This is a genomic window from Pseudomonas sp. F-14 TE3623 (assembly GCF_053629015.1).
The window spans coordinates 3,271,804-3,326,331 of record NZ_JBRJHM010000001.1 but is presented as its reverse complement, the minus strand read 5'-3'; the positions used below and the strand labels follow the sequence as shown (position 1 = coordinate 3,326,331).

At 58.5% G+C, this 54,528-nt stretch carries 59 protein-coding genes and 3 pseudogenes (2 of these 62 cut by a window edge); 30 read left to right on the top strand and 32 right to left on the bottom strand.

The annotated features are described in order from the left end of the window. From phnE to AB7M29_RS15530, 3 genes are all read left to right on the top strand, one after another. On the top strand, positions 1-192 hold the 3' portion of the coding sequence (gene phnE / locus AB7M29_RS15540) for a phosphonate ABC transporter, permease protein PhnE (RefSeq protein WP_217854506.1). Its footprint begins 576 nt before the window's first position; the window shows 192 of its 768 coding nt (coding positions 577-768); the start codon falls outside the window, past its left edge; it ends in the stop codon at positions 190-192. A 785-nt stretch (positions 193-977) separates the two neighbouring features. Next, complete coding sequence (locus tag AB7M29_RS15535) at positions 978-1,310, top strand: carboxymuconolactone decarboxylase family protein (RefSeq protein ID WP_123721201.1); 333 nt, start codon at positions 978-980, stop codon at positions 1,308-1,310. Positions 1,311-1,354: 44 nt separating this feature from the next. Then, complete coding sequence (locus tag AB7M29_RS15530; protein WP_454247226.1) at positions 1,355-2,467, top strand: alkene reductase; 1,113 nt, start codon at positions 1,355-1,357, stop codon at positions 2,465-2,467. Positions 2,468-2,508: 41 nt separating this feature from the next. Here the strand turns inward: AB7M29_RS15530 and AB7M29_RS15525 are convergent, their stop codons facing one another. From AB7M29_RS15525 to AB7M29_RS15500, 6 genes are all read right to left on the bottom strand, one after another. Further along, a complete protein-coding gene (locus AB7M29_RS15525; RefSeq protein ID WP_217854504.1) occupies positions 2,509-2,838 on the bottom strand; it encodes a thioredoxin family protein in 330 nt (109 codons plus the stop codon). A 63-nt stretch (positions 2,839-2,901) separates the two neighbouring features. After that, positions 2,902-3,600, bottom strand: a complete 699-nt coding sequence (locus AB7M29_RS15520) for a DsbA family oxidoreductase (RefSeq protein WP_217854503.1) — start codon at positions 3,598-3,600, stop codon at positions 2,902-2,904. 121 nt (positions 3,601-3,721) lie between these two features. Beyond that, positions 3,722-4,495 (bottom strand): SDR family NAD(P)-dependent oxidoreductase, encoded by a 774-nt coding sequence (locus tag AB7M29_RS15515; protein WP_050682929.1) that lies wholly within the window; start codon positions 4,493-4,495, stop codon positions 3,722-3,724. A gap of 78 nt (positions 4,496-4,573) precedes the next feature. Continuing rightward, positions 4,574-5,128, bottom strand: a complete 555-nt coding sequence (locus AB7M29_RS15510; RefSeq protein ID WP_454247225.1) for an OsmC family protein — start codon at positions 5,126-5,128, stop codon at positions 4,574-4,576. Positions 5,129-5,526: 398 nt separating this feature from the next. Then, positions 5,527-6,102 carry a TetR/AcrR family transcriptional regulator gene (locus tag AB7M29_RS15505; protein ID WP_454247224.1) on the bottom strand — a complete coding sequence of 192 codons (576 nt, stop codon included), beginning with the start codon at positions 6,100-6,102 and terminating at the stop codon, positions 5,527-5,529. A gap of 238 nt (positions 6,103-6,340) precedes the next feature. Then, a complete protein-coding gene (locus AB7M29_RS15500) occupies positions 6,341-7,546 on the bottom strand; it encodes an outer membrane protein transport protein (protein WP_454247223.1) in 1,206 nt (401 codons plus the stop codon). Between the two features lie 149 nt (positions 7,547-7,695). On the opposite strand from AB7M29_RS15500, the gene AB7M29_RS15495 reads away from it, so the two are divergent. Then, positions 7,696-8,079 (top strand): tautomerase family protein, encoded by a 384-nt coding sequence (locus tag AB7M29_RS15495; RefSeq protein WP_138867792.1) that lies wholly within the window; start codon positions 7,696-7,698, stop codon positions 8,077-8,079. Between the two features lie 346 nt (positions 8,080-8,425). Then, positions 8,426-9,439 (top strand): annotated as a pseudogene (locus AB7M29_RS15490) (IS1182 family transposase); the annotation flags it as partial. A gap of 227 nt (positions 9,440-9,666) precedes the next feature. On the opposite strand, the gene AB7M29_RS15485 reads toward AB7M29_RS15490, so the two are convergent. Both AB7M29_RS15485 and AB7M29_RS15480 read right to left on the bottom strand, forming a co-directional pair. Continuing rightward, positions 9,667-10,566 (bottom strand): DMT family transporter, encoded by a 900-nt coding sequence (locus AB7M29_RS15485; protein ID WP_454247222.1) that lies wholly within the window; start codon positions 10,564-10,566, stop codon positions 9,667-9,669. Positions 10,567-10,742: 176 nt separating this feature from the next. Then, positions 10,743-11,813, bottom strand: coding sequence for an SDR family oxidoreductase (locus AB7M29_RS15480; RefSeq protein ID WP_454247221.1), 1,071 nt, complete (start codon positions 11,811-11,813; stop codon positions 10,743-10,745). Positions 11,814-11,887: 74 nt separating this feature from the next. On the opposite strand from AB7M29_RS15480, the gene AB7M29_RS15475 reads away from it, so the two are divergent. From AB7M29_RS15475 to AB7M29_RS15465, 3 genes are all read left to right on the top strand, one after another. Next, positions 11,888-12,277 carry a MerR family transcriptional regulator gene (locus AB7M29_RS15475; protein ID WP_056725146.1) on the top strand — a complete coding sequence of 130 codons (390 nt, stop codon included), beginning with the start codon at positions 11,888-11,890 and terminating at the stop codon, positions 12,275-12,277. A gap of 346 nt (positions 12,278-12,623) precedes the next feature. Further along, positions 12,624-13,106, top strand: coding sequence for a GNAT family N-acetyltransferase (locus AB7M29_RS15470; protein WP_032830703.1), 483 nt, complete (start codon positions 12,624-12,626; stop codon positions 13,104-13,106). A 206-nt stretch (positions 13,107-13,312) separates the two neighbouring features. Then, positions 13,313-13,441, top strand: coding sequence for a hypothetical protein (locus AB7M29_RS15465; protein WP_256214295.1), 129 nt, complete (start codon positions 13,313-13,315; stop codon positions 13,439-13,441). Positions 13,442-13,490: 49 nt separating this feature from the next. Here the strand turns inward: AB7M29_RS15465 and AB7M29_RS15460 are convergent. Next, a pseudogene (locus tag AB7M29_RS15460) lies at positions 13,491-13,810 on the bottom strand (EamA family transporter); the annotation flags it as partial. A gap of 142 nt (positions 13,811-13,952) precedes the next feature. Here AB7M29_RS15460 and AB7M29_RS15455 point away from each other — a divergent pair. Next, positions 13,953-14,693, top strand: a complete 741-nt coding sequence (locus AB7M29_RS15455) for a Mut7-C RNAse domain-containing protein (protein WP_052965141.1) — start codon at positions 13,953-13,955, stop codon at positions 14,691-14,693. Positions 14,694-14,721: 28 nt separating this feature from the next. Here AB7M29_RS15455 and AB7M29_RS15450 read toward each other — a convergent pair whose 3' ends face one another. Then, positions 14,722-14,883: a DUF2986 domain-containing protein gene (locus AB7M29_RS15450; protein ID WP_454247220.1), complete on the bottom strand. Its 162-nt coding sequence runs from the start codon at positions 14,881-14,883 to the stop codon at positions 14,722-14,724. A gap of 111 nt (positions 14,884-14,994) precedes the next feature. Further along, positions 14,995-15,867, bottom strand: coding sequence for a DNA/RNA non-specific endonuclease (locus AB7M29_RS15445; RefSeq protein ID WP_217854497.1), 873 nt, complete (start codon positions 15,865-15,867; stop codon positions 14,995-14,997). Between the two features lie 339 nt (positions 15,868-16,206). On the opposite strand from AB7M29_RS15445, the gene AB7M29_RS15440 reads away from it, so the two are divergent. Then, complete coding sequence (locus tag AB7M29_RS15440; RefSeq protein WP_217854496.1) at positions 16,207-16,608, top strand: hypothetical protein; 402 nt, start codon at positions 16,207-16,209, stop codon at positions 16,606-16,608. 211 nt (positions 16,609-16,819) lie between these two features. After that, the gene (locus AB7M29_RS15435) at positions 16,820-17,101 is read left to right on the top strand and encodes a DUF3303 domain-containing protein (protein ID WP_217854495.1); all 282 of its coding nucleotides are present in this window, start codon (positions 16,820-16,822) and stop codon (positions 17,099-17,101) included. A gap of 174 nt (positions 17,102-17,275) precedes the next feature. Here AB7M29_RS15435 and ligD read toward each other — a convergent pair whose 3' ends face one another. From ligD to AB7M29_RS15420, 3 genes are all read right to left on the bottom strand, one after another. Continuing rightward, positions 17,276-19,921 carry a DNA ligase D gene (gene ligD, locus AB7M29_RS15430; protein WP_454247219.1) on the bottom strand — a complete coding sequence of 882 codons (2,646 nt, stop codon included), beginning with the start codon at positions 19,919-19,921 and terminating at the stop codon, positions 17,276-17,278. Positions 19,922-20,166: 245 nt separating this feature from the next. Continuing rightward, positions 20,167-21,552, bottom strand: a complete 1,386-nt coding sequence (locus tag AB7M29_RS15425) for an NfeD family protein (protein ID WP_217854493.1) — start codon at positions 21,550-21,552, stop codon at positions 20,167-20,169. A gap of 202 nt (positions 21,553-21,754) precedes the next feature. Continuing rightward, positions 21,755-21,940: a universal stress protein gene (locus tag AB7M29_RS15420; RefSeq protein ID WP_225922894.1), complete on the bottom strand. Its 186-nt coding sequence runs from the start codon at positions 21,938-21,940 to the stop codon at positions 21,755-21,757. Between AB7M29_RS15420 and AB7M29_RS15415 the strand changes: the two are divergent. After that, positions 21,864-22,098 (top strand): annotated as a pseudogene (locus tag AB7M29_RS15415) (Na+/H+ antiporter NhaA); the annotation flags it as partial. The gene AB7M29_RS15420 and the pseudogene AB7M29_RS15415 sit on opposite strands and share 77 nt — an antisense overlap. Before the next feature lie 4 nt (positions 22,099-22,102). Here the strand turns inward: AB7M29_RS15415 and AB7M29_RS15410 are convergent. The 4 genes from AB7M29_RS15410 to AB7M29_RS15395 form a co-directional block, all read right to left on the bottom strand. Beyond that, positions 22,103-23,275, bottom strand: a complete 1,173-nt coding sequence (locus tag AB7M29_RS15410; protein ID WP_454247218.1) for a carboxylate-amine ligase — start codon at positions 23,273-23,275, stop codon at positions 22,103-22,105. Then, on the bottom strand, positions 23,247-24,248 hold the full coding sequence (locus AB7M29_RS15405; RefSeq protein ID WP_217854490.1) for a methyltransferase: 1,002 nt from the start codon (positions 24,246-24,248) through the stop codon (positions 23,247-23,249). Before AB7M29_RS15405 ends, AB7M29_RS15410 begins: the two co-directional genes overlap by 29 nt. A gap of 28 nt (positions 24,249-24,276) precedes the next feature. Next, positions 24,277-25,662: an iron-containing redox enzyme family protein gene (locus tag AB7M29_RS15400; RefSeq protein WP_454247217.1), complete on the bottom strand. Its 1,386-nt coding sequence runs from the start codon at positions 25,660-25,662 to the stop codon at positions 24,277-24,279. 263 nt (positions 25,663-25,925) lie between these two features. Then, positions 25,926-26,699 carry a tellurite resistance TerB family protein gene (locus tag AB7M29_RS15395; protein ID WP_454247216.1) on the bottom strand — a complete coding sequence of 258 codons (774 nt, stop codon included), beginning with the start codon at positions 26,697-26,699 and terminating at the stop codon, positions 25,926-25,928. Positions 26,700-26,812: 113 nt separating this feature from the next. Here AB7M29_RS15395 and AB7M29_RS15390 point away from each other — a divergent pair, with 113 nt between their 5' ends. The 5 genes from AB7M29_RS15390 (at position 26,813) to AB7M29_RS15370 (ending at position 30,376) form a co-directional block, all read left to right on the top strand. Further along, on the top strand, positions 26,813-27,184 hold the full coding sequence (locus AB7M29_RS15390; RefSeq protein ID WP_217854487.1) for a VOC family protein: 372 nt from the start codon (positions 26,813-26,815) through the stop codon (positions 27,182-27,184). Between the two features lie 212 nt (positions 27,185-27,396). Next, complete coding sequence (gene pcsA, locus AB7M29_RS15385) at positions 27,397-28,119, top strand: phosphatidylcholine synthase (RefSeq protein ID WP_454247215.1); 723 nt, start codon at positions 27,397-27,399, stop codon at positions 28,117-28,119. A gap of 11 nt (positions 28,120-28,130) precedes the next feature. Continuing rightward, positions 28,131-28,517, top strand: a complete 387-nt coding sequence (locus AB7M29_RS15380) for a DUF488 domain-containing protein (protein WP_217854485.1) — start codon at positions 28,131-28,133, stop codon at positions 28,515-28,517. Between the two features lie 209 nt (positions 28,518-28,726). Further along, positions 28,727-29,185: a GNAT family N-acetyltransferase gene (locus AB7M29_RS15375; protein ID WP_454247214.1), complete on the top strand. Its 459-nt coding sequence runs from the start codon at positions 28,727-28,729 to the stop codon at positions 29,183-29,185. Positions 29,186-29,449: 264 nt separating this feature from the next. After that, entirely contained in the window at positions 29,450-30,376 is a 927-nt protein-coding gene (locus tag AB7M29_RS15370) for a universal stress protein (RefSeq protein ID WP_454247213.1), read from the top strand. An 88-nt stretch (positions 30,377-30,464) separates the two neighbouring features. On the opposite strand, the gene AB7M29_RS15365 is transcribed toward AB7M29_RS15370, so the two are convergent. The 5 genes from AB7M29_RS15365 to AB7M29_RS15345 form a co-directional block, all read right to left on the bottom strand. Beyond that, entirely contained in the window at positions 30,465-31,277 is an 813-nt protein-coding gene (locus AB7M29_RS15365) for a class I SAM-dependent methyltransferase (protein WP_454247212.1), read from the bottom strand. A gap of 37 nt (positions 31,278-31,314) precedes the next feature. Then, the gene (locus AB7M29_RS15360; RefSeq protein WP_030128999.1) at positions 31,315-31,587 is read right to left on the bottom strand and encodes a DUF4242 domain-containing protein; all 273 of its coding nucleotides are present in this window, start codon (positions 31,585-31,587) and stop codon (positions 31,315-31,317) included. 188 nt (positions 31,588-31,775) lie between these two features. Further along, complete coding sequence (locus AB7M29_RS15355; RefSeq protein WP_454247211.1) at positions 31,776-32,987, bottom strand: cytochrome c biogenesis protein DipZ; 1,212 nt, start codon at positions 32,985-32,987, stop codon at positions 31,776-31,778. Positions 32,988-33,158: 171 nt separating this feature from the next. After that, positions 33,159-33,380, bottom strand: a complete 222-nt coding sequence (locus tag AB7M29_RS15350; protein WP_454247210.1) for a hypothetical protein — start codon at positions 33,378-33,380, stop codon at positions 33,159-33,161. A 48-nt stretch (positions 33,381-33,428) separates the two neighbouring features. Next, a complete protein-coding gene (locus tag AB7M29_RS15345) occupies positions 33,429-33,692 on the bottom strand; it encodes a DUF2790 domain-containing protein (protein ID WP_448723708.1) in 264 nt (87 codons plus the stop codon). A 302-nt stretch (positions 33,693-33,994) separates the two neighbouring features. Here AB7M29_RS15345 and AB7M29_RS15340 point away from each other — a divergent pair, with 302 nt between their 5' ends. Then, positions 33,995-34,735 carry a response regulator gene (locus AB7M29_RS15340; RefSeq protein ID WP_007896007.1) on the top strand — a complete coding sequence of 247 codons (741 nt, stop codon included), beginning with the start codon at positions 33,995-33,997 and terminating at the stop codon, positions 34,733-34,735. Next, positions 34,732-36,042, top strand: coding sequence for an ATP-binding protein (locus AB7M29_RS15335; RefSeq protein ID WP_454247209.1), 1,311 nt, complete (start codon positions 34,732-34,734; stop codon positions 36,040-36,042). Before AB7M29_RS15340 ends, AB7M29_RS15335 begins: the two co-directional genes overlap by 4 nt. A gap of 138 nt (positions 36,043-36,180) precedes the next feature. On the opposite strand, the gene AB7M29_RS15330 is transcribed toward AB7M29_RS15335, so the two are convergent. Together AB7M29_RS15330 and AB7M29_RS15325 are read right to left on the bottom strand one after the other, a co-directional pair. After that, entirely contained in the window at positions 36,181-36,939 is a 759-nt protein-coding gene (locus AB7M29_RS15330) for an HvfC family RiPP maturation protein (RefSeq protein WP_454247208.1), read from the bottom strand. A gap of 3 nt (positions 36,940-36,942) precedes the next feature. Continuing rightward, positions 36,943-37,770: an HvfB family MNIO-type RiPP peptide maturase gene (locus AB7M29_RS15325; protein ID WP_454247207.1), complete on the bottom strand. Its 828-nt coding sequence runs from the start codon at positions 37,768-37,770 to the stop codon at positions 36,943-36,945. A gap of 298 nt (positions 37,771-38,068) precedes the next feature. On the opposite strand from AB7M29_RS15325, the gene AB7M29_RS15320 reads away from it, so the two are divergent. Then, entirely contained in the window at positions 38,069-39,115 is a 1,047-nt protein-coding gene (locus AB7M29_RS15320; RefSeq protein WP_454247206.1) for a class I SAM-dependent methyltransferase, read from the top strand. 148 nt (positions 39,116-39,263) lie between these two features. Here the strand turns inward: AB7M29_RS15320 and AB7M29_RS15315 are convergent, their stop codons facing one another. After that, entirely contained in the window at positions 39,264-40,163 is a 900-nt protein-coding gene (locus AB7M29_RS15315; RefSeq protein ID WP_217858549.1) for a LysR family transcriptional regulator, read from the bottom strand. 149 nt (positions 40,164-40,312) lie between these two features. Here AB7M29_RS15315 and AB7M29_RS15310 point away from each other — a divergent pair, with 149 nt between their 5' ends. From AB7M29_RS15310 to AB7M29_RS15300, 3 genes are read left to right on the top strand one after another with little or no spacing between them, the layout of a single operon-like run. After that, positions 40,313-41,011, top strand: a complete 699-nt coding sequence (locus AB7M29_RS15310) for a CoA transferase subunit A (RefSeq protein WP_217858550.1) — start codon at positions 40,313-40,315, stop codon at positions 41,009-41,011. 36 nt (positions 41,012-41,047) lie between these two features. Beyond that, entirely contained in the window at positions 41,048-41,713 is a 666-nt protein-coding gene (locus AB7M29_RS15305; protein WP_007896015.1) for a CoA transferase subunit B, read from the top strand. Positions 41,714-41,724: 11 nt separating this feature from the next. Beyond that, positions 41,725-42,903, top strand: a complete 1,179-nt coding sequence (locus AB7M29_RS15300; RefSeq protein ID WP_454247205.1) for an acetyl-CoA C-acetyltransferase — start codon at positions 41,725-41,727, stop codon at positions 42,901-42,903. A 145-nt stretch (positions 42,904-43,048) separates the two neighbouring features. Here AB7M29_RS15300 and AB7M29_RS15295 read toward each other — a convergent pair whose 3' ends face one another. Beyond that, positions 43,049-44,368 (bottom strand): Nramp family divalent metal transporter, encoded by a 1,320-nt coding sequence (locus tag AB7M29_RS15295; RefSeq protein ID WP_454247204.1) that lies wholly within the window; start codon positions 44,366-44,368, stop codon positions 43,049-43,051. Positions 44,369-44,516: 148 nt separating this feature from the next. On the opposite strand from AB7M29_RS15295, the gene AB7M29_RS15290 reads away from it, so the two are divergent. Next, entirely contained in the window at positions 44,517-45,272 is a 756-nt protein-coding gene (locus AB7M29_RS15290) for a hypothetical protein (RefSeq protein ID WP_315867407.1), read from the top strand. Positions 45,273-45,359: 87 nt separating this feature from the next. Then, positions 45,360-45,947 (top strand): hypothetical protein, encoded by a 588-nt coding sequence (locus tag AB7M29_RS15285; protein ID WP_454247203.1) that lies wholly within the window; start codon positions 45,360-45,362, stop codon positions 45,945-45,947. An 11-nt stretch (positions 45,948-45,958) separates the two neighbouring features. On the opposite strand, the gene AB7M29_RS15280 is transcribed toward AB7M29_RS15285, so the two are convergent. Both AB7M29_RS15280 and AB7M29_RS15275 read right to left on the bottom strand, forming a co-directional pair. Further along, positions 45,959-46,675, bottom strand: a complete 717-nt coding sequence (locus AB7M29_RS15280; RefSeq protein ID WP_454247202.1) for an alpha/beta hydrolase — start codon at positions 46,673-46,675, stop codon at positions 45,959-45,961. A gap of 200 nt (positions 46,676-46,875) precedes the next feature. Further along, complete coding sequence (locus AB7M29_RS15275; RefSeq protein ID WP_217858555.1) at positions 46,876-47,655, bottom strand: ABC transporter substrate-binding protein; 780 nt, start codon at positions 47,653-47,655, stop codon at positions 46,876-46,878. Positions 47,656-47,977: 322 nt separating this feature from the next. Here AB7M29_RS15275 and AB7M29_RS15270 point away from each other — a divergent pair, with 322 nt between their 5' ends. Then, the gene (locus tag AB7M29_RS15270) at positions 47,978-48,619 is read left to right on the top strand and encodes a type 1 glutamine amidotransferase (RefSeq protein ID WP_217858556.1); all 642 of its coding nucleotides are present in this window, start codon (positions 47,978-47,980) and stop codon (positions 48,617-48,619) included. Between the two features lie 117 nt (positions 48,620-48,736). Here the strand turns inward: AB7M29_RS15270 and AB7M29_RS15265 are convergent, their stop codons facing one another. Continuing rightward, positions 48,737-49,171, bottom strand: coding sequence for a rhodanese-like domain-containing protein (locus AB7M29_RS15265; protein WP_454247201.1), 435 nt, complete (start codon positions 49,169-49,171; stop codon positions 48,737-48,739). A gap of 101 nt (positions 49,172-49,272) precedes the next feature. Here AB7M29_RS15265 and ftrA point away from each other — a divergent pair, with 101 nt between their 5' ends. Continuing rightward, positions 49,273-50,247 (top strand): transcriptional regulator FtrA, encoded by a 975-nt coding sequence (gene ftrA, locus AB7M29_RS15260; protein ID WP_454247200.1) that lies wholly within the window; start codon positions 49,273-49,275, stop codon positions 50,245-50,247. Between the two features lie 136 nt (positions 50,248-50,383). Here ftrA and cobF read toward each other — a convergent pair whose 3' ends face one another. Beyond that, positions 50,384-51,139, bottom strand: a complete 756-nt coding sequence (gene cobF / locus AB7M29_RS15255; protein WP_454247199.1) for a precorrin-6A synthase (deacetylating) — start codon at positions 51,137-51,139, stop codon at positions 50,384-50,386. After that, entirely contained in the window at positions 51,139-51,711 is a 573-nt protein-coding gene (locus AB7M29_RS15250; RefSeq protein WP_454247198.1) for a histidine phosphatase family protein, read from the bottom strand. Before AB7M29_RS15250 ends, cobF begins: the two co-directional genes overlap by 1 nt. 341 nt (positions 51,712-52,052) lie before the next feature. On the opposite strand from AB7M29_RS15250, the gene AB7M29_RS15245 reads away from it, so the two are divergent. The 3 genes in view from AB7M29_RS15245 to AB7M29_RS15235 are tightly spaced (at most 2 nt apart) and all read left to right on the top strand, a layout consistent with a single transcriptional unit that may run on beyond the window. Continuing rightward, positions 52,053-52,907, top strand: a complete 855-nt coding sequence (locus tag AB7M29_RS15245) for a MurR/RpiR family transcriptional regulator (protein ID WP_217858561.1) — start codon at positions 52,053-52,055, stop codon at positions 52,905-52,907. A gap of 2 nt (positions 52,908-52,909) precedes the next feature. Continuing rightward, positions 52,910-53,554: an isochorismatase family cysteine hydrolase gene (locus AB7M29_RS15240; RefSeq protein WP_217858562.1), complete on the top strand. Its 645-nt coding sequence runs from the start codon at positions 52,910-52,912 to the stop codon at positions 53,552-53,554. After that, positions 53,551-54,528, top strand: partial view of a glutamine synthetase gene (locus tag AB7M29_RS15235; RefSeq protein WP_454247197.1) — the 5' portion only. It continues 354 nt past the right edge of the window; the window shows 978 of its 1,332 coding nt (coding positions 1-978); the start codon lies at positions 53,551-53,553; its stop codon lies off the right edge, out of view. Before AB7M29_RS15240 ends, AB7M29_RS15235 begins: the two co-directional genes overlap by 4 nt.

Here is a 54,528-nt window from a genome sequence, read left to right as displayed (position 1 = left end):
TGGGAAAACAATATCCGCATGGCCAGTGTGCTCGGCTTCGTCGGCGCCGGTGGTTTGGGGCAAATGCTCTATGTCAGCCTCAGCCTGTTCCAGGAAGCGCAAGCCAGCACGGTTATTCTGGCCATGCTGTTACTGGTACTCGCCGTCGATACATTGAGTAGCTGGAGCCGTCAACGCTGGGTCAAAGCTTGACTGCTTTCGGTGCCGGGCAATCGCTCAGTGGGTCTTCGAAGCTATGCAAACCCGAGGAACGACAGAATAACCACGACGATCACAACTACTCCAACGATGTAGATGATGTTGTTCATGAAGGCCACCTCTCAACCTGGACAGGACTGGGACACGAGGATGCTACAAATACAAGGTACTGCACCTTTGTGCGCAATTCCATTCGGAACACACATAGGCTCCGCTCTCGCGGAAATCTTGGTTTGATGCCGTGGTAAAGGGGACGAAGTCATTTCCCTGAACGGGTTACTCCGAAACCACCGAGGTGCCTAACGACTTTCGTAAATAGGTTGCCGACGCAGGACACAAATGCTTGAACTGGGCGGTTTGACGAATAGCGAGCGGCGCTTCATCCCTATCGAAAATTTCATACCCAGTGGTTGTAAAAAATCCAGTAGCGCTTTGAGTTAACAAGTGCAACCGAAGCGCACCCTGGGAGGCAGCATATCGTTCCAGCTCAGACAGCACAGCTTTGCTCAGCCCTTTCCCACCTTGCAACTTTATCAGCCCTTCTATAGCCCCCAAAGCCCTCAAGGCTAGCAGACCTAGCCGCTGCAGCCTTGTCGCCTGTCGACGGCGCGGTATTGGCCGCGTTCTGCTGCCAAAGACAAGGCCGCCCCCTTTCTTCGATTGTGTTGATAGTAACAATCAACACGAACTCATTGTTAGCCTACCAACTGGATGGTAGCTTGTTATCGAGTTTCAAACATCACTGTAACCACCACCATCCATATCCCTGTGAGAATCCCATGCAAGACTGGAAGCAAACTCGTAAAGACATCAACACTCGTCTGGTAGAGCTTAACGGCCTTTCTCCGGAAACAATGAAAGGCATGGCGTCACTCGGCGCCGCAGGCGCCAAGACCAATCATCTAGACGCAAAGACCCGCGAATTGATTTCCCTGGCCGTGGCCGTGACCACTCGCTGCGACGGTTGCATCGCCTTCCACGCCGCCGAAGCGAAGAAAGTCGGTGTTACCAGCGAGGAAATCGGTGAAGCGCTTGGCGTAGCCATCAACATGAACGCCGGCGCCGCGCTGGTCTACAGCACACACGTGCTGGACGCATTCGATAAGTCATAAATCAAACGCTGGCTTTCAACCTGTCAACGACGTCGAGTTTAATCATGAATAAGTTGTTCACCCCTTACGATCTGTCCGGTACCGCATTGGCCAACCGTGTTGTCATGGCTCCGATGACCCGCACTCGAACCCTGGAAAACATCCCTGATGAATTCACCGCGCTGTATTACGCTCAGCGCGCAACCGCCGGCCTGATCATCACCGAAGGTCTGCCGATTTCCGAAGAAGCCCGCGGCTATCTGTACACCCCGGGTATTTACGCCAATGAACATTTGCCAGGCTGGCGTCAGGTCACCGATGCCGTGCATGCCAAGGGTGGGAAGATTTTCGCGCAGTTGTGGCACGTCGGCCGTATGTCCCATGTATCGGTACACCCGGATAACGCGGTCCCGGTTTCTTCAGGTACGCAGTCGGCGGTCGACACCACGGTTTACGCATGGATCGAACCGGGCAAGTCCGGCCACGTGCCACCCAGCGTGCCACGTGCGTTGGAGACGAACGAAGTAAAACGCGTCACCGCCGACTTTGTGAAGTCTGCGCGGCTGGCGATGGAAGCAGGTTTTGACGGCATCGAAATCATGGCGGCCAACGGCTTTCTGTTCGACCAGTTCCTCAGCAGCACCCTGAACACCCGCACTGACCAGTACGGTGGCTCAATCGCCAATCGCCAGCGTTTCCTGCTCGAAACCATTGACGCGATTGCTGATGAAATCGGCAGTTCGAACGTTGCCGTGCGCTTTTCGCCATTTGGCCGCCTTTATGACTTTGGTGTGTACGAAGGCGAAGAAGAAACCTGGATGAGCATGGCGGCAGCGCTCAACGAACGTGAGCTGGCGTACGTTCACCTGAACTATCAACCGACCATCCTCGCTGCCCAGACGCCGCCTGGTTTCGGTGCAGCGTTCCGTGAAGCCTACAAAGGTACGTTGATGGCGGCCGGCGGGTTTACCCAAGCGCTCGCTGAATCGGAACTTGCTAAGGGCGAGCTCGATTTGATCGCCTTCGGCACCGCCTATATCGCCAACCCCGATCTGGCGGAACGCATGCAGTACGGCTGGCCATTGGCTGAGGGTGATCGCGCGACCTACTACGGGGTGAGCGAAACGATTGCCAAGGGCTATACCGACTATCCGGGATATGCCGCGGGCGAAGCCTGATATCCAGAAAGTGGCGTTCAATGCTGAACAGAGGAGCCTGGTTACACGGCCTCTTCCAACTCCGCAAGAACCGCTTTTTTCAGCGCTGCAACTGAACGGGATCCGGGCATGACCCGGAGCAACCGACCCTCGTGAAACACCGCCAAGGATGGCACTGCACGGATGCCGTACATCTGCGAGATCGTCGGAGACACCGCCACATCGATCTTTCCAAAAACCGCCAAGGCGTGGAGCTTTTCTTCCAAGGCATGAAAGACCGGCTTCATCTCCTGACAAGGCTTGCACCACGACGCGGAAAACAGCACGACGCTGCTGCCTTTGGCAACAAAACGGGCGAACTGTGGGGCACTCAACTCAACGATACGGCTCATTTTTGCCTCGTTTTCTATGCTACTGGAAAGCGGCACTACTCAGTGCCGCACACCTTCTGCCGATCAAGTCTTGCAGCCATCTATACCGCAGATCTGGCCGATGAACGCGTCATCCTCAGTCTTTGACTTCGTTTGCAGCTTGTTCAGCGCTTCAAGAAACGCGGCCTCAGGCTGAGCGCCGGATAATGAGAAGGCATTGTCGAATACAAACAAAGGAACACCCGAACCCAGTTGCGTGGCGATATGTTCGTCCTCCTCCATCTCTGCGCGCAATTCAACGGATGACCACGCCAGTTGAATTGACTCATCCGATACACCTACTGCCTTGGCAATGGTCTTCAGGCTGCTGCGATCAAACAGCGACTTACCATGGGTCGTACTCTGCTCATACAGCGCCTCTACCAGCCGCTTCTTCGCTGTCGGATCTTCAACCGCCTTGACCAATACGTGGGCATCAGCGGTGTCGCCAAACAGCATGGTGTCAAAACGGTAATTCAGCTCATCGGCTTTGCCATATTTACTGACGGTGCTCATCATCGCGTCGGCGGAGTCCGGGTTTCCAAGCTTGCGCTTAAGAGCCGCAACCATAGGCTCTGGCGCGTGATTCGCCGCCAGACGATAGGCCCTGACATTGACCTGCACACTGTCTTTTTCAGGAAAACGCTCCAGCGCTTTTTCGAAGCGGCGCTTGGCAATCCAGCACCAGGGGCAGACAAAATCAGACCAGATATCCACTGCATATTTTTTTGAAGGGGTTTGCATAATTCATCCTGCACCAAAATTAATAGAGACCGAGTTGCCGGCGTTTCAAGCAAATAGTTGGAGTGACGACAGAAAGCCCCCCCAACGGGGGACTTTCATAAGGTCGCGCTTGCTGATGTGGTCAGGCACGTACCGCCATGACACCGGCGTCCACATCCCAGATAGCACCGGTCACCCAGGACGCCTTGTCGGAAAGCAGGAACAGGATGGTATTAGCCACATCTTCGGGAACACCGACTCGCCCGAGTGGGTGGAAAGCGTTAAGCGACTTCATTGCCTCCGGGATCGCCTCTTTGTCCATGAAACCCTCGTAGATCGAGGTATGGACGATCCCTGGCGAGACTGCATTGACCCGGATTCCGGAGTGGGCCAATTCAATGGCCAGGTTGCGGGTCAATGCATGCAGCCCCGCTTTGGCCATGGAATAGGCCGATGCCGGTGAACCGGCCAATGCTGCCTGTGCACCAATGGAGCCGACGTTGACTATCGCCCCTTCGCGCTTGGCGGCAAGCATGTTCTTGACCACCGCTTGCGTAATGAAAAAGGTCGCCCGGTTGAGCGACAGGTACATGTCGTACTCAGCTTCGTCGTGCTCAGTGAACGGCTTGGGAACAAAAATCCCGGCAGAGTTCACCATCAGGCTGATATCGCTGTGGTGGGTATTGATTTCCTGCCGAACGGAATTCATGCCCTCTTCAGTCATCAGGTTGGCGACGATCACGGACACAGAACCCAGCGGGCTCAATTCACGGCGTGCAGCCTCGGCCTTATCCTGCTTGCTTCCGGTAAGCACCACGCTACCGCCCGCCTTGAGAACCATGCGGGCCGTTTCCAAGCCCATTCCGCTGGTACCACCGACGACTAACAGTTTCTGACCTTTAAAGAAATCGCTCATTTCATCAGTCCTTCTGATCAAGATTTAAAACTTGGCACCAAGACGACTCATCGCCTGCTGGTGCGTGGAGAGTCGAAATCAGCCTTCACGAACTTCGAGGGTGGGCACCATACGGATGGCTTTCGAGAAGTTTGCGTAGTTGACCGACGTCTTGAGCACCACTTTGTGCAGCTCTTCAACGCGCTCACGGGAAGCATCGGTGTGCAGGCGAATAACCACACTTACCTCGTCGTAGCCCGGGTTGACACTCTCTTCAATCCCCAGAAAACCGCGCAAGTCGAGGGTGCCATCCGTCTCGATTTCCAAGCTATGAATCTTGATACCCATCATTGCGGCGTTGGCGGCATAACCGACCGACATGCAGGCATTGAGTGCTGCCATCAACAGTTCCTGGGGGTTAGGCGCGGTGTTCTGGCCCAGCAATTCATTTGGCTCATCGGCCACGATTTCAAAATCGCGTGAGTAGGTTTCACCTGCCAAGCTGTAACGGCTGACTTTCGCGACTGAGCGAGTCTGGTACTCCCATTGGGTCTTGACGTTGAAACTTGCCTTGCGCCTGGTCACATCCTCAGCAACGCCTTGGGCAAACTGCTGGAGTGCGGCTACGTCGATACCATTCAGGTTGTTGCTCATTTATTCAATCCTCTTTGTGGACAGGGCGTTTGGCCGCCCGAAAGAGATACAACCCTACCAACTAGTAGGCAGCCATTCAAGAGATCTTTAAACCCATCCCCCAGCTGCCGAACAAATGCACCCGCGACCCGGCCTGTCTGGAATACGCAGACATCATTATTAAAATGTAGGGCTTGCCATCTTATTGGTTATAGCCTTTCCACCTCAGGCCATAGGCATGGCCAGATATCCGCAGCACAACCGGGAGACGAGATAGGCTCTCGTCAGTCCAGTACGCGGGAATAAAATTCAGGAGGTGAGCGATAAGCGGATGGAGCTACTTACTTGGCAGGAACAGCAGACCGAGCTGGCGATGGCAGAATCGGTCGTCTCATAAAGCAAAAAAAGCGGATCGGGCATTAGTGGCGCGGTTCGGCCACCCGAAGTCCATCTAAAATGAAATCGAATCCAGAAGAACGGTCGTACTTGTCGTTCAATGCCCAGGCTACAAAGCTGCCACCTTCCAGCGTATTCAGGATGACTCTGGCGATCTTCACGCCGTCCAGCTCAGCTTTGAGCTCCCCTGCCGCTTGGCCTAGAGCGATATTGGCCTGAAGCCAGTCGAGATGGATTTCGAAAAAGTCCCGCGTCATTTCCTTTAGGCTTTGCGGCAATGCCAGTAACTCCGCGGCCAAGGCGCCACAGAGCGGCAACATGCCGTTCTCACTGCTTTGCGCAAACATCAGGGCGAAGGCATCGAGACGTTCAATAATGCCGGAATATTCATCATTGATAACCTCCAGCTGCTTCTTGTATCGGAACAGGTAGCTCTCAACAATGGCAATTGCCAGACCTTCCTTGGTCGGGAAATGATGGTGAATACTCGCCTTCTTGATGCCGATGTCAGCTGCGAGATCGGCGTAACTGAAAGCTGCATAGCCCTTTGTACGCAACAATAGTTCAGCGGTGGTCAGAAGGTCGGAACGTGTACTCATGATGCCGTATCCAAATTTATCAATGCAGCATCATAAATTAGTACATCTGCATAAGACAGCGCTCAGGCGTCCTCGACCGCCGCAGTCATTACATCTTCATACTTGTCCCCCGCTGCTCGCTCATCCACCGCCAGAGGTGTGGCACGGTAGGTCGCGAAGGCATCTTCTATCCGAGCCAGATCCGTCGCCAAGTTCTGGTAAACACGCCTCTTGTCCGCTTCAGAAACGTCACCAGCGATCAGTACCGATAGGTTGCCTGCACTGAAATTCCATGCGCACTATTTTCGTAGTTGGCACTGTATTCCGGTTGAAGACCGGAGTTGTTCGACTGCTTTACTGAGGCTTTGGAATCCCAGAGATAACCGTAAGCAAAGTCTATCGTCAGATCGGAATTCGGTGAGTAAGCGCCGCCCAAAGTCACGGCCTGGCGATTCCCGACCGGAACGCGCACGCTGCGATCGGCATTTCTGATGGGCGACGGATCATAGGCGTAGCCTGCGCGCAGCAGCCATTGTTGGTTCAACTGCCAGGATGCGCCAACTGCGGTGGACCAAGTGTCGCGCCAGTTCATTTCTTCGGTCACACGTCCCAGGCCAGCCGCCTGACCCAGGGGGGAAAGACCGCTGTTGACTGCCTCGACCTTCTGGATCCGGCTCCAACGTTTCCAAGTGGTCCCCAGGTAACCCGTCCAGCGACTATTGAAATGATGGGTGATGGACGTATCCACTGATTCGGGCATAGTCAGGTCTAACTTGTTGTCATACTTTCCGTCCAGCGGGATAACGCTCGGGGAGCCGGAAACCTCAGTATGCCCTTTGAGTTCATAGCTCACCTTCGAGTGATAGTTAATCCCCCAACGGGTCGCATCACTCAAGTCAAACAAGACGCCGACATTGTAACCAAGTGCCGTGTCATCGCCTTTGATGGTAACCAGTGTGTCCTGGCCGTTGTTCAGGGCGCCGGTGGCCAGGTAATTCTGAAGCTTTGCATTGAAACGGTTTATGGTCGGTCCGCCACCAATGGACACGTAATCATTGATTCGATAGGCAATGGTGGGCTGCAGGGTTATTTCCTTGGTCGTGCTGTAGGAGCCATGGTAGCGGCCCTGAAAAGAGCCCTCGTAATCATTGATCAGGCCACTCGGAGCATAGAGACCCAGACCTATCGAAAGACGATCATCAAGCGGTGTCGACATATAGGCGAAGGGCACGACCGCCAAAGGTACCGAGTCCCCCTTATTCGTTCCTGCGGCACTACTCTGCGCATCACTAATGTCGTCGCTCGCCGAAATGATCGCGGCCCCGGAAATCCTGATGGTAAAAGGAGCTGCTGATGACAGACCGCTATCGGCCAAAAGTGGACGGTGGACATGGTGATGGCAAATGAGTAGTGTCACGGATGCTGCTTTCGACTCTAGAGGGCAGCAGGGCTTGCCGTCATCCATGTCGCGTTTCTCCCTGAGCAATGTCGCATTTACCGCGACCACCTCTAAGCTAGACAAGGACTTACAGGACGACAAGGAACGTTATACGACACGCCATCGCGACATGGCATGTCATCTAATTAGTAGTTATACGCTTGCAAGGAATCGCAATGATCACCGTCTATGGAATTGACTACAATTTAAATGCCAAAAAAGCACAGATGTCCGATGTGCTACATAATTGCATGACTACTGTTCTTGGGTTACCCGAAGACAAGCGTGCTCACCGTTTCGTCCCGCTAGATAAAACTAATTTTTATTACCCCGGCGGTAGATCTGAAAAATACACAGTAATCGAAATAAGCATGATTTCTGGGCGAACGGAAGAAACAAAAAAGAAGCTCATAAAGCAAATATTTACAGCCTTTGAGCGAAACTTGGCTATAAATCCGGTTGACGTTGAAATCACAATATTTGAGCAGCCAAGTCATTGCTGGGGATTCCGAGGAATCACAGGCGATGAGGCAACCTTGAGTTACAGGGTTAACGTATAACAAGCCGTTCGCTTCGCTCTCTGGGACCGCGTACCGCGGCTCCTTAACCTAAACGTCAGGCAGTCATGAATATTGTAAGCGTCCGGTAACACGCCTTTTTGAGGCCATCGCTTAATGATCAATTGCACTGACTTGACCACCCGTTCGCATTTAACTAACCCAGCGTTTGCATCGAACTTCAACGCTCAGTAAACAGCACCGGCAAAGGACGACCCATAGCGGCCCATCGCATTAGGCAGAAAGCGGCCCAGAGTGTGTAAAAACGTCTTCGCGAACACTTGCTATGATTTCTGAGGATTTCATCGCAAGGATCGCCCATGAAGCGCTTCATCCAAGGTGAACATCGGTCGCCATCGATGGCAGCAAATTCAAAGCGGTTAACAACCGCGACCGCAATTTCACCAGCGCCAAACTGAAGCGGCGAATGGAAGAAATTGAATCGAGCATCAACCGTTACCTGACGGCACTCGATGCTGCTGATCGGCAAGAACCAACAGCTTCCGAGCCCAGCGCCGTACGGCTGGAAGAGAAAATCGCCAAGCTCAAAACTCAAATGAAGGAGCTTCAGGCGATCGAAATCCAGCTCAATGAATCGCCGGACAAACAGGTCTCACTGACCGATCCAGACAGCCGCTCCATGATGACGCGCGGCACGGGAATCGTTGGCTACAACGTGCAGACAGCGGTCGATACGCAGCACCATTTGATCGTTGCGTATGAGGTGACCAACGTCGGTTCCGACCGCGATCAACTCAGCTCGATGGCCAAGCAAGCCCGCGAGGCGATGGCGTCAGATACGTTGTCGGTAGTGGCTGACCGAGGTTACTTCAAAAGCGAACAAATCCTGGCTTGTCACCATGCAGGTATCACCGCCTATGTGCCCAAGCCGATGACCTCTGGAGCCAAGGCTGACGGGCGTTTCAATAACGATGCCTTCATCTATGACGCGGCAAAAAACGAATACATTTGCCCGGCTGGAGAGGCGCTGACCTGGCACTATTCCTACGTTGAAAAAGGCCTGAAGTTGCATCGTTACTGGAGTTCGAAATGCCAGGATTGCGCGTTGAAGTCGCAATGCACCCCGAGCACGGAACGACGAGTTCGATGCTGGGAACATAAAGACGTATTGGAGGAGATGCAGCTTCGGCTGAGCAAAGCGCCAGAGATGATGCGAGTCCGAAAACGGACAGTTGAACATCCCTTCGGGACGCTCAAACAATGGATGGGTGCGACGCACTTCCTGACGCGAAAGCTGGCCGGGGTGAGTACGGAGATGAGCTTGAATGTGCTCGCCTACAACTTGAAACGGGTCATGAAAATCATCGGTACCCATCACTTGATGAAAGCGCCAACAGCCTAAAAACCGGCCTGTTTTTACGTGTCCCGATGATCTGGCGCGTTGCTGGGGCGGTTAGCTCATCAGGAAGGGACATCGTGCCTTGATCAGGCTACTAAGCCGGACAGTCGCTCAGCCTTGAAGATCGAAACGGGATCTAGCGTTTTTACACACTCTGGGCCAGAAGCGGTCAGTCGCTCAAAACACTTAAAAACCACTGATTGCTAAAGCAATCAGGATCCGAAAATAGCTCACCCGGTCGACGGGACGGACGCTTTGCTGCCCAAGCGGATCAGTTCATTGGAGAAACACAGCCCGACGATGATCAGTGCCGCCCCCGCGTACAGGCTTTCGCGCGGTACTTCATTGAGCGCCACAAACGCCAGCAGCGCGGCGAACAGCGGCTCGGTCAGCTCCAGCGCCTGCACTTGGGATGGCTTGAGATACTCGATGGCCTTGGTGGTGCAAAAGAAGCCGAGGATGGTCGGCAGCGCGGCCAGCGCCAGCAGTGCGGCGATCGCCAATGGCGACAGGTCGCCGATCACAAAACCATCGGCCGCAGCCGGCATCAGCAGATACAGGCTGCCAAAGAACAGCAATTGCCGGGTGAAGTGCAGTCCCCCCGACACGCCCATCCGCTTCATGGCTACCGAAAAGGCCCCATAGCCGCAGCCGGCCATGGAGGCTAGCGCAGCACCTTGCAGGGTAAAGCCCTGCTGCAGGTCGGCGCCGAAGATCACCGCGATCCCGGCGATGGCCAGTGCGGCGCCCACGGTCGCGTTCGCGGTAATGGCATCCTTGAGAAAAATGCGCCCCAGAATGATCGAGGAAATTGAGGCACTGGCCATCAGCACCACCACCACACCTGCTGCAGCGTAATGTCGATAGGCGGACGTTTCGAAGTGGAACAGCACAAAGATGCCAAGGAACGCGCAGATAGCCGCCTGAGTCCATTTGGTCGACACCGCCGGGCGCTTGAGGAAAAACAATAAGATCGAGAGAAGCACGCAACCCAGTACGGTCTTGATGACCGCGACACTGCTAGCGGTGAAACCATTACTCATGAGTATTTTGCTGAGTACACCGATCGTTGCGTTCAGTGCCGCAGCGGAGAGTGCAAATATGACGCCTTTGCTGAAAGTAGATTGCATTGATGACGATCCCTGTCGCTGAATTGTCGTTCGATAGAATGCCGCCCTATATCGACGGCGCAAAGTTCGAGGATACGAAGATCTCGCCAACCCCAGTATTTATTGTGGCATAAGCTGGATCGCCCAGTAGGATGCTATTCGCCTTCTTGTCGCCGCCAAGGGAGAGGTCAGAGGGCCTAGCGCTTGGCTATGCAATATGAATTGACGAACGTTGCAGTGTGCTGCAAAGACTGACGTATATCCGGTTTGGCTATTCCATGCCTGTTGGCAAATTGCTCGACCGCCGCTGTATCAAAACGAGTGGTCTGGATAAAGTCCAAGGCTTCGGGTTTTGTATTCAAAAACCACGCGACGGGAGGAATACTCAGTAGCAACTTCAGCAATCGGAGTGAAATGTGATGCTTGGGAGACTTTAAGCCCAAAGGTTGTGCCACCTGTATCAGGAGTTCTCGCAAGTTTGGAGTTTGGTCGTCAAGCGCCAGCAGTTCCTGGCCCACCATGGCAGGATCAAAAGCACAAACTGCCACCAGCTCAACCAGGTAATCCACGGTGACCAGTGGCAGCCAGTGCTCGGCGGTACCGGGCACTGCAGTCAGCTTTCCCTGCACAAGGTTGCGTATCAGCTCCACCAGCGGCTGACCGTCAAGGATATGCCCCGTGCGGCTGTGGCCACAGACAGGCGCAGGGTGGACAACGGTAATCTCCCCGCCCTTGGCGGACATGACCTCCAGGGTCGCAAAATGCGCCTCCAGCTTACTTCCCTCGTAACCACCGACATGTCGGTAGACGGCAGGCCAATTCGTCAACTCCGGATGACGAGGATCAATTCCGATGCGTTGCAGATGTTCATGATTTTTCAGCATGTAGCCGCCGATCATCACTAAACGGCTTTTTTGCTCAGCCGCCAACAGCGCCACGCGCTTTGCCCCTTCCACATTCACCGCACGAGAATGCTCCACTGAAAGTCCCCATGCGAAGTGGGCGCCTAGGTGGAATATGACTCTGGCGTGCCTTAGCACTTCTCGGTCAGCAAGACTCAGCCCGAGGTTGTCCCGTTCCAGATCGCCAGCTACGGCAAATACCCGGGTTGCGCACCCTCCCAAATTATCGACTTGCTCCCGCAGTACAGCTAGTCGCTCTGGGCGACGCATCAACACCCGAATGGTGTGACCTTTTGCACTAAGGTACGCCACCAAATGTTGACCGACGAAGCCGGTCCCCCCCGTGACAAAGCACTCCACGCTCATTTCCCTGCTCCTTGTTTAAGGTGAGAAATCAAGCGTAAACTATCGACCCAGCTCTATAGTCAAGCGGTGTTTTCATGAAAATCGGCGAACTTGAGGCCCGCAGCGGCGCCAGCCGCCATACGCTGCGTTACTACGAGCAAATCGGCCTGATCTCACCGCTGCGGCAAACTAACAACTATCGCGTTTACACAGTGCAAACTCTGCAGGATCTGGACTTTATCCAGCGCGCGCAAAGCATGGGGTTTTCCCTGGGGGAAATAGGCGAGATTCTGGATGCGCAGCGGAACAAGCTGATCGATTGTGCTGACGGCGCGAAGCTAATTGAAAAGAAGATGGCAGAAATCAAACAGAAAATCGCCAACCTCCAAAGCATTTATCGGTATCTGGATGAAGAGCGTGCAACCCTCGAAGCCAGTGCTGCCAAGCAACTTGAGCTTCAGCAGCTGAGCAACTCTTCCAACTGAACTGTCAGCATCTGGGAAACGGAAGCTGCAGACTGCCTCCAGTTTCAAGCCCATCACTTACGCATTTTCTAAAACCTTGTAGCCAGGCCCTGGACGGTAAGCGTCCGCCCAAAAGACCTTGCGTGGTTAAACGGGCGCCCATCTACGCGGCAGCTACTCAATAATCTCGCTCGGCCGCTGCATTGGCAGTCGCGTGAACACGCCCCTTAAATACGCAGTAAGCGTCCCGCGAACACATCCCCCTGAAGCTGATATGGAGCCATCGCCTCCATTGAACCGAGGCAGTAGTGGTTGTGCGGATTCTGTTTTCTATAATGACTGACCGGCCATGTTTAGGGTGCTTGTTATGCCAGCCTCCGCTGATCAAAACTCCGCTGTCGTTTTATGCGCAGCTTCCAATAACGACCTGGAAGATCTGGTAGCCATCAGGATTGAGGCCATGCGCGAGAGCCTTGAACGGCTTGGACGATTTAACCCAGATCGTGCGCGCGAACGATTTCTTGGTGGGTTCGACGCTAACAGCACACGCCGCATAGAAGTATCAGGTGATCTGGTCGGTTTTGTCGTTATCAAAGACCATCAGAGCGAGCTTCTGCTTGACCACTTGTATGTGATACCCAGTGCTCAAGGAGCAGGAATCGGTTCTGAAGTTCTTACTCAGATTTTCAGAGAGGCTGATGAGATCGGGCGTCCCATCAAGGTTGGTGCTCTCAAGGAAAGCGCTTCAAATCGTTTTTACACTCGCCATGGCTTTGTGTTCGTCGAAAGCGGTGAATTCGATAATTATTATGTCCGGATTAACGGTAATGCCGTTAATTTGGGCGACTAGGCAAATCTTGATACGGTGCCCCGTCAGAGGTTGCACCGTTAGATGGGCATCCACCTGTGCGGCAGTAGGTCGGTAGATGCTGCCAAAGCTAACTCAATTTTTCACATGGCTAAAATCAAGCATCTCATGTCTATTGAAGTATCCGCCAGTACCAATAAGATGATTCTGCAACACCAAAATCAATATTAAAATAAAGGAGAAATCTTATGGCGCTTAAACCAGGCCCAAAGCCAATTGCTAAATCAACCGGCGAAGTTGATAAACGTCGTCGTGACAATAAAGACACGCAAGGAAATAATCCCGACTTGAAACCTAGCAAGTCCTCCAAAAAATAGGTTGTCGCTGGCAGAAGCTACTCTAATGGTAGCTTTGTCATTGGAGCTTGTAGATCACCGCGATCCCGGCGATAGCCAGTGCGGCGCCCACGGTCGCGTTCGCGGTAATGGCATCCTTGAGAAAAATGCGCCCCAGAATGATCGAGGAAATTGAGGCACTGGCCATCAGCACCACCACCACACCTGCTGCAGCGTAATGTCGATAGGCGGACGTTTCGAAGTGGAACAGCACAAAGATGCCAAGGAACGCGCAGATAGCCGCCTGAGTCCATTTGGTCGACGCCGCCGGCGCTTGAGGAAAAACAATAAGATCGAGAGAAGCACGCAACCCAGTACGGTCTTGATGACGGCGACACTGCTGGCGGTGAATCGCTCAGCAGCGATCCTGTAGGCCTTCTTGAAGTTCCAGTACGGAATGGCAGAAAAGAGATGGTGGATCAGGTGGAAGGCCTCCCGGAGAAGATGTCCGGACTAGACTCACTCATCCTGTAGCCCTGCCATACTGTTCAGCATGACCCGTGCAACCTTCCGCTTCTACGAGGAGCTCAACGATTTCCTGCCGGCCGAACGGCGGCGGCAGTCCTTCACTTGCGAGTGCGCGCGAGGGGCGACGGTCAAGCATATGATCGAGGCGCTCGGGATCCCGCACACCGAGGTCGAGCTGGTGCTGCTCAACGGCGAGTCGGTGGGCTTCGAGCGCGTGATCTTCGACAGTGACCGGTTGGCGGTGTATCCCAAGTTCGAAGCGCTAGACATCAGCCCGCTGCTAAAGGTTCGTGCGCAACCTTTACGGGTGCTGCGCTTCGTCGCTGATGCGCACCTTGGCGGGCTGGCCAATCTGCTGCGCATGAGCGGCTTCGACACCCTCTACGATAATGGCTTCGAGGATAGCGAGATCGCCGAGATCGCAGCGCAGCAAGGACGCATCGTGCTAACCCGCGATCGCGAACTGCTCAAGCGGCGGATCATCAGCCACGGCTGTTACGTGCATGCCCTGAAACCGTCGCTACAGCTGCGCGAATTGTACGAACGCCTCGACCTGGCGCGTAGCGCGCGGCCATTCAGCCTGTGCCTTCATTGCAACCTGCCGCTGCACGAGATCAGCCCGGAACTGGCCCGACAGCAGGTGCCGCCCCGCGTTGGTGTCCTCTATTCGCATTTCCTGCGCTGCGACAACTGCCAACGGGTTTACTGGGAGGGTTCGCACTGGCGCAGCATGTGTGCATTGCTGGCACCTTTGCTGGACCGATAGCCGAGCAATGGTGCTCAAGCTACATAGATCAGCTCTCAGAAGAAATGATTGAGTCGTGACTGAATTCAGCAGCCAGCTTCAATCGGTCAGCTTTACTAATGTATTTGGACTTGCTTGGCGGTGCCAATTTGGCACTAGCCTTTTTGGCGTGAGCCTTTAATAACTGCTTTATTTTTTTACGACGATTCATATTTTTCTACTCGGTTTGTAAGCTCTTGAATGATATCAGCTTAAAATATCGGGCCAGAATGAAACACCCCAGCGGTTGCATCCAGCCTTTGGGGTGCAATTCATCAAGCCATCAAGAGCGCCCTACGGAACCTGTGACCGGTAGATTCCCCAGCAATTTGAGCCCGGTACTCTTCACGAAAGCGTCATAGTCCATCGGTCTCTCAATGCGAGTTTCAGCGTTGGGTAGTACGTAGGCCCAGGCACGCTTGGACGATGCGTCATAAACCAGCTTGAACAGGCGCGTCGGCACCCAGACCTTGTTGTCGCCGATGGTGGTGTGGCCTGAGTCAAAGAGCGGGCCGGTAAAGACAAAAACATTGCCATCGGCTCGCTTGGCAAACTTTCTGACATCGGACTCGACCTTACTCCAGATCTTCCGGTTGTTGGTTGGGTCTTGCGGCACCATGTTCGACAGTGCAAAGGATTGGGCCATTGCATTGGGGTTCGGAGCATCGGCTGCCGGGGATTGATGGCCGCGGTCCACAGCCGGATGTTGGCTACGGTAGTCGCTCAACTCTGCCCGTCCACTCTTGGGGATGCGTGGGTCCGGGTAGAACTGGTTGGTGCGCTCCTCGCCTTTGGCATCCTGTAACTGGGCGGCATTAAGGCGTTCGACCACTACCAATGGCGTCTTGCTGGTTTGCGAGTACAGCACCGCAAAGTTGTCGGAACACAGGGCCAGGGGTTTCATTGTTGCAGGCACAGAGGCCATGTTGATGGGTTTCTCAGCCGGGAACAGCTCTGCGCAGCCGTCAAACGATGCCTGTTTCTGTTTGTTTGAATAGAGACCCAGGGCCGCGTTCTGGCTGACCGATCCCGAGCGGGACACTTGTTCCTGATGCTGGGTGGGCGGCTTGATGAGATCCAGCAGACTGCGGGCTTCTGCCCCGGTCGAGAGCAAAACAAGGGCCGACAGCCCAACTGCAATTTTGCGTAGGTGCATGCTTTAAATCTTCGAATTGGATTGAGGGATAAACGTACGACGAGTCCCGATTCACGGAACCAGATGGAGGCGGTTGCTGATTAAATTGCGGCAAGCATGCTTTCACTGTCCTTGATCAAAATACCGATGCGGATTCGGTCGGTTCCGAGCAGTACGACTACTGATGGTCGTTGCGGGATTTTATTGACCATCACAAGTCACTTTAGTGCTGAGTAGCGTTTACATTCGACTTACCAATGCTCGTCGAAGAAGCGATCGGCAGAGGAATGTAGACATCGCGCTCAACGGCACAACAACCCCATGGGCAAACCCGATCATAGCGCTCTATGATTGAATCCCATGACGACCTCTCTTCCGATCCGCCAACCCTGCCCGCCCGGAGCCTGCATCTGCGAGCGTGAGCCGTTGCTGGAAACCCCCGGCGCGGATTTGCGCATCCTGAGCCTGACCCGGTCGGAGGAGAAGCGCCTGATCGAACGCCTGGAAAATCTCCAGAGCCTGAGCGACCTGGAGCGTCTGCAACGCCGGATGTATGAGCAGTTGGGTCTGCGTGTGGAGATCGTTCCGGGCTTCAATGAAGTGCGCACCATGCGCGGCATCAACATCACCCTCGGCGATTTGCCGGGCCTGTGTCGCAAAACCCGTCAGTCGATTCCGGCGGCGATTCGTCGAGGGCTGGAGAAGCGCCCGGAGATTGCCTACGAGCTGCTCAATGCCAACGACTTGTTGCGTGATGCCTGATGGTTTGCACTGTTATCCCGATATGTTCATTTCAAATGCCTGAAAGAGGATCAGCGGTCGTACGCAAAACGCGGGCCGCTGCTATGCCTTTTCATGGGAGAAAGGGTTTCAGGCCTGCCAGGATGGAGCTGGAAACACAAGCGTGACCGTGGCCCCGGCGCCAGCCAGGTGCGCGAAGATAAAGGTGCCCATCCGTAGCAGGAGGTGGCAGATGCTATTCATCGTCCGTTGGTCCATCAGTCCGCAACATCGCAACAGCGCAATCGAACGTTTTCTCAAGACCGGTGGCGCGCCACCCGCAGGCGTCAACATGCTGGGGCGCTGGCATGCCGTCGGTGGCTCGAGTGGTTTTGGCATTGCAGAAGCCGATGATCCGGTGTCGATTCAGAAGTGGGTGCTGGAATGGAGCGACCTCATGAGCATGGAAGTCCACGCCGCATTGACCGATGAGCAGGCGGCGCCGCTGCTGGCTGCCGCGCTCGGCAAGCGATAGTCGTCGAGGCGGCGAGCCTGTGGTGAGGGGGCTTGTCGGAACGCCGCATCGCCCCGTTGGGCTGCGAAGCGGCCCCAAAATCTCTGATGTGCCAAAGATCTTGTGAGTGCTACGCACTCAAACGGGGCGATGCGGCGTTCCGACAAGCCCCCTCGCCACTTTCCTTCTCATTCCCTACTTTTTCATCCCGACCCGCCGACGCATTTCGGCAGTAATCGTCTGTCGGGTTTTCTTCAGCTCGGCCCAAGGTTCGTCACCGATCTCGGCCAGGCGTTCATGCACATTGTGCACGTTCCATTGATTGCCGCCCTTGAGCTCGGCCACCTCCTCCCGAAAAATCGGCACCGATACCGGCAACCCTTCGCGGGTGCGCACCGCGTAAGCGCAAATAGTGGTGGCGCCCAGACCGTTGCGCAGGTAGTCGATGAAGATACGCCCTACACGGTTTTTCGGTCCGGACACCGCAGAAAAGCGATCCGGTAGCAATTTGGCCATATGGCTGACGATGGCATGGCTGAAGTCCTTGACCTCGTCCCAACCCTGTTTGCGGGTCAGCGGTACCACCAGGTGAATCCCCTTGCCGCCGCTGGTTTTGAGAAACGCCTTGAGCCCCAGCTCATCCAGCACTGTGAGCGTTAGCTGGGTTGCTTCGATCATGCTTTTCCAGGGCAGGGCCGGATCCGGGTCGAGATCAAGGACGAAACGATCGGGTTTATCCAGATCCACTGACGTGGCATTCCAGGTGTGCAGTTCCACCGTGCTCATCTGCACCGCGCCGATCAGTGCTTTGGCGTTGTTGATGATCATCACCGGTTGGCCCGTCAGCTCCTTGTCCAGGGTAACAATCCCCGGAATGGCCAGCCTTTCGGCGTTCTTCTGAAAGAACAGTTCGCCGGCGATGCCGTCCGGCGCGCGCACCAGCGCCACCGGCCGGTCCTTGAGTTGCGGCAAAATCCATTCGGCGACGCTGGCGTAGTACTCCGCCAGTTGCATCTTGGTGGTGCCGCTGCTGGCGTCGATCACCCGGTCCGGGTGCGTGATGCGCACCTTGCCGCTGGCCAGGCCGATCTGCGACGGCGCGACAGTCGACTGGGCAGCTTTTGGATCGGCGGTGTCAGGTATCTCAGCGGCGGATTTCTTCTTCGCTGTGGATTTTGCTGCGGCGGTTTTCGAGACTGATGTTTTCGAGGCTGAAGTGTTCACGGTTGTCGGCAACTCCTCGGTGATTTCTTTGGCAGGCTTGTCATCACGCAAACCATGGAACACGGCGTGGCGCACCGAGCCGTCCTTGGTCATTTCGGCGAAGGCCACTTCTGCCAGCAGTGTGGGCTTGAGCCAATGCACACCTTTGGCTTCGAAGCCGCTGGGCGGATTGACCACCGACGGCTTTTTCGTCTGCAGCGGTTTCAATTGTTCGTAAATACGCTTGAGAGTCGCCTCGTTGAACCCGGTGCCAACCTTGCCGGCATAACGCAATTCACCGCTGTCGCGGTCGTGCAATCCCAGCAACAATGCGCCAAAGGCACTGCGTGCGCCTTTGGGGTCAGTGAAACCGACGACGACGAATTCCTGCCGATGCTTGCACTTGAGTTTGATCCAGTCACTGGTGCGCCGAGACACGTAAGGCGAGCCCAGGCGCTTGCCGATCAGCCCTTCCATCTTCATTTCGCAGGCACTGTTGAGCAAGGCCTCCGGGGATTCGCCAAAGGCGTCGGAGAATCGCAACAGCGGATTTTCATTGGGCTTGAGCACGGTCGCCAGCGCCGCCCTGCGCTCCTCGACAGGCACTTCGCGCAGGTCCACGCCGTTGAGGTAGGGCAAGTCGAACAGGTAGTAAACGATGCTGGCACTTCGGCCGGAATCGAACGCGTTTTGCAGCGCCTGAAAATCCGGAACGCCTTGCTCGTTGGCCACCACCATTTCGCCGTCGAGCCAGGCCGACTCCAGGCCCAGCGCTGCCAGTGCCTCGGCTTGCCCGGGCAATTTGTGGGTCCAGTCGTGACCATTGCGGGTGAAGAGTTTGACCTCATCGTGGTCGATGCGCGCCATGACCCGGTAGCCGTCGAACTTGATCTCATAGCTCCATTCGCCGCTTGGCGCGGATTCGACCAGCGTTGCCAGTTCGGGTTTGAGCAGCTCCGGCAGCTTGGCTTTGCGAGCGCCCGTCAGTTGTGCCGACTTTTCCTTACGCGCCTTGGCCGGCGCTTTCTTTATCGGTTTAGGCTTTTCAGTACCGTGCTTTTTTTCCACGATGGTGCGGTCGCTGAGCACGCTGTCCGGCTCGGCGGCGACCACGTCGTATTCGCTGTCAGGTCTGGCGGCGCTGTCCTGATGTTTGATCAGAAACCATTGCTCCTGCTTGCCCGGCATGTGCGTGCGCACGAGGTTCCACAGGCCGCCGAGCTTCTCTCCTTTCAGCTCGAATTTCAGCCGGCCCTTGGTGTACGCCTTGGCCGGATCGTCCTGGGGAATCCACACCCCACGGTCCCAGACGATCACATCGCCAGCGCCATAATGCCCTTCGGGAATGGTGCCCTCGAACGTGGCGTAATCCAGCGGATGGTCTTCGACGTGGATGGCCAGGCGCTTGACCTTGGGGTCCAGCGACGGCCCTTTGGGCACGGCCCAACTTTTCAGCGCTCCGTCGAGTTCCAGGCGAAAGTCGTAGTGCAGGTGCGAGGCGTCATGCTTTTGAATGCAATACTGTAGCGCGTGCGCTTGGTCCTTGCGTTTGCCTCTCGCAGGTTTGGCAATACCGGCGGGTTCGGGACTTTCGTCGAAGTCTCTCATGTCACGGTACTTTTCGAGTGGCTTTTCCATGTGAGCTCCACGGGAGTGAAGACAAAATTCGATCTGCTATTTGCTTGTGACCCTTGTTAGGTATGGGAAGGTTCCGCCGCCTCTTGGCGGATGCATGCAGGCATTTTTCTCCGTCGCCCAGACCGCCCCCCCCCCGAGTCGGAACACCAACCCGCGCTCGGATTCGCGCGAAATCCGGAAGGCCGGGTACACCCACACAAGCGCAGGGCTGGCAGCGCGCCAAAATCCGATTCGAAGGACTTGAATTAACTTTCTAGCGGTGGCGTTTCATCCAGCGCAATGACATCCAGCATCACCCCGGTGCGCGCCACCACTCGGACCTGTTGGCCCAAGTGCAGGGGCAAGTTGCTCTGAACCTGCCATTTTTCGCCCTGCAGTTGCACCCAGCCGCTCATGGGCAGACCCGGCAGCAGCCCCGTCACCGTGGCCAGACTGCCGACCAAGCCTGCATCGCCGCTGACCAGAGCACGGCGTCGAGCCTTGAGCGCCATGCCGACCAAAGCCATCAACAACAGGGCGCTGATCAGTGCCATGCCGATGATCAGCGTCAACGGAATGCCGAAGCCCGGTACATCGGTGTCCATCAAAATCACTGCGCCGACTACAAAAGCAACCACCCCACCGAAACCGATCACACCGAAACTTGGTAGAAACGCCTCGGCGATCATGAAGGCGATCCCTAGCAGAATCAGTCCGACCCCGGCGTAATTCACGGGCAACAGTTGCAGGGCATACAGCCCCAGCAACAGGCAGATGCCACCGAGCACCCCACCAACCCCCGACCCTGGGTTCATGAATTCGAATATCAATCCATAGACCCCGAACATAATCAGCAGCAACGCCACGCTGGGGTTGGTGATCACCGCCAGCAGTTGCGTGCGCCAATCAGGCGCATGGTCGATGAGCACAGCCCCGGCGGTGCTCAATTTCAGCGTTTGACCGGCGACATTGAGGCTCTTGCCGTCCAGTTGCTTGAGCAGGTCGGCCACGTCATTGGCCACATAGTCGACCACCTTGAGTTTGAGTGCTTCGTCGGCCGACAGGCTGAGCGATTCGCGTACCGCTTTTTCGGCCCAGTCGGCGTTACGTCCGCGCAGTTGCGCAAGGCCACGGATGTAAGCCGCCGCATCGTGGATCTGTTTTCGAGTCAAGGTGTCCCGCGGCTCAGGCGCAGAATTCTTGTCGGTGGTGGGTGCGTCGGGTGGGCCCGGCGGTTCGGGTGCGGTGCCGGGCAGACCGCCGATCTGCACCGGCGTAGCAGCGCCCAGGTTGGTGCCGGGGGTCATGGCGGCAATGTGGCTGGCATACAAAATATAGGTGCCGGCGCTGGCCGCGCGTGCGCCACTGGGGGCGACGAAACTGGCCACTGGCAGGGGACTGGCCAGAATCGCCTTGATGATCAAGCGCATCGAAGTGTCCAGCCCGCCGGGGGTATCGAGGTTGATGACCACCAACTGCGCGCCTTCGGTGACCGCACGCGTCAGGCCGCGCACCACGTAATCGGCACTGGCCGGACCAATAGCATCGTTGACAGTCAGGACCACGACACTGCCCGAAGCCGTCGTCGCCCCCGTCGGTACCCAGACCAGTATCATCAGCAAGAGCAGGCGGCACCACCAGTGACTATTCACGGGATCCTCCCAGTTGCGGGTTCGACAGCCTTCAACCTTCACCTAAAGCGTAGTTGAGTCAGCCACGGGCGATTCAGGCGCGACGATTAGTCCATTTTCGACTATTGGCCCCACGTCATAGCTTCAACTAGCAATGGGACCGTCGGACGGCTTCAATTTGATCACGGGCACGGCGCCAGGATATCAAGCCATTCACGATTTCTTATTTTACTAAAGTGATTGGAATGCTAGAGAGCTGAATCACCTTGGTGGCAACGGACCCCAGAAAGATTCCCGCCAGGAAACCGTTACCCTGTGAACCTAAAATGATGCTGGCCAAGATGCCAGCAGACAGCAACTGGTTGCAGCTATACGGCGTGGCGCTCTTGTGCGGAATCGGTTTCACCATGAGTCTGTTTATTGGCAATTTGGCGTTCCCTGGCTCACCTCATCTGGTCGATGAAGTTAAAGTTGGGGGTATTGATCGGTTCGTTTCTGGCGGCGATTGGTGGTGTCATCGTCTTACGCTTTAGCAACGGCCTCACCGGTACCGCCGTGGCTAGATAATCAACTATTTCAACTGGGTGTCATAGCTCCGTTGCGGGACCGGGCTGGCGCAAGGTTGCCCGCCGGTTTCCATCAGCAGTTGATCGACAGCTCGCGCCAACGCCTCGGGCATCGAGCGTCCGTCGCGCAATGCCTGTTCCACCGCGCACCGTTGCCGATCCGCGCTGGTGCCTTCGATCAGCATGCGCCGGGCCTGTTTGAAGACGTCTTGCACGCCCAGCTGCTGCGCGGTTTCGGCAAACGTCACTTGCGCCAGGGCCAGCCATTGCTCGACCGAGATCGTCGGTTCGTGGTCCTGGCCAATGAAGGTGCCGTGAATGCCGTAACGCTTGGCGCGCCAGCGATTTTCCTTGAGGATCCAGTAAGCCGTCCGGTTGAAGTTCGCCCCAGGCAGCGACTGCGCGATGGCGTCAGCGACCATCAGGCGAAACAGCGAAGCGATGCACAGCGCATCGTCCAGCCGTGGGCAGGCGTCGGTGATGCGCAGCTCCAGCGTGGGAAACCGCGCGGCCGGGCGCACGCTCCACCAACAGTCGCTGGGCTGCCGGACCGAGCCGGTCCGGGTCATCAGCGCGACGTAGTCATCAAACGCTTGCTGATCCTCGAAAAACTCCGGAATGCCCATGCGCGGCCACTCATCGCAGGCGACTTGGCGATAGCTCATGAAACCGCTGTCCTCACCCTCCCAAAACGGTGAAGAGGTACTGAGCGCCAACAACAGTGGCATCCACGGCAAGACTTCGTTCATGACCCTAATACGATCCAGATGACCGGGCACTTCGACGTGCACGTGCAACCCGGACAACAGGCTGCGCCGGGCCACTCGCTGGTAGTCGTCGAACAGCAGGTGGAAATGCGCCTGATCTGTCGGGTACTGAATTCGCCAATCCGCCAAGGGGTGACTGCCGGCGCTGAGCAGGCCCAGGCCGAACGGTTCCAGAGCACGTCTCAGGGCACTGCGGGTAGCTGCCAGATAATCGGCGGCCTCCGGTAAGCTGCTGAACACCGGTGAGGCGACTTCAATCTGCCCCTGGAACATCTCATAGGCGAACGACTGGCCCAGCGCCGCCCTGCACGCCTCGATCGCTTGGGCCGAGGGCTGCCCCGGCATGCGCCGGGTGACGAGGTCGGTGAGGAAGTATTCTTCTTCAATGCCGAAGTTCAGGCGCCTGCTCATCAACGTTTTCCCCAATGCCTGGGCCGAGACGCGTCACGGTCAGCGCGACGACGGCGATCCGTTCCACCCGTTGATAACCGGGTGACGACAACTCTTCACCGAACACATCGGGATCAAGTTCGCGATACGTCCAGCCGAACCCCGGGGCCTCCAGACGCGGAGCGAGAGCCTCCAGAAACGGGTCGCGACCATCGACCATCGCCGCGCCGGTGTACAGCAGCAATGAGCCGCCGGGTGCCAGCCGACCGAGTGCCTGCTCGACAATCCGCAGTGACAGCTCCGCACCCAACGCGCCACCGCCATGCCGGTAAGCACGCTCGGCGGGGTCAGCCATGTAGGGTGGATTGGCGACGATCAGGTCGAAGTATCCGTCGACATCCTGCAGCAAATCGCTGGCCTCGACACTGACGTTAGCCACTTCGGCGAGCGCGGCGTTGATGGCCGTCATGCGCAGCGCCTCCGGGTTGATATCCAGCGCCAACACCTCGGCTTCGCGACGGGCGCGGGCAATCAGAATGGCACCGACACCGGCACCGCAACCGATGTCCACGACGCGCCTGATTGGGGCGAAGTTCTGCTGCAGATGGGCGTGAATCAGTTGGGCGAACCGATACGTGTCGGGGCCGAAGAACACTGAATCGGCGGCCTCCGTCGGAAACGCCGAATGCACGAACAACAAGTCATCGAGGCTGGACCAACGCACCCGACTTATCAGTCGCCCGTTGCACTCCTCCAGCACCTGCGCCTGTTGCAACTGGCGTTGTTCATCCGCCGACAACAGCCCTGGTTCAAATGGCCGCGACCAGCCAAAAACATCGCGCAAGGTCTCGGCCCGCCGGGCTTCGGCGCGGGTATTGACGCGTTGATGTGTCAGCGGCGTCGGCGTGATGAATCGGTAACCGTCAGCCTGCAAGCGCCGTCCCAGTTGCACCAGCGCCAGGTCGGCGGCAGACAGTTGTTCTTCCTGACTCATAAACCGCTCCCGTTGATAAAAAGGCGTTTTAGAGAAGGCTGGATTTGAGCTCGATAAACCGGCGCGTCGCCAACAGACCGGCAGGATGGGCATGCCGATGGGGCGAGAGCCACGGCATCAACACCGGCATCTGCTCGTGCCCGCTCAGACCGTTCAGCGCGGTTTGCAGGCGCTGGATATCCGGATCGCTGTCAGGCACTGGCATCTGCGCCGTAACGCTGCTGCCGCGCCGTACCGCAGCGACCGGATGCTCCGGTTTCCAGTCGCCGGCAATCCAGTCATGCAGCAACTGTTTTTCGTAAGGGCTGAATACGCCGAACATTGCCGCGCCAGCGCCGTCGATCAATTGCCAGAAACGACTGGCCTTCGGGTCTTGGTGGCGCTTGATCCAGCCCTTGTTTTCCAGGGCCGCCAGCAATCCTGGCAACTGCTCCGGTGAAGACAGCCATTGATTGACGGTCTTGCCTTCAAAGCGGCTGTAATCGGAATGCATGTGCTGGCCGAACGGGCGTTTGCGTTCAAGCATGCTCAGTACTTCACTGTCGAGGTCGAACGACTCGATGATCGCCCGGCTGCTCAGCCCCAGGTCATTGAGCCGATAACCCAGCGCCACCCGCCGCAAAAAGTCATCACGATCGCCTTCCACCGGGAGCAACTGCAGCACCGATTGCACCGCCTTGTGGGCATGCCCGGTGCTGGCATTGTCGATGGTCACGTGGAGCGTGAAGTAAAGCGGATCGATGCCCAGTTCGCTGAGTTCATAAGCGCTGATCAACAAATGCAGCGGCAGCTGTTCATAGCCGAGGTTGTAGCCGATCACTTCCGGCAAATACTCATCGGCGCAATAGCCGAGCGCCAGTTGAATCGCGCCTTGCAGGTAGCGCTCATCGGCAATCGCTGCGGTGTCTTGCAGGCCATGTTCGGCCAGCAGTTTGCGGTAGATCACCACATGATTCTGCGCCGGATGGCCCTCGCCCAATTCTTCCAGATAGGTGCACAAAAGACCGTCGAAACGCGGGTCGCGCCAGTGCCGCAACAGGCCATAAAGCCAGGCGCCATCCACCAGTTTGGTCGGGGCAACTGCTTGCAGGAAGAACAGCGCATGGGCCTTATTACTGAAGAACTGTCGCGCCCCACCCGCCTTGCGTTGCTGAAGGTAATCGGCGTATTGCCGGGCCACGTCGACGCTGTGCTGTTCGACCCAGTTTTGCAACGCCGAGAGGTCCCGTGGCATCTGTTCAGGCAGGTGCGCCGCTTGCTGCAATTGCTCTTGCAGAAAGCGCCCGGCTAGCGCGTGTTTTTGCGCATCATCGTCGCTCAGCAACAACTGTTGATAGAGCGACTTTACGCCCCCAGCGGCATTCATCGCGTGTTCGTGGGCAGGCCGGGGTTCAAGTCGTGTCAGGGCAGTCATGGAATAATTGTCTCGCTCTGCGGCCAGTGGCAGGACGCTGGATCAGCACGTCTCTATCAGCAGAGCGGCGGTGCCTGAAAAAAATTCCATTGGCGTTGAAATTGGCCGGACAGACGGGGCAGCGCCGCGGTACGCCAGCGCCTACGCCGGCCACACCATCCCTGTAGGAGCTGTCGCAGCCTGCGATCTCTTGATCTTTGGCATATTCAAAACCGCTGAAAATCAAAAGATCGCAGGCTTCGCCAACTCCTACAGGGGAACGTTCAGGCAGCGCCGCCCTTGGCCTGCTGCTCCAGATGCACCTGCAACTCTGGATCGATCTTCAACGCAGCGGCCAATTCATCCAGATAATTGCGTTCGGCGTCCTGCTGATCGTCCACCAACATCACGCTGGCAAGGTACATCTCGGCGGCCATGCCCGGGTCTTGGGCGGACTGCGCCACATCGGCGGCATCCAGCGGCCGGGCGACTTCGTCATCGAGCCATTGCTGCAGTTGCGGATCGTCGGTGTGGCGGCCGATTTCGGTGCTGATCATCTGTTTCTCGGCATCATCGATGCGACCATCGGCCTTGGCGGCGGCGATCAAGGCGCGAAGGATGGCATGGCTGTGGTCTTCGATTTCCGGACCAGACAACAGGTCAACGGTGCGCGGTGCCTGTTGCGGTGCCGAGGCCTGGCTGCGTTGCCAAGCCTGATATGCCTGGAACGCCATCATCCCCAAGGAAGCCAACGCCGCGTAGTTGGTGCCGCCCGAACGTGTCTGGGTTGAACGGCCCACGGGTGAATTGCCACCCAGCAGACCACCGAGCAAACCACCCAGGCCTCCGGCGCCTGCGCCGCCACCCGCACCGCCCCCCAATAGACCACCAAGCAACCCGCCGAGGCCTCCTGGAGCTGACGCCGCACCGCCACCTTGTTGCGACTGCGAGCCCTGGCTGGCCCGCAGTAATTGCTCAAGCAAATCACTGGTGTTCATGACGACGTCCTCATCAATAGGCAGAAACTCGGTCAGGCCACGATAGTCCTCACCCGACATTCCGCCAACTCCGTCTGGCTGACGTCATGGGTGCTGCCCTCGCCCTTCACACTCCTGACAGAAACTGACACCGCCTCCTTCTATGCTGCGCCCACCTTGAATGGAGCAGCCCTATGATCACTCCCCGTTATATTTTGCTTTTCGTGGAAAACCCCGCCGTCAGTGCGCGGTTCTATGAGTTCCTGCTGGAGCGCAAGCCCGTGGAAGAGTCGCCGACCTTCGCGCTATTTGTCCTGGAGGGCGGCTACAAACTGGGGCTCTGGTCACGGCATACCGCCGAACCGGCAGCGCAAGTGACGGGCGGTGGGACCGAGCTGGCGTTCCCGGTGGAGTCTGCCGAGCAGGTCGATGCGCTGTTTTCCGATTGGAGCGCGCTCGGGTTGACCATGGTGCAAGCACCGACAGAGCTGGACTTCGGTCGCACTTTCGTCGCGCTTGACCCGGATAACCATCGGCTGCGCGTGTTCCACCCCTCGCTGCGCTGACACTCGTCCCGGCATCGGTCAGGCACAGACGTGCCGCGCTCAATACGTGCCCCGGATATTTCCGGGGTATTTTTTTGCGTGGAGGCTAAGATTCAAAGGTGGTGAACCTTATTCCCGAAAATCCGGTCGATACCTGCAACCCGACCCGGTTTGCCGACGCCCTCAACAAGAGGGTGATAACTGGCTTGCTTCACTTTCTGGAGAACGCCCCCGTGATATCCACTGTACACATTGCCAGGCTCAAAGCATGGGGCGCCCATGGTTTTACCGCCACTGGCGTGGTCACAGCCTTCCTCGCGACCCTCGCCTTGTTGGAAAACCAGCCCACCAATTGCCTGCTGTGGCTGGGCGTGGCGCTGATCGTCGACGGTCTGGACGGCGCGCTGGCACGTAAGGTCAATGTGCAATCGGTGCTGCCGAGTTTCGACGGTTCGATCCTCGATCTGGTAATCGACTACCTGACGTATGTGTTTATCCCGGCACTGTTTATCTACCGTTACATCCCGTTGCCGGACTACACCCTGCTGCTGACCGTGTCGCTGATTCTGGTGTCGTCGCTGTTTTGCTTCTGCAACGTCAACATGAAGAGCAAAGACAACTACTTCCAGGGCTTCCCCGCCGCGTGGAACGTGGTTGCGCTGTGCCTGTACATCATCGATCCATCGCCATGGATCACCCTTCTCAGCGTCATCGGCCTGGCGCTGCTGACCGTGACCCGAATGAAATTCCTGCACCCATTCCGTGTGCGGCGGTTCATGCCGATCAACATTGCCGTGACGGCCATTTGGCTGTTGTGCAGCATGTCGCTGGTGGTCAACCACCCGGTCATCAACCCACTGGTGATGGGCCTGTGGCTGCTGATGTCGGCGTACTTCCTGGGGATCTGCTTCTGGCGCACGGCGCTGGAATGGTTCGACAGCTCGCGGCTCAAATAGGCACAGCGATCATGCCCATCCACATCGTGCAACTCGGCTCACCCCGCACCGCGAATGAAGGGCTGCGCCTGGGCACGGTACGCCGCCCGCCTCGGGGCGTACCAAAGGCCGAATTTGCCAGCCGGAATTTTTACGACGTGTGGCAACCGCTGCTGTCCCCCAGCCCCGAGTTGGTGGCCGAAGCCAAAGCGGCAGAAGATGCCAAAGCCTGGAACGCCTTCAAGCGCAAATTCAAGGCCGAGATGAACCATCCCGCACCCAGCCAGATGCTCGACCTGCTGGCCGCCCTCTCCCATCAAACATCGCTGGCCGTGGGGTGCTATTGCGAAGAAGAGGCACACTGCCACCGCTCCGTATTACGGGAGTTGCTGGAGGCACGGGGCGCAAAGGTTGTTTAGATAGGGTGAACACCCAAAATCCCTTGTGGGAGCGGGCTTGCTCGCGAAGGCGGTCTTTCAGTCGATAGAAATGCTGCCTGATACTCCGTCTTCGCGAGCAAGCCCGCTCCCACATTCGATTGCGGTGTTTGGTCGTTCCCACTCGCAGCCAAGGAATGCAACCACGGACGCACAGCGCCCAGTCAAGACACAAGGAATGAGGTCTTCAAGTGAACACCCAGATTCGAACCGCAACCCCCGAGGATGCGCCAGCCATAAGCCGGGTCATCATTCAGTCGCTACGCCGCTCCAATGCCCAGGATTACCCAGCCGAAGTGATTACTCAGGTGGAGAAAAGCTTTTCCACCGAGGCCATTCTCTCCTTACTCACTCAACGCCAGGTCTTTGTAGCAACCATCGATCATCGTGTAGTCGCCACCGCCAGCCTTGATCGCGACGTTGTGCGTAGCGTCTTCGTCGACCCACAGCATCAAGGCAACGGTATCGGCGGGCAATTGATGGCAATGATTCGAACCGTCGTCATCGATAAGAAAATCGAGGTGTTACGTGTCCCATCCTCGATTACCGCAGAAGGCTTTTACTTCAAGTTGGGCTTTCGAAAAGTGCGCGATGAATTCCATGGTGCCGAGCGTACGATTGTCATGGAGCAGGCCATTAGTTACTCGTAAGGGCTGCATCTGCTTGAGGTGTGGAGATTTATCAATTGGAAGGCCGTCCATCGCGAGCAGGCTCGCTCCCACATTTTAACTTCGGTATGACATCTCTAAGCACGAACTTCAGCCCGCACCGGCCTTGCGGACGAGAGGTTGATCATGGTCAATACTTAGAGGATTGAATGGCTATCGAATGACCACACGTCGGGCGCACAGGCGCTCTCCCGTCGCAGCCCCAGGGGGACCGTCGTCTGCTCGTTTACCCACGGGAGGTTTGTCATGTCTGGTCAAGCACGTTTCATGCTGGTCGCCTCGCCCCTGATGGAACACAGCCCTGCCTTCGACCGGGCCGCGGCGCTGGCCAAGGCTGAGGATGCAGCCTTGCACATCGTGGCTTTCGACTATCTGGAAGGCCTGGCGACCGCCGGCTTGGTCAATGAAAAGGCCCTGGAACAGATGCGTCTGGGGTACGTCGAGCGTCACCGCCAGTGGCTTGAGGAACAGGCCCGCCCCTTGCGCAAGATCGGTGTGCACGTCACCACGGAGGTGACTTGGGTCGAAAATCCGCTGGAGGAAATCCTGACTCACCTCAAAGAGCAGCCGATGGACGTGCTGATCAAGGCGCTGGAACATCAATCAAGGCTGTCACGACTGGTGTTTACCCCCCTCGACGTGCATTTGCTGCGCGAATGCCCGGTGCCACTGCACTTCGTCAGCCATGCCAAGCATGCGTTGCCGCGCAAGATCGTTGCAGCGGTCGACCCTTTCCATCGCGATGATCACTACAAAAGCTTCAATGACCGAATTTTGCACGAAGCGTCAAAACTGGCGAGTGCCTGTAACGCCGAACTCGACGTGGTCTATGCCTATGACCTTTCGTCTATCAGCTCGGACGAATTCAGTTTCGAAAACGGTTCGGCGTTTTTTGCTTCGGACAAGGCCAAGACCCTGTTCGACTTCCAGGAGGATGCCTTTAACGAGTTGGCCGCGCGCAACGGCATCGCGCCGGAGCAACGGCACATGCTCATGGGCAGCCCGACCAAAGTGCTGACCCGCTATGCCGATACTTATGATGTCGACGTGATTGTCATGGGCCGGGTCGGCCATCGCGGCATGGGCCGGTTGCTCGGCAGCACGGTGGAGCATCTGCTGTACAAAATGCCGTGCAGTGTGTGGGTGGTGTACACCGAGCGGCTGGATGAGTGAGGGGCGGGTCAAATTTTGCACATACCCCTTGTGGGAGCGAGCCCCTCGCCACAGAGGCCCACTCCCACAGGGGATTTGTGTTGCCGTTTCAACGCCGTGTAATCACCACCTCCAGGTATTCACTGGGCACCACCAGTGACCGCTCCCCCGCCCGGTTCAGGCGATTCAGCAGTTCGGTCAGGTCGTTTTCCAGGGCGGTGCCCCCTTCGGGTGGCAGGGTCGCAAAGGCCTTGTGAACCGGTCCATACCAGGTACGGAAGGTGTCGATCCAGTGCGCGGCCGAGCGATAGCGGAAGTTGAACAACCGCCGCGTCACCTGGAGCTGGAAGTCACGCTGGTCGAAGTGCGAGTTTAACCAGGCTTCGGTGCCCCAGTTCGAAGGTGGTTGCGCTCCTGGCGGTGGCGGCATGTGGCGGCCCAAGGTCTTGAAGACCTGGCCGATGTAGCCTTCAGGCGTCCAGTTGGCAAGGCCGATCCGCCCGCCAGGACGGCACACCCGCGCCAGTTCCGCTGCAGCCTTGGGCTGATCGGGCGTAAACATCACGCCAAAGGTTGAAAGCACGGCATCGAAACTGGCGTCCTCGAACGGCAAGTCCTCGGCATCGGCTACCTGAAAGGTCACGTCCAGGTGTTCCGCCCGTGCGCGGTCTTCGCCGCGTTCAAGCAGCTTGGCCACGTAGTCGGTGGACGTGACCTTGCAGCCCCGGCGCGCGGCAGCGAGCGTTGCGTTACCGTTGCCGGCGGCGACGTCCAGCACCTGCTCATCACAGAGCAAGTCGCAGGCTTCGGCCAGTTGTTCGCCGACGATCTGTAAGGTGGTGCCGATCACGGCGTAGTCGCCGCTGGCCCACGTGACCATCTGGCGGTTTTTCAGGGCAGTGAGGTCAATGGGTGTGCTCATGAAGTCTGCTCCGTTACGGGTTGGGACGCGTCCCGGCTCACTCCGCCGTGGTGGGATCGATGATGTTCATGACCCGGGAAACGCTGTTGATGGGAAATTCACCCTTTTTGGCGTGCTCCCTGATCAGTCCCTCGTTCGGCGCGATGTACACGCAGTAAATCTTGTCGCCAGTGATGTAACTCTCCAGCCATTGCACCTCTGGCCCCATCTCGCGCAACACATCGCAGGACTTTTGCGAGATCGCTTTGAGTTCTTGTTGCGGCAGTGCGCCGGCGCCCGGAAGCTCGCGTTCAATAATGAATTTAGGCATGGCAACTTCCTTTTCTTGATGGTGATGACAGGGTCGGCAATGATCCCGTCGTCCACAAACTATCGCTCCCGGATACGCCGGCGTCCTGCCGATCGTCCGGAGAATTCACGATATATGGCATTCTCCGATGCGTGGTCAGCTATCTGTAACGCCGCATTAACAGATTGGCTTGCGTCGCCAAAAACGGGTCAAGCGGCAGGCGCTTTGGCCTCTTCCAGCAGTTGCCGAATCATCTGTTCCTGAGTCTCGTACCGTCCCTCGCCAAAGTGGGTATAACGCACCTGGCCCTTGGCATCGATCAGGTAGTGAGCGGGCCAATATTGGTTATTGAAGGCGCGCCAGATCGCATAGTTGTTGTCGATCGCCACCGGGTAGGTGATACCGAGTTTTTTCACTTCATCGCGGACGTTGTCGATGATGCGTTCGTAACCGTATTCAGGGGTGTGTACGCCGATCACCACCAGGCCGTCCTTCTCGTATTTCTTCGCCCAGTCTTTCACGTAGGGCAAGGTGTGCTGGCAGTTGATGCAGTCGTACGTCCAGAAGTCCACCAGCACCACTTTGCCGCGCAGGGAATCGTTGCTCAGCGCCGACGAGTTGAGCCATTCGACTGCGCCGGAAAGTGACGGCATCGCGCCTTTGGCCGCGTCCATGGTCGAGTCGGCCTTGACCTTGCTGATGAAGTAATCGACCACTTTCGGTACGGTTTCCAGCACCCGCTGCTCCACCGTGGTGACGCCTTCGGATGAGGTGCTGGCGAGCAACTTATTGTCAGCGCCGGTGGAGATAACGGCTGCGGCGACCAACACCGCAGCCCCCGTGCCGCGACGCAGCCAGCCAGTCAGCGGAATCGACGGCTTCAAGCGATTGACCAGACCGCGACCGGCGAAGATCAAAGTGCCCAGGGACAACGCGCTGCCCAGGCCGTACGCTACCAGCAGCAGACTGGTCTGGGCGTTGGCACCTTGCAGCATGGCGCCAGTGAGGATCACCCCGAGGATCGGCCCGGCACACGGCGCCCAGAGCAGACCCGTGGCGACGCCGATCATCACCGAGCCTGACGGGCCAGACATTTTGCGGGTGTTGGGATCAAGGCGATTGCCCAACAGCACGAACGGGCGCGCCAGCCAGCCACCGATGCGAGCGGAGATCAGCGACAGGGCAAACAGCACCATCACGATCAGCGCCACATGGCGGCCGGTGTTGTTGGCTTGCACCACCCAATCGCTGCTGACCACGGCCAGGCTGGAGATCAGGGCGAAGGTCAGGGCCATGCCGCCGAGGGTGAGCAGGATCGAAGAACGCGTGCGTTTAACACCGGCAAACAGAAACGGCACGACCGGGAGGATGCAGGGGCTGAGGACGGTCAAAATGCCGCCCAGGAATGCGATGAGAAACATGGGGATCACCTCGAGAATGTGAAGGGCGATACACCGCAGTGCCCATGTGGGAGCGGGCTTGCTCGCGAAGGCGGAGTGTCAGTCGACATCAATGTTGAATGTACTGGCCTCTTCGCGAGCAAGCCCGCTCCCACACTGGAACAGCGGGAATTGACAGAACTGTGCCAGGCTTCAGGCCTCCAGCTGCTGGCCCTGTGGCGTGCGGCTGGAACCATTCTCTGCAACCAGTTGCCCTTGCGGCGTGCGGCTGGAACCATCCTCAGTCAGCAGCGGAGTCAGTTGGAAGCAGGTGCTATTGCCACAGGTATTTTGTTCAACCGCAGCGTTGGCATGGGCGGCAGCGCCTGCTACGGAGAAAACGATGGCGGTCAAAAAGCGGGTGACGTTGTTCATGATGTTCTTCCTGTTTCAAAGGGGATGGGCAATGGGTAGTCGAAGGACTCAGTTGCCTTCGTTGCAGCCGTCAGCGAATTTGCTGTAATCCAGTACCTGGGTTTTTCCTTGGGAATCCAGGTAGGTCATCCGGGCATTCACAATCCCGCAGGCAGGGGTGGCGTCTTGTTTCATCGACAGCACTTTCTGGATGTCCAGATGTGTGCCGTAGGTGTAGGTTTGAGGGGTTACATCGGCTTCGGCGCGGGCCGAAAAGGTGCAGATGTTCAGGGCGGCAAACAGGCAGGCGGCGTACGCGGCTTTGGTGTTCATGGTGGTTTCCTCAGGGCTTCAATAGGTCAATCGTTGATTGAGCGAGGCGGTTTGGGTTTGCCTCGATGGAACCTATTTGAAACCCGTGAGGTATCTCGTCTGTGTCGAGAACCGGCGCGGGTAAATCGCTGTGTATCCGCGCAGGCTTGCGATACACAGCGATACAAAACGCCCGAAATCGGTCATTTTTACGTCCCCGTGTATCTTTCGGCACGCCAGATACACTGCAATACAATCGGCGGCAGGCGAGCGGGCCGAGGCTCGATAGACTGCGCGACATCCCCCACTTAGAGGCTTGGCTCATGGAACACGTCGATCACATTCTCATCGTGGACGATGACCGCGAGATCCGGGAACTGGTAGGCAACTACCTGAAGAAGAACGGCCTGCGAACCACCGTGGTAGCGGATGGACGGCAAATGCGCTCGTTTCTGGAGTCCACGCCGGTGGACTTGATCGTGCTCGACATCATGATGCCGGGCGACGATGGCCTGGTGCTCTGCCGTGAGTTGCGCGCGGGCAAACACAAGGCCACGCCGGTATTGATGCTAACTGCTCGCAACGATGAAACCGACCGCATCATCGGCCTGGAAATGGGCGCCGACGATTACCTGGTCAAACCGTTCGCCGCCCGTGAATTACTCGCCCGCATCAACGCCGTGCTGCGACGCACGCGGATGCTGCCGCCGAATCTGGTGATCACCGAAAGCGGCCGCCTGCTGGCGTTCGGTCGCTGGCGCCTGGACACTTCGGCCCGGCATCTGCTGGATGAGGACGGCACCATGGTCGCCCTCAGCGGCGCGGAATATCGCCTGCTGCGAGTGTTCCTCGATCATCCTCAGCGGGTGCTCAATCGCGACCAATTGCTTAACCTGACTCAAGGCCGCGATGCCGATCTGTTCGACCGTTCCATCGATTTGCTGGTGAGCCGCTTGCGTCAGCGCCTGCTCGACGATGCCCGGGAACCGGCCTACATCAAGACCGTGCGCAGTGAAGGTTATGTGTTTTCCCTACCAGTAGAAGTGCTCGGTGCACCGTCATGAATCTTGCGCTGCACTGGCCTCGCACACTGGCCTCGCGGCTGTCGCTGATTTTCCTGATCGGCCTGATCCTCGCCCAGGCGCTGTCCTTTGGCGCTCAGTACTACGAGCGCTACGAAAGTGCGAAAAATACGATGTTGGGCAATCTGGAAACCGACGTCTCGACCTCCCTCGCCATCCTCGACCGTTTGCCCGCCGATGAGCGTGTGAACTGGCTGCAGCGTCTGGAGCGCACCAACTACAGCTATCTGCTGAATGAAGGCTCGCCGGGCACGCCGATGGCAGCCCGCGATGTGCCGATTGCAGTGACTTCGATTCAGGACGCCATCGGCCATGATTACCCGCTGACCTTCACCGACATCCCTGGCCCGAAAAAACACTTCCAGGCCCATCTGAAACTGAAGGACGGCAGCCCTGTCACCATCGATGTGCGGCCTTCGATGGTGCCGTTGTCGCCGTGGTTGCCGGCGGTATTGCTGGGGCAACTGGCGCTGATGATTGCCTGCACTTGGCTGGCCGTGAGAATCGCCATTCGCCCACTCACCCGCCTCGCCCAAGCAGTGGAAACCCTCGACCCCAACACCCACGCCATACACCTGGACGAAAAAGGCCCGACTGAAGTCGCCTACGCCGCCCGGGCCTTCAATGCGATGCAGGCGCGCATTGCGGCCTATCTCAAGGAACGCATGCAACTGTTGGCGGCGATTTCCCACGACCTGCAAACCCCGATCACCCGCATGAAACTGCGCGCCGAATTCATGGATGACTCCAGCGAGAAAGACAAACTGTGGAACGACCTCGGCGAGATGGAACACCTGGTACGCGAAGGCGTGGCCTATGCCCGCAGCATTCACGGAGCCACCGAGGAAAGTCGCCGCACCGATCTGGATTCGTTCCTCGACAGCCTGGTGTTCGACTATCAGGACATGGGCAAAAACGTGCAGCTCGACGGCAAAAGCGCAGCCGTGATCAACACCCGACCGCATGCCTTGCGACGGGTACTGGTGAACCTGATAGACAACGCGCTGAAATTCGCCGGCGCGGCAGAGCTGTGGGTGGAAACGAAGGCTGATGGCAGCTTGTCGGTGAAGGTGATGGACCGTGGACCGGGGATTGCCGAAGAGGAATTGGCGCAGGTGATGGAACCGTTCTACCGCGTGGAGAATTCGCGTAATCGCAGTACGGGAGGGACCGGGTTGGGGTTGGCGATTGCGCAGCAATTGGCGCTGGCGATTGGCGGGGCGCTGACCTTGAGCAATCGCCAAGGTGGTGGGTTGTGCGCGGAGCTCAGGTTGCCAAAGCCCCAATAAACACCACGAATCCAATGTGGGAGCGGGCTTGCTCGCGAAGATGCCATCCCATTCAGCATCTATGTCGACTGACACACCGCCTTCGCGAGCAAGCCCGCTCCCACATTGGATGTGTGGTGTTTGGGGGATTGTGTGCGATCAGGCGGCGATGCCGATCACCCCTTCCCCATGCATCTGCCGCAACAACGCCAACCCACTGTCGATAAACTCCAGCGACCCAACCATCCCCGCTTCCACCGCCAGCCCTTCCAGCTGCGCTCGGCCATCGAGCTGAGGAAATTCCCCGATCCGCTGCAACAGCCGCCAAGCCAACGGGCTCAGTTCGGAGAAGCACACATTCCAGTCCTCGGATCGACGAACCAACAGCAATGTCGGCTGAACTGGCGGCCTGTCCGGCCGGTAATCAGGCCCCACCAACTGCACTGGCCAGCCATACGCCAATGGCCAGGCCAGCGGCGAAACCTGCAACGGTCGATCCAGCAGTAATGCGGCATCGCTGGCCGGCAACGGCTCGGCGTCGGATTGTTGCAGCGCCATCTCTACCCATTCGTAATGCGCCAGCTCAACCATGAATGGCGGCCACGCCCCATCACTCAACGCCGACGGCTCAGAGGCGAGGAACTCGACAAATTCCTGGGCGATCTCACCGAATTTCGGCGTTTGAGCGCGGTAGTCCCGCAGAAAGATCCGCACCAGAGAACGCCACTCACCGTCCCCCAATATCTTCACCAGCACCGGAAAAGTCCCGCTGAGCAACGACGACAGATTCGAGAACACCAGGTCGCGATAAACCTGCGCCCGTGCCGCATCCATCCCGGCGGGCGGCGCGTTGTGGTCGGGGTCGCGCAGGTAGCGAGTCAATGTGTTTTGCTGCTGAGACAGCGTCGATTTATCCACGGTTCACCCCTCACCTTGCAGGCGGCGAATGGTCTGTAACTCGCTCACTAAGTCGGAAAATTCGGGAAAGTTGAAATCCCGTTCCAGCAGCGTCGGTTGCACACCAAACCGCGCATACGCCTCGGCCAGCAACGACCAGACCACCGGTTTGACCGAGGCGCCATGGGTGTCGATTTTCAGCGTATCAGACTCATCAAAGTGCCCCGCCACATGCATGGCAACCACCCTTTGCGCGTCGATGCCGGCCAGAAATGTCTGCGGATCGAAGCCGTGATTGATCGAGTTGACGTAGACATTGTTGACGTCCAGCAACAGGTCGCAATCGGCTTCTTGAAGCACCGCGTTGGTGAACGTCAGTTCGTCCATGTCCTGCTGCGGCGCGGCGTAGTAGGAGACGTTTTCCACCCCCAGGCGCCGACCGAGAATGTCCTGGGCCTGACGAATTCGGGCGGCGACGTGATGCACCGCTTCTTCGGTAAACGGCAACGGCAGCAGATCGTAAAGATGCCCGTCATCGCTGCAGTAGCTCAGGTGTTCGCTGTACAGCGGCACCTTGTGGTGATCGAGGAAAACCCGCACTTCCTGCAGGAACCCGACGTCCAGAGGCGCCGATCCGCCCAAAGACAAAGACAAGCCGTGACAGGACAACGGATAGCGCTCGGCCAGGGCGCGAAACGCCGCGCCATGAGCGCCGCCGATGCCGATCCAGTTTTCCGGTGCGACTTCCAGGAAGTCGAAAGCACCCACCGGGGCCGCTTGAAGGTCCTTCATTAAACCGCGGCGCAAGCCTAGCCCGACGGTCGCCTTCGCTGATGTGAGGGGAGTCTGCATGGTGTCGATCTCATCCTGGGATCCGGTCTCCAGCGTCTGAAAACTCAGTGCTGGCCGGCAGGCCCAGTCAAGCGCCGTGGTGTGTCGGGTCTGTGTTCACCAACCCCGCTCTTTTCAGGCCACTGTATCGGACAGGCAGTCAGATACAGTGGGATACACGAACTAGACTTATTGATTACCCCCGTAGGGGAGCCAGGACGCGGTTATCGTCCTGTTCATTCCCACGATCACCGCCCAAAGGTGCATGCCTCGACAAACAATGCCTCTGGACCGTGATCCTGCTGAAGGAGCACACATGATGGACGAGGCCAGACTCAATGATTTCATGGGCAAACTGGTAAACGACATGGGCGGCGCGGCGATGCTCGCCAACGTCATCCTCGGCGAAGAACTCGGCCTCTACCGGGCCATGGCCGACAGTCAGCCCGTCACCCCCGAAGCCCTCGCCGAAAAGACCGGCTGCAATACCCGCCTGCTGCGTGAATGGCTCAGCGCCCATGCCGCCTCCGGTTACATGGAGCACCGCGACGGTCAGTTCCGCCTGCCCGAAGAGCAAGCCCTGGCGCTGGCGATCGAAGATTCACCGGTCTATGTAGCCGGCGGTGTCGGAGTGGTTGCATCGTTTTTCCATGACAAGGACAAACTGGTCAATGCCATGCGCGGCAACGGCGCCCTGCCCTGGGGCGATCACCATCCGTGCATGTTCAGCGGCACCGAACGATTCTTCCGCCCAGGGTACAAGGCGCATTTGGTGGCCGAGTGGCTGCCGGCCCTCGACGGGGTGGTCGCCAAACTGGAAACCGGCGCGAAGGTGGCGGACATCGGCTGCGGTCATGGAGCCTCGACCGTGATCATGGCCCAGGCGTTTCCGAACTCACGGTTCGTCGGTTTCGATTACCACGCGCCTTCGGTCACCGTCGCCACCCAGCGCGCCGAAGAAGGTGGCGTGTCCGGCCGGGCGCGGTTCTTCCAGGGCACCGCCAAGAGCTATCCGGGCGACGACTATGACTTGGTCTGCTACTTCGACTGCCTGCACGATATGGGTGACCCGGTCGGTGCCGCAAAGCATGCCTATGAATCGCTCAAACCCGACGGCTCGGTGCTGCTGGTAGAGCCCTTCGCCAACGACACGCTCGATGCCAACACCACCCCGGTGGGGCGACTGTTCTACGCCGCCTCGACCTTTGTCTGCACACCCAACTCACTGTCCCAGGAAGTCGGCCTCGGGCTCGGTGCCCAGGCGGGTGAGGCACGGTTGCGCAAGGTCTTCACCGAGGCGGGATTCACGCAATTCCGGCGGGCCACGGAAACCCCGTTCAACCTGATTCTGGAGGCGCGTAAATAAGGGCAGGCTCATCATCCGGGCAGGTTGCAACTGACGAAACCGGATCCTGTGGGAGCGGGCTTGCTCGCGAAGGCGTAGTGTCAGGCAACATCGATGTTGACTGTACTGGCCCCTTCGCGAGCAAGCCCGCTCCCACAGGTGACCGTGTTCACTGCATGGACAGGCGCTCCCCAAGGTTTTCGGCCTTGAGAATATCGAACAACGCCTGCGCCGCCGCCGACAGTTCATGCCCCGTCGTCAGCACCCCGATCGCGCGTTCCACCACCGGATCCCGCAGGGTAATGCAACGCGCGCCCAGCTCGCGCATCTGCCCGGCGCACAACGCCGGCACCGCGCTTACGCCCAATCCGCTGGCCACCATCCGCCCGACCGTTGCCAATTGATGGCTTTCAAATTCCACCGGCAATTTCATGCCGCGCGTCTGCAAGTGTTCTTCGAGCATCACCCGCACCGTTGATGGTCGCTGCAAGGTAATGAACGGTTCCTTGAGCAAGGTTTGCCAATCAATGTCGTCCAGCTCCGCCAGCGGTGAATCGAACGGCACCACCGCCACAAACCGGTCGATGTACAACGGCGTGAACACCAGCGACGAGCTCTGTGTCGGTTCAAACGCCACGCCCAGTTCCACCTGACGGTCGCGAACCAGTTCCAGCACCTGCTCGTTGATCACGTCATTCACTGTGACGTTGACCTTGGGATAACGCGCGCGAAAGGTCTTGAGGATCGGCGGCAGCAGGTTGCCGGCAAACGACGGCATCGCCGCCAGGGTCACGCGGCCGCGCTGGAGGGTGAAGCGTTGGCGCAAATCATCCTCGGCATTGTCCCAGTCCGCAATTAACCGGCGGGCCAAGGGCAGCAGCGATTCGCCTTCGGCGGTCAGCGCGACGTTGCGGGTGTTGCGCGTGAACAAGCGTCCGCCCAAGCCCTCCTCCAGCGCCTTGATGGTCAGGCTCAACGCCGACTGGGACAAGTGCAGCCGCTCGCACGCCACGGCAAAACTCAAACTCTGGGCCACGGCCAGGAATGCACGGATCTGTTTGACGGTCATGGCCACTGCCTCCAACGAGGTACGAAACGAATTAGTGAGTTTTATCTATTAATCAACCTTAAAAATCAACTTAACAAATAAATCCTCCAGCGTGACACTCCCTCCCCATCCGGCTAGCCAGCCGCCCACAAAGAATAAAAGAGGTGCATATGGCAGGGTTCGACAAGCGCGTGTATTCCTACGAGGAAGCGATGGCAGGTCTTGAAGACGGCATGACCGTGATCTCCGGCGGCTTCGGCCTGTGCGGGATTCCGGAAAATCTCATCGCCGAGATCCAGCACCGCGGCACCCGTGATCTCACCGTGGTCTCCAACAACTGCGGCGTCGACGGTTTCGGCCTCGGTGTGCTGCTGGTAGACCGGCAGATCCGCAAGGTGGTGGCCTCTTACGTCGGCGAAAACGCGCTGTTCGAGAAGCAACTGCTGAGCGGCGAAATCGAAGTCGTCCTGACCCCTCAAGGCACCCTCGCCGAGAAAATGCGCGCAGGCGGTGCCGGCATCCCGGCGTTCTTCACCGCCACTGGCGTCGGCACTCCGGTGGCCGACGGCAAGGAAGTCCGCGAATTCAAGGGCCGCAAGTACCTGATGGAAGAATCCATCACCGGTGACTTCGCCATCGTCAAAGGCTGGAAAGCCGACCATTTCGGTAACGTGGTCTATCGCCACACCGCCCAGAACTTCAACCCGCTGGCCGCCACCGCCGGCAAGATCACCGTGGTCGAAGTCGAAGAAATCGTCGAACCCGGCGAGCTGGACCCGTCGCAGATCCACACCCCTGGCATCTACGTCGACCGGGTCATTTGCGGCACGTTCGAGAAGCGCATCGAACAGCGCACCGTGCGTAAGTGATCCCCTGCCCCCGGACCGAATGAAGGAATAACAACAATGGCACTTTCCCGCGAACAAATGGCTCAGCGTGTCGCCCGCGAAATGCAGGACGGCTACTACGTGAACCTCGGCATCGGCATCCCGACCCTGGTCGCCAACTACATCCCTGAAGGCATGGAAGTCATGCTGCAATCGGAAAACGGTCTGCTCGGCATGGGCGCCTTTCCGACCGACGCCGAAGTCGACGCCGACATGATCAACGCCGGCAAGCAAACCGTGACTGCACGAATCGGCGCGTCGATTTTCTCGTCCGCCGAATCGTTCGCAATGATCCGCGGCGGCCATATCGACCTGACCGTGCTGGGCGCGTTTGAAGTCGACGTCGAAGGCAACATCGCCTCCTGGATGATCCCCGGCAAACTGGTCAAGGGCATGGGCGGCGCGATGGACCTGGTGGCCGGTGCGGACAACATCATTGTCACCATGACCCACGCCTCCAAGGACGGCGAGTCGAAACTGCTGTCGCGTTGCAGCCTGCCGCTGACCGGCGCCGGTTGCATCAAACGCGTGCTGACCGACCTGGCCTACCTGGAAATCAAGGACGGCGCGTTCATTCTCAAGGAGCGCGCGCCGGGCGTCAGCGTCGAAGAAATCGTCGCCAAGACCGCTGGTAAACTGATCGTGCCTGACCACGTCCCGGAAATGCAGTTCGCTGCCCAGTGAGGAATCCTTCCATGCAAGAAGTCGTGATTGTTGCCGCCACTCGCACTGCCATCGGCAGCTTCCAGGGGGCGCTGGCCAATGTGTCCGCGGTTGACCTCGGTGCTGCGGTGATCCGCCAGTTGCTGGCGCAGAGCGGGCTGGACCCGGCGCAGGTCGATGAAGTAATCATGGGCCAGGTTCTGACCGCTGGCGCTGGGCAGAACCCTGCGCGTCAGGCCGCGATCAAGGCCGGCCTGCCCTTCACCGTGCCGGCCATGACCCTGAACAAGGTCTGCGGCTCCGGCCTGAAAGCGCTGCATCTGGCGGCTCAGGCGATTCGCTGCGGCGATGCCGAAGTGATCATCGCTGGCGGCCAGGAAAACATGAGCCTGGCCAATTATGTCATGCCGGGCGCCCGCACAGGATTGCGCATGGGTCACGCACAGATCGTCGACACGATGATCAGCGACGGTTTGTGGGATGCGTTCAACGATTACCACATGGGCATCACCGCCGAGAATCTGGCTGAGAAATACAGCCTGACCCGTGAGCAACAGGACGCCTTCGCTGCCGCGTCCCAGCAGAAAGCCGTGGCCGCCATCGAAGCCGGGCGGTTTGCCGATGAGATCACGCCGATCCTGATCCCGCAGCGCAAGGGCGATCCGCTGTCCTTCGCCAGCGATGAACAGCCTCGCGCCGGCACCACCGCCGACTCCCTGGGCAAACTGAAAGCGGCCTTCAAGAAGGACGGCTCGGTGACTGCTGGCAACGCCTCTTCGCTGAACGACGGCGCCGCGGCGGTGATCCTGATGAGTGCGGAGAAAGCCAAAGCGCTGGGGCTGCCAGTGCTGGCGAAGATCGCCGCTTATGCCAACGCGGGCGTCGACCCGGCGATCATGGGCATCGGCCCGGTGTCGGCCACTCGTCGTTGCCTGGACAAGGCCGGTTGGTCCATCGATCAACTGGACCTGGTCGAAGCCAACGAAGCCTTCGCCGCGCAATCTCTGGCCGTGGCCAAGGACCTGGAATGGGACTTGAACAAGGTCAATGTCAACGGCGGCGCCATTGCCCTGGGCCATCCGATTGGGGCGTCAGGTTGCCGGGTGCTGGTGACCTTGCTGCATGAAATGATCAAGCGTGATGCCAAGAAAGGCCTGGCGACGTTATGCATTGGCGGAGGCCAAGGCGTAGCACTGGCCATCGAGCGCTAGCCCCTAGACCGCGTTATCGTTCTTCGCGAGCAAGCCCGCTCCCACAGTTGATCGGGGCTGATCACACATTTTGTGATCGGCACAGTTCCAATGTGGGAGCGGGCTTGCTCGCGAAGAGGCCCGACCAGACAACACCCCTCCCGAGTCAGGCCACAAACTGCAGAATCAACCAGCTGTTCGCCCCACTGATCACCACAAACAACCCCCACGCCAACACCCGTGTCGGCAGTCGATTCACAAACGGCCCCATGAGCTTTTGATCGTTGGTCATGCGTATCAACGGATACAACGCGAACGGCAGTTGCAGGCTGAGCACCACCTGGCTCAACACCAACAGTTTGCCGATCGCCCCATCGCCCATCAGCCAGACACCGATGAACGCCGGGATCAGCGCCAGCCCACGAGTGATCAACCGCCGTTGCCAGCAGGGCAGCCGCAAGTTCAGATAGCCCTCCATGATCACCTGGCCCGCAATGGTGCCGGTGAAGGTCGAGCTCTGTCCTGACGCCAGCAACGCCACGCCGAACAGCACACTGGCCAACGCTCCGCCCACCAACGGATCGAGCAAGTGATAGGCATCCTGAATGTCCACCACGTCGGTATGCCCGGTCTTGTGGAAGGCCGCCGCCGCGAGAATCAGGATTGCCGCGTTAACCAGTAGCGCCAAGGCCAGAGAGCCGATGGTGTCGATGCGCGCCAGTTTCACCGCGTCTTGCTTGCTGGCCAGGTCCTTGCCGATCATCCGGGTCTGCACGATTGAGGTGTGCAGATAGAGGTTATGCGGCATCACTGTGGCCCCGAGAATACCGATGGCCAGGTACAACGGCGCGGCATCGCCAATCGCCGAGAATGACGGGGTAAAACCACGGGCGACGTCCGGCCAGAAGGGTTTGATCAGCCACAGTTCGACGAAGAAACACGCGCCGATGGTGCCCACCAGCACCAGCATGATCGCCTCCAGCCGGCGAAAGCCGCGGTTTTGCAGTGCCAATACCAGCAGCGTGTCGAATGCTGTGAGTGCGATGCCAAACGTCAACGAACAGCCCAGCAGCAAGTGGAACGCCAGCGCACAGCCGAGCACTTCGGCGAGGTCGGTGGCGATGATTGAAATTTCCGCCAGCAGCCACTGGGTCCGTGCGGTCCGCGTGCTGTAGCGTTCGCGGGACAGTTGCGCCAGATCACGTCCGGTGGCGATACCCAGACGCGAACACAAACACTGCACCACCATCCCAGCCAGGCTCGCCAGCAACACCACGAACAACAGGCTGTAGCCAAACCGCGAACCGGCTTCGATGGCCGTGGCCCAGTTGCCCGGGTCCATGTAGCCGATGGACACCAGCAAACCGGGGCCGGCAAAGCGCAGGACGCGTTTGAAGAAGGACGCACTCGGGTCAACGGCAACAGTGCCGGCCACTTCCGGAGGGCAAAACGGCGCAGTGCCGACTTTGGGCAAACTGAATTTCACGCAATCATCCGTCAACAGGTGGGAGCGCGCAGCTTAGACGTTTCACACATTCCGGTGTAGACACTCAGCGCTTGCGCAGAGACCACGCTGAGCAACCCATCGCCCGCAATGCTAACGTAGCCGGCTAACACCGAATGGAGACGAGTGCGTGCTGATGCTCAAACTGCTGGTGATCCCGGGATTTCTGTTGCTGATTTCTTTGGCCGGAAAACGCTGGGGCCCCAGTGTGGCCGGTTGGTTATCGGGGTTGCCGGTGGTGGTCGGGCCGATTCTGTTTTTTCTCGCCATCGAGCAAGGCGTGATGTTCGCCGCTCAGGCGGCGACGGCAGCGTTATCGGCAATGTTCGCGATGATTGCCTTTTGCGTGACCTACGCCCAGGTTGCACAACGTTTGAGCTGGCCGTGGGCGCTGACGATTTCGCTGCTGGTCTGGGCCCTGGTGGCAATTGTGCTTTCCCTGATTCCGCCGTCGCTGGTGTTCTCGGTGATCGCGGCCGCCATCGCATTGCTGGCCGCGCCGTACCTGTTTCCCGCGGTGCAGCCCATCGTTTCTGGCCCGGCACCGAAGTCCGACAAGCTGCTGCTGCGCATGATGGCCGGCGCCCTGCTCACATTGGCTGTGACGCTGCTGGCCGGCACCGTCGGCGAACGCTGGAGCGGGCTGCTCGCGGTATTCCCGGTGTTGGGCAGTGTGATGGCAGTGTTTTCCCAGCAGACTCGCGGGCCGGCTTTTACTGCTGCCTTGCTCAGGGCGACGGCGACCGGGATGTATTCGTTTGCGGCGTTTTGTCTGGTGCTGGCGTTGGCGCTGCCAAGATGGGGATGGCTGGGGTTTGTCTTGGGCATAGGCGTGTCGTTGGCGATGCTGGTGATCACTAAACGGCTGGCATTGCGTCCAAGGTGAGAACGTAGCAGGCTGCGGCAGCTGCTACCGATCGCGATCCATGGGATGATCGCCATCAAAGCGCGGATCATCCCCAGGAGAGTTTGAATGTCATTGTTGAGTAAAAAAGCCGTTGTTCTGCTGCTGACGGCGGCTACCAGCCTGGGTGCCTTGAATGCGCAGGCGGCCAAGGCCACTGCCAGCGACAAAGCACCAGCCCAGAAGGTCTCGATGCTCGGCGGCAAGTTCACCTTCACCCTGCCCAAGGGTTTCATCGCCAACCCGCTGCCAGCCGGCGACGCGGCCACCGGCACTGCCGGGGCGACGGGCACGATGTACACCAACCAGACCACCAAAACCGTCGTTATCGCGGCCGAAAACACCATCCCCGGCGGCGCCAACGTCAAGGACAACGACGGTGAGTTCCTTGACGCCACCGTGTCCGCGTTCGCCACTGAGCAACGCAACGCCTTGCCGGATTTCAACAAAACCAGCGAAAAAAGCCTGACTCAGAAAGGCACGGGCCTGGGCCTTCGGCAGATCGACAGCACCGCCACCCAGGGCGGTGGTATGACGCTGGACAGCACGTTGATGGCCGCTTCCGGCACGCGCATGGCCATCGTTCAGATCATCTCCCGTCCCAACGACAAAACCGGCCACGAAACGCTGGTGAAACAAATCGTCAGCGGCAAATAAACCCGACCGATTCAGGGATTGAGGCGCTGCAACCAGGCACTCAAATTCTGCATCTCGGGGGCGCTGATGCTGTGACCGACACCCGGATAGGCATGAAACTCGGGCTTGAGTGACAGGCGCTGCAACAGGCTGTCGGCCTCAGTACCGTCGTTGTAGGGCAGGAGTGTGTCGGCGGTGCCATGACCGATGAAAATCGCCAGCTGCTGGCGTTTTTCATCCGGTTTGAGCTCGGACCTGAGCACCGGCAGGATGCGCCCGCTCAACGCCGCAATCCCGCCTACCGCCTCGGGATGACGCAACGCGACCTCGTAGGACATCATCGCGCCCTGGCTGAAACCCACCAGGAATACCTTGTCCGCTTCGGTGTGATATTTCTTCGCCGCTTGTGCGACAAAATCCCTCAGCACCTGGCCGCTGGCCTTCAAGTCGTCCGTCTCACCGTCATAGGCGCCCTCACCCTTTTGGCGAAACCACTGGTAACTGCCCTCCTCCAACGTCATCGGCGCCCGCACCGACAGGTAGTTGTACTGCGGCGGCAATTCATCCTTGATGTCGAACAGATCCTGCTCATTACTGCCGTAACCGTGCAGGAAAATCACCAAAGGTTGGTTGCGGGATTCAGCGTCGGCCTGCTCCAGGTACTTGAGCGGCAGATCGGTGTGCAGCGAGGCTTGAGCGTGGACGGCGGAGGACGCCAGGAGCGTGAGCAGAGCGACTAACTTCAACATAAACCTTCCTTCACAGAGCGCAGGATTCGGGGCAAAGCCTAACACTGTGAGGCGGGATGTCGATGATGACCCAGGCATCTTCGCCGCTTCTGAGGCCGTCTTCGCGAGCAAGCCCGCTCACACATTAAATCGCGGCCTGATTAGAAAGCATAAAAAAAGTGGCCACCGCGTCAACAGTGGCCACTTTTTTCTACGGCGTATTAATGGCCGTAAACGTCAAAGTCGAAGTACTTGTCCTGCACTTGCTTGTACTTGCCGTTGGCGCGGATTTCAGTGATGGCGGTGTTGAATTTGTCCGCCAGCTCTTTATCACCCTTGCGCACAGCGATGCCGGCACCGCCGCCGAAGTACTTGGCGTCTTCATAGGTCGGGCCTACGAAGGCGAAGCCTTTACCGGCGTCGGTTTTCAGGAAACCGTCGTCCAGGTTGACCGAGTCGGCCAGCATCGCGTCGAGACGACCGGCGACCATGTCCAGGTTGGCTTCCTGCTGGGAACCGTAACGCACCAGGTTGATGCCCGCCGGTACCAGCACTTCAGTGGCGAAACGATCGTGGGTACTGGCGCGCAACACACCGACTTTCTTGCCTTTGAGCTCGGTCAGCGGATCCTTGACGTCGGTGCCTTCCTTCATCACGAAGCGCGCCGGGGTGTGGTAGTACTTGATGGTGAAATCGACGTTCTTCTTGCGATCGTCAGTGATGGTCATGGACGACAGGATCGCGTCGATTTTCTTGACCTTCAGGGCCGGGATCAGACCATCGAACTCTTGCTCGACCCAGGTGCACTTCACTTTCATCTGTTCGCACAGCGCATCGCCGATGTCCACGTCAAAACCGGTGAGTTTGCCGTCGGGGGTTTTCATCGAAAATGGCGGGTAACCGGCTTCGATACCGAGGCGAATCGGCTTGGCGTCTTCGGCCACGGCGGTCAGGGACAACATCGACAGTGCCAGGGCACCGAACATCACTCGCTTCTTCATTTATAACTCCTGTGTACGGAGGCTTTTATTGGCAGCTTTCTGTTGGCAACTTTCGGTTGGTGAATACCGAAGTGGCCGGCAGTCTAGAGTGGCTTCTGGAGGGCAAATTGTGTTTAAGCGACAAATACTTATAGAAAAACAGCCGAGGGATTCAAGGCACTTGAAGCGTGCGCCACGGTGGTGCAAGGGCTGTAGGACAATCCTTTGTTTCAGACAAAACCTACAAGATTTCGGGCGTGATCCGATTGAACAGTCGCACTGGCGATGATCTTTTTTTTGCGGCACATTGACCCCGCCAACCCATTCCCGGAAGAGAAGCGTGATGCCCACGTTGAACCTGATCCAGCATCATCCTGCCGAAGGTCCTGGCGCCATTGCCGAATGGGCGCGGGCTCGTGGCGTTACGCTAAACGTGTTTCGCGCCGACCTCGGCCAGTTGCCGCCGGTGAGCGCGGCACCGGTGATCCTGTTGGGCGGGCCTTATGAATCCAACGCCGGGCCAACGTGGCTGGAAACGGAGCGTCAGTGGCTGGCGGGTAGTCTGGATCAGGACGCGCCGGTGTTTGCGATTTGTCTGGGCGCGCAATTGCTGGCGCTGAGCCTGGGTGGGAATGTGCGGCGCATGGCTCATCCCGAAACTGGCTGGTCGACTGTGACCTTTGCGGATGGCCAGAGGCTGAAGGTGCTGGAATGGCATGAAGACGCAATCGATCTACCGGTGGATGCGCAATTGCTGGCCAGCAGTGACGTGTGTGAGCAGCAGATGTATCGCGTCGGGGTGACGCGAGTGGGGTTGCAGTTCCACCCGGAGTGGAATGCCGAATCGGTGGCGATTCTCAATGAGCACTTTGCCGAGGAATCGCCGCTGCCTCGGGGGTCACAGGAGAGCGCCGCCTATGCAGCGGTGTTTGGCTGGTTGCAGGTGACGCTCGACCAGTGGTGGGCGGCGCGGACAGCGGTTTGAATCAAGATCAAAAGATCGCAGCCTACGGCAGCTCCTACAGGGGAAGTACAGCCGTAATTTCACCGGTGTACCCGGTCAATGTAGGAACTGGCGAAGCCTGCGATCTTTTCGGCTACATCAACATTCGCAGCCGATCACGGTACTGACCGGCTGTTGCACCGCAACACTCAACTCAAACCCCTCATCCAGCCACCCGGTAACCCCGCCAATCATCTCCTTGACCGGGTAACCCAGCGCCGCCAATTTCACTGCGGCCTTGTTGGCGCCGTTGCAGTGGGGCCCTGCGCAATAGACCACGAACAGCGTGGATTTCGAATAACCCGCCAAGCCGTCAGCCGTGATCAGTCGACCCGGGATGTTGATCGCACGTGGCACATGTCCGCGTTCGAACGCCAACGGTCCGCGCACGTCGACCAGGACAAAATCCACCTCGCCGGCCTGTTGGCTGCCGTGGACGTCGGAACAATCGGTCTCGAAGGTCAGACGGTTGCTGAAATGCATCAGGGCAATGGCAGATGGGGCTGCGGGAATTTCGCGAACCAGGCTGGGCATGGGCGGTACTCCAAAGTCTCGGTGGGTGTGGGAAGACTTTATCTGCCCTGCGCTTGTCGCTACAGTGGCGCACAAGACACTCACCGGGAATTTTCCGCCAAATGCAGCCCACCCCTGGATTGGTCGCGATTCTGGCCTACGACGGCCTCTGCACTTTCGAATTTGGCATCGCCGTGGAGATCTTCGGTCTGGCGCGGCCGGAGTTCGATTTCCCTTGGTATGAGCATCGTATCGTCGCCGTCGACCAAGGGCCGATGCGCGCCATGGGCGGCATTCAGGTGCTGGCCGACGGTGGGATGGAACTGCTGGAAGAGGCCCGGACCATCATCATCCCCGGCTGGCGCGACCGCAGCGCGGCGGTGCCTGAACCTTTGCTCGCCGCCCTGCGCCAGGCCCATGCCCGGGGCGCGCGATTGCTGTCGATCTGTTCCGGGGTATTTGTACTGGCGGCCACCGGTTTGCTCGACGGTCACGGCGCCACGACGCATTGGCGATACACCGCTGAACTGGCCGAACGTTTTCCGAACATTCAGGTGGACCCGGACGTGCTCTATGTTGATTCCGGCCAATTGATCACCTCAGCCGGCAGCGCTGCGGGCATCGATGCCTGCCTGCACCTGGTCGCACGGGATTTTGGCACTCAGGTGGCCAACTCGGTGGCGCGGCGATTGGTGATGTCGCCGCAACGCACCGGCGGCCAGGCGCAGTTCATTCCGTCACCGGTCAGCCCGACGCCGCGCAGCGATCTGTCGCGAGTCATGCAATGGGCGCGGGAACGTCTGCACGAACCGCTGGAGGTTCGCGACCTTGCCAGCGAGGCGGCCATGAGTGAGCGCACGTTCCTGCGGCGGTTCACCGAAGCCAGCGGTCTGCCGCCCAAGGCATGGTTGCAACATGAGCGTCTGGCCCGTGCTCGCGAATTGTTGGAGAGCACCCGCCAGAACACTGAGCAGATTGCCCAGCGCTGCGGTTATCGTTCGGTGGAGAGTTTCCGGGTGGCGTTTCGCAGCGTGGTCGGTGTGCCACCGTCGGTGTATCGGGAGCGGTTTGGGCGCGGGGTAAAGGCGATTTCTTGAGGTGTGCTTGAGGGCGCCTTCGCGAGCAAGCCCGCTCCCACACTGAATCTCTATTGAGCACAACATTTGTGTACGACGCAGACTAAATGTGGGAGCGGGCTTGCTCGCGAAGGCGCCAGCCCAACCACCGAAACCCTCAAGGCTTGCGCAACAGATAGGTATCCATAATCCACCCATGCGCCAGCCGAGCCGCCTTACGCACGCGCTCAATCTCATCCGCGACATCCTTGAGCTTGCCGCTAATCAGGATTTCATCCGGCGTCCCCAGATAAGCCCCCCAGTAAATCTCCGTCTCCGGATCGGCCACGTGATGGTAGGCATCTTGCGCGTCCAGCATCACCACCAGGCTGTCGGCATCACTCACCTGCCCCGCCGCCAACCGCCGGCCGGTGGTGATTTCAATCGAGCGACCGATGCGATTCAGCGGCACCTTATGTTGCGCCGCCAACGCCTGCACGCTGGTGATCCCGGGAATCACCTCGAACTCGAACACACACCGGCCTGACGCCAGAATCGCCTGCAGAATCCGAATGGTGCTGTCGTACAACGCGGGATCGCCCCACACCAGAAAACCGCCGCACTGGTCGTCAGTCATTTCTTCATTGATCAGCCGTTCGAAGGTCTGCTGCTTGGCGCGGTTCAGGTCTTCGACGCTGGCCTTGTAATCCACATCCCCGCGTTCTCGCTCCGGGCTGTGGGCTTCGACGAAGCGGTAGTCACGATCGGTGATGTAGCGCTCACAGATCTCGCGGCGCAGGTCGATCAGTTTGTCTTTGCTCTGGCCCTTGTCCATGAGGAAAAACACATCGACGCGGTTCAGCGCCTTCACCGCCTGCATCGTGATGTAGTCGGGGTTGCCGGCACCGACACCAATGACCAGAAGTTTTTTCATCAACATGCTCCCTCAGGGTCCGTGCCCATCAAGCGTAGCCGCCAGCGACCGTTGAACCGCAACTCGATCGCCGACAACGGTTCGACGTCGATCTGGTTGAACGACGCGCCCTGCAGCACCTGCATCAATGCGGCGCGGATGACAAAAGGATGGGTGATGGCAACGACATGCCCCGGCGTCGCCTCAAGGCTGTTCAACCACGCAGCCACCCGCTCACCGAGTTGCGCCACCGATTCTCCACCGTGGGGTGCCGAGGTCGGGTCATTGAGCCAGGCCTGGAGTGTCTCGGGTTCGGCTGTTTGCAGGTCGTCAATCGACGTGCCTTTCCAGCGTCCGAAATCGCAATCTGCCAGTGCCGCGACAATCTCCACCTCGTCGCCAAACAGCTCAGCGGTTTGCCGGGTCCGCAGTTCCGGGCCACAGAGCAAACGGGGGGTGCCCTTGAACTGACGGCAACGCGACCCCTTCGCCGATTGCCAATCCATTTCCAACGGCTCATTCGTAGGAAAACACGCCAATTTTTGTGCGACGGTTCGAGCGTGGCACATGAGGGTCAAGCGGGTCGCCTGCACGGAAGATCACTCTGTCGATGGGGTGGAAAACGGCACGATGCCACGACTAATCGGTCCATTGTGCCGCAAGACGCGCGATCCAGGGCGCTTCGCTTCAAGCAGTCGATCGGGTTGGCGGTCCCATTTTATCGCCGATAAGTAGCGATCTCTGACACCACTATGGGCAATGTCCTACAAAGCCAGTCGACATCCGCGTAGCCCCCGGCGCACGGGATTTTCGCCCGATTTTTGGACTTTTAAAATCCTCGAAAAAATTCACTAGACATGTAGCACACGCTACATAAATACTGTTTTAGCAATTTATGAAACGAAACCGACACACCCATCCAGCAGGAGCCCGGATGCCCTCTCTCAGAGACCTGATCACCGATCCCGACCTGGAACTCACGCCGTCGGAACGCAAAGTCATACGTGCCTTGCTGGATCAGTACCCGCGTAACGGACTGGGCCCGATGTCACGTCTGGCCGAACATGCCGGTGTCAGCGATCCGACCATCGTGCGGTTGGTAAAGAAGCTTGGTTTCAGCGGTTATGCCGACTTTCAGGAAGCCTTGCTCAGCGACATGGATGACCGCCTGCGCTCTCCCAGTACCCTGTTGCAACCCCGCGCCCATCTCAAGAAAGATGATCCCTGGGGCCACTATCTAGCGAACAGCCATCGGGCATTGGTCGACACCCAGGCGCTGACCCAACCTGAAGATGTACGAATTCTGATCGAATGGCTGCTCGACACCCGCCATCAGGTCCATTGCTTCGGCGGCCGTTTCAGCAGTTTCCTCGCCAACTATTTACTCAACCATCTGCGCCTGTTGCGGCCCGGCTGTTTTGCCCTGGAAGACAACGCGCAATTACCGGACCGGTTGTTCGACGTGCAACGTCAGGACGTGGTGCTGGTGTTCGATTATCGCCGCTATCAGTCCCAGGCCCTGCGGGTCGCCAATGCCGCGAAGAGCCGACATGCACGGGTCGTGTTGTTCACCGATATCTACGCATCACCGCTACGGGAAATGGCCGACCTGATCATCAGTGCGCCGGTGGAATCGGCGTCGGCCTTCGACTCGATGGTCCCGGCACTGGCCCAGGTTGAAGCACTGGTTGCCTGCCTGTCCCTGCGCAGCCCCGATCTGGCCGATCGCCTGGAAGGCATCGATGCCCTGCGCACCGACTTCGACACTCACCTGCTGGAGGATAAATAAGGATGTTCACGCTCCCCCACCACTCGCCCCGGGACTTGCCATTTGCCGCCGACCACACCGCGCTGTTGCTGGTGGACATGCAGCGTGCCTGGCTTGAGCCGCAGTTCGATCCGCACCTCAACGGGCCGGATGCCGAATACTTTCTGACCCGCGCCCACATGCAAGTGGTGCCCAATCAACGCCGGTTGCTCAGTGCCTTTCGTAATGCACGACAAAACGTGCTGCACACGCTCATTGAAAGCCTCACCGCCGATGGCCGCGATCGTTCGCTGGACCACAAACTCTCGGACATGCACCTGCCCAAGGGCAGTTCGCAAGCGCGAATCATCGATGACCTGACGCCGATCGAAAACGAAATCGTGCTGCCCAAGACATCTTCCGGGGTCTTCAACTCCACCAACATCGACTACGTGCTACGCAACCTTGAAACCCGCCACCTGATCATCGCCGGCATCGTCACCGACCAATGCGTCGACATGGCCGTGCGTGACGCCGCCGACCGCGGTTACCTGGTGACGCTGGTCGAAGATGCCTGCGCCACCTACACCGAACAACGGCATCACGCCTGCCTGAACGCCATCAAGGGCTACTGCTGGATCACCGACACCCAGACTGTGCTCGGCCGATTGCAGGAGATGCAGCCATGAGCGCTCCCCTGTCGCCACTGCCGATGACCACGATCGTCACCACCGACCTGATCGGCGTGACGCGCGGCCGTTCCTTTCCCACCGACGAACTCGAAACCTATCAAGTGGCCGGCTGCGGCTGGGTGCCGGCCAACAGCGCCCTGACCCCGCAAGACATCATTGCCTCCAGCAATCCGTGGGGTGCTTATGGAGACTTGCGGCTGATCCCCGACTTGAGCAGCCGCGTGACCGTCAACAACGGCCCGGACGCCAATGCCCCCGCGCTGGACTTTATTCACGGCGACATTCACGAAACCGATGGCCGCCCGTGGGGTGCCTGCCCGCGCACGTTATTGCGCAACGAGGTGGAGCGTTATCGCGGCGAATTGGGATTGCAGATCAACGCCGCGTTCGAACATGAATTCAACCTCGACAGCGGCGTTGCTGAGCATCTGGCGTTCTCTCTTGAGGCACAGCGCCAGGGCGCCGAGTTCGGCGGCTGGTTGCTCAGTGCACTGCGTGCCGGCGGTGTGGAGCCGGAGATGTTCCTGCCGGAATACGGCAAGCACCAATACGAAATCACCTGCCGCCCTGCCCTCGGGGTCGCTGCCGCCGACCGCGCGGTGAACGTGCGCGAGATCACCCGTGAGATCGCCCGGCAAATGGGCCTGGACCTGAGTTTCGCCCCCAAGACTTCCGAGCAGGCGGTGTGCAATGGTGTGCACTTGCACGTGAGCCTGCAGGATCTGGCCGGCCACCCGGTGATGTACGACGCCGGCACCACCAACGGCCTGTCGACCCTCGGCCAGCATTGGGCCGCCGGCGTTCTGCATTATTTGCCGGCGCTCTGCGCCTTTACCGCGCCGACACCGGTTTCCTACGAGCGCTTGCAGCCCCATCACTGGAGCGCTTCCTACGCTTGTCTCGGCCAACGCAACCGCGAAGCGGCGCTGCGGATTTGCCCGACCGTAAGCCTGGGCGGCAAAACCGTGGCG

Excerpts from the sequence above, each read along its gene's own strand:
- AB7M29_RS15535 (WP_123721201.1), top strand. The coding sequence starts at position 978 with ATGCAAGACTGGAAGCAAACTCGTAAAGACATCAACACTCGTCTGGTA.
- AB7M29_RS15530 (WP_454247226.1), top strand. The coding sequence starts at position 1,355 with ATGAATAAGTTGTTCACCCCTTACGATCTGTCCGGTACCGCATTGGCC.
- AB7M29_RS15525 (WP_217854504.1), bottom strand. The coding sequence starts at position 2,838 with ATGAGCCGTATCGTTGAGTTGAGTGCCCCACAGTTCGCCCGTTTTGTT.
- AB7M29_RS15520 (WP_217854503.1), bottom strand. The coding sequence starts at position 3,600 with ATGCAAACCCCTTCAAAAAAATATGCAGTGGATATCTGGTCTGATTTT.
- AB7M29_RS15515 (WP_050682929.1), bottom strand. The coding sequence starts at position 4,495 with ATGAGCGATTTCTTTAAAGGTCAGAAACTGTTAGTCGTCGGTGGTACC.
- AB7M29_RS15510 (WP_454247225.1), bottom strand. The coding sequence starts at position 5,128 with ATGAGCAACAACCTGAATGGTATCGACGTAGCCGCACTCCAGCAGTTT.
- AB7M29_RS15505 (WP_454247224.1), bottom strand. The coding sequence starts at position 6,102 with ATGAGTACACGTTCCGACCTTCTGACCACCGCTGAACTATTGTTGCGT.
- AB7M29_RS15500 (WP_454247223.1), bottom strand. The coding sequence starts at position 7,546 with ATGGATGACGGCAAGCCCTGCTGCCCTCTAGAGTCGAAAGCAGCATCC.
- AB7M29_RS15495 (WP_138867792.1), top strand. The coding sequence starts at position 7,696 with ATGATCACCGTCTATGGAATTGACTACAATTTAAATGCCAAAAAAGCA.
- AB7M29_RS15485 (WP_454247222.1), bottom strand. The coding sequence starts at position 10,566 with ATGCAATCTACTTTCAGCAAAGGCGTCATATTTGCACTCTCCGCTGCG.
- AB7M29_RS15480 (WP_454247221.1), bottom strand. The coding sequence starts at position 11,813 with ATGAGCGTGGAGTGCTTTGTCACGGGGGGGACCGGCTTCGTCGGTCAA.
- AB7M29_RS15475 (WP_056725146.1), top strand. The coding sequence starts at position 11,888 with ATGAAAATCGGCGAACTTGAGGCCCGCAGCGGCGCCAGCCGCCATACG.
- AB7M29_RS15470 (WP_032830703.1), top strand. The coding sequence starts at position 12,624 with ATGCCAGCCTCCGCTGATCAAAACTCCGCTGTCGTTTTATGCGCAGCT.
- AB7M29_RS15465 (WP_256214295.1), top strand. The coding sequence starts at position 13,313 with ATGGCGCTTAAACCAGGCCCAAAGCCAATTGCTAAATCAACCGGCGAA.
- AB7M29_RS15455 (WP_052965141.1), top strand. The coding sequence starts at position 13,953 with ATGACCCGTGCAACCTTCCGCTTCTACGAGGAGCTCAACGATTTCCTG.
- AB7M29_RS15450 (WP_454247220.1), bottom strand. The coding sequence starts at position 14,883 with ATGAATCGTCGTAAAAAAATAAAGCAGTTATTAAAGGCTCACGCCAAA.
- AB7M29_RS15445 (WP_217854497.1), bottom strand. The coding sequence starts at position 15,867 with ATGCACCTACGCAAAATTGCAGTTGGGCTGTCGGCCCTTGTTTTGCTC.
- AB7M29_RS15440 (WP_217854496.1), top strand. The coding sequence starts at position 16,207 with ATGACGACCTCTCTTCCGATCCGCCAACCCTGCCCGCCCGGAGCCTGC.
- AB7M29_RS15435 (WP_217854495.1), top strand. The coding sequence starts at position 16,820 with ATGCTATTCATCGTCCGTTGGTCCATCAGTCCGCAACATCGCAACAGC.
- ligD (WP_454247219.1), bottom strand. The coding sequence starts at position 19,921 with ATGGAAAAGCCACTCGAAAAGTACCGTGACATGAGAGACTTCGACGAA.
- AB7M29_RS15420 (WP_225922894.1), bottom strand. The coding sequence starts at position 21,940 with ATGGTGAAACCGATTCCGCACAAGAGCGCCACGCCGTATAGCTGCAAC.
- AB7M29_RS15410 (WP_454247218.1), bottom strand. The coding sequence starts at position 23,275 with ATGAGCAGGCGCCTGAACTTCGGCATTGAAGAAGAATACTTCCTCACC.
- AB7M29_RS15405 (WP_217854490.1), bottom strand. The coding sequence starts at position 24,248 with ATGAGTCAGGAAGAACAACTGTCTGCCGCCGACCTGGCGCTGGTGCAA.
- AB7M29_RS15400 (WP_454247217.1), bottom strand. The coding sequence starts at position 25,662 with ATGACTGCCCTGACACGACTTGAACCCCGGCCTGCCCACGAACACGCG.
- AB7M29_RS15395 (WP_454247216.1), bottom strand. The coding sequence starts at position 26,699 with ATGTCGGGTGAGGACTATCGTGGCCTGACCGAGTTTCTGCCTATTGAT.
- AB7M29_RS15390 (WP_217854487.1), top strand. The coding sequence starts at position 26,813 with ATGATCACTCCCCGTTATATTTTGCTTTTCGTGGAAAACCCCGCCGTC.
- AB7M29_RS15380 (WP_217854485.1), top strand. The coding sequence starts at position 28,131 with ATGCCCATCCACATCGTGCAACTCGGCTCACCCCGCACCGCGAATGAA.
- AB7M29_RS15370 (WP_454247213.1), top strand. The coding sequence starts at position 29,450 with ATGTCTGGTCAAGCACGTTTCATGCTGGTCGCCTCGCCCCTGATGGAA.
- AB7M29_RS15365 (WP_454247212.1), bottom strand. The coding sequence starts at position 31,277 with ATGAGCACACCCATTGACCTCACTGCCCTGAAAAACCGCCAGATGGTC.
- AB7M29_RS15360 (WP_030128999.1), bottom strand. The coding sequence starts at position 31,587 with ATGCCTAAATTCATTATTGAACGCGAGCTTCCGGGCGCCGGCGCACTG.
- AB7M29_RS15355 (WP_454247211.1), bottom strand. The coding sequence starts at position 32,987 with ATGTTTCTCATCGCATTCCTGGGCGGCATTTTGACCGTCCTCAGCCCC.
- AB7M29_RS15350 (WP_454247210.1), bottom strand. The coding sequence starts at position 33,380 with ATGAACAACGTCACCCGCTTTTTGACCGCCATCGTTTTCTCCGTAGCA.
- AB7M29_RS15345 (WP_448723708.1), bottom strand. The coding sequence starts at position 33,692 with ATGAACACCAAAGCCGCGTACGCCGCCTGCCTGTTTGCCGCCCTGAAC.
- AB7M29_RS15340 (WP_007896007.1), top strand. The coding sequence starts at position 33,995 with ATGGAACACGTCGATCACATTCTCATCGTGGACGATGACCGCGAGATC.
- AB7M29_RS15335 (WP_454247209.1), top strand. The coding sequence starts at position 34,732 with ATGAATCTTGCGCTGCACTGGCCTCGCACACTGGCCTCGCGGCTGTCG.
- AB7M29_RS15325 (WP_454247207.1), bottom strand. The coding sequence starts at position 37,770 with ATGCAGACTCCCCTCACATCAGCGAAGGCGACCGTCGGGCTAGGCTTG.
- AB7M29_RS15320 (WP_454247206.1), top strand. The coding sequence starts at position 38,069 with ATGGACGAGGCCAGACTCAATGATTTCATGGGCAAACTGGTAAACGAC.
- AB7M29_RS15315 (WP_217858549.1), bottom strand. The coding sequence starts at position 40,163 with ATGACCGTCAAACAGATCCGTGCATTCCTGGCCGTGGCCCAGAGTTTG.
- AB7M29_RS15310 (WP_217858550.1), top strand. The coding sequence starts at position 40,313 with ATGGCAGGGTTCGACAAGCGCGTGTATTCCTACGAGGAAGCGATGGCA.
- AB7M29_RS15305 (WP_007896015.1), top strand. The coding sequence starts at position 41,048 with ATGGCACTTTCCCGCGAACAAATGGCTCAGCGTGTCGCCCGCGAAATG.
- AB7M29_RS15300 (WP_454247205.1), top strand. The coding sequence starts at position 41,725 with ATGCAAGAAGTCGTGATTGTTGCCGCCACTCGCACTGCCATCGGCAGC.
- AB7M29_RS15285 (WP_454247203.1), top strand. The coding sequence starts at position 45,360 with ATGTCATTGTTGAGTAAAAAAGCCGTTGTTCTGCTGCTGACGGCGGCT.
- AB7M29_RS15280 (WP_454247202.1), bottom strand. The coding sequence starts at position 46,675 with ATGTTGAAGTTAGTCGCTCTGCTCACGCTCCTGGCGTCCTCCGCCGTC.
- AB7M29_RS15275 (WP_217858555.1), bottom strand. The coding sequence starts at position 47,655 with ATGAAGAAGCGAGTGATGTTCGGTGCCCTGGCACTGTCGATGTTGTCC.
- AB7M29_RS15270 (WP_217858556.1), top strand. The coding sequence starts at position 47,978 with ATGCCCACGTTGAACCTGATCCAGCATCATCCTGCCGAAGGTCCTGGC.
- AB7M29_RS15265 (WP_454247201.1), bottom strand. The coding sequence starts at position 49,171 with ATGCCCAGCCTGGTTCGCGAAATTCCCGCAGCCCCATCTGCCATTGCC.
- ftrA (WP_454247200.1), top strand. The coding sequence starts at position 49,273 with ATGCAGCCCACCCCTGGATTGGTCGCGATTCTGGCCTACGACGGCCTC.
- cobF (WP_454247199.1), bottom strand. The coding sequence starts at position 51,139 with ATGAAAAAACTTCTGGTCATTGGTGTCGGTGCCGGCAACCCCGACTAC.
- AB7M29_RS15245 (WP_217858561.1), top strand. The coding sequence starts at position 52,053 with ATGCCCTCTCTCAGAGACCTGATCACCGATCCCGACCTGGAACTCACG.
- AB7M29_RS15240 (WP_217858562.1), top strand. The coding sequence starts at position 52,910 with ATGTTCACGCTCCCCCACCACTCGCCCCGGGACTTGCCATTTGCCGCC.